Origin of the sequence: Acinetobacter sp. YH01010, assembly GCF_013420775.1 — a bacterium.
Classification (GTDB): Bacteria; Pseudomonadota; Gammaproteobacteria; order Pseudomonadales; family Moraxellaceae; genus Acinetobacter; species Acinetobacter amyesii.
The window spans coordinates 115,343-173,013 of sequence record NZ_VOYF01000007.1; the positions used below are offsets into that span (position 1 = coordinate 115,343).

Here is a 57,671-nt window from a genome sequence, read left to right on the forward strand (position 1 = left end):
ATGCAGAATACCGATAACGTGGTGTTCTTGATCGATGACTGTCGTATTAATGGTCTTGAAGTCTTGCCACCTTCGGTCAATATGTCTTTATATAATTTCCATGCCAGCGATCCAAAAACCATCGTCTATGGTTTAGGTGCGATCAAGGGTGTCGGTGAAGCTGCCATGCAGTCTGTGATTGACTCACGTATCCAAGATGGCCCATATAAAGATCTGTTTGACTTCTGCCATCGTATTGACCTAAAAAAAATCAATAAGCGCACGCTTGAAGCATTGATTCGTGGTGGCGCATTGGATTGTTTAGGATTAGAACGCGCTGACTTGATGGCGCAATTGCCAGAAGCTGTACAAGCGGCTGACCAAGCCCGTACAAACCGCGAAACAGGGATGATGGACCTGTTTGGCGAAGTGGAAGAAGTTCAACGTAAACCTGCCAAACCAGTCAAACCGTGGTCAGATGAAGTTCGTCTCAAAGGTGAAAAAGACACACTCGGCCTTTATTTAACAGGTCACCCGATTGATGTGTATCGCCCAGAGTTAAAAGCCTTTATTTCACAGCGCATTAATGAGCTTACGCCTACACGACGTGGTGTCACTACAGTATTTGCAGGCCTAGTCGTCGATGTTGCCAACTTCCCGAACCGTATGATGGTGACGCTCGATGATGGTACTGCACGTATTGAAGTGTCTGCGAATCACGAACGTTTTAACCGCTTCAAAGATGTGATTCAAAACGAAAAAGTGGTGGTCATTGAAGGTGAAATTTACGAACGTGAAGGTTTTGACCGCCCTATGGGTCGCTTAACTAAAGCCTTCAGTTTGAATGAAATCCGTCAAAAACGTGCCAATGCCATTCAAATTAAATTAACACCTGAACATTTTAGTAAAACGCTATCACGCGACATCCAAGATATTTTACTGCCTTTCTGCAATGTCGATATGTGTACGCATATCCCTGTGCAGTTATATATTGACTATCCATATGCGACGGCCGACATTCATTTGGGCTTAAACTGGAAAGTTGCCCCACTAGATGAATTACTATCTAAGCTGCGTGACTACTTCGGTAAAGAATCTTTGCATGTCGAATATCATGTCAAATCCAAAGCTGCCAAAGCAGTAAGTTATGAACAAGCCTCTATTCCTGCGCAGGTTCCGCCACCGCCAGATGGGATGAGCATGGATGATGCCATGGATTTATACCAAGCAGAAGCCAATCAATTTTCTTAAAGTTTAAACGCTGTTTGAACTGCTTTTTTAAATAAACATATTGGAAATATCATGAATCAAACTGACAATGCTGCGGTTTCAGCACATCTCTCCCATGTGCGTATTGTCATGGTGAATACAACATTACCCGCAAATATTGGTAGTGCATTACGTGCCATGAAAACCATGGGACTTTCAAAGCTGGTCTTAGTTGCACCTAAGACTTACCCGCATCCAGACATTAATGCCTTGGCTGCCGGTGCTGTCGATTTAATTGATCAAATTGAAATCGTTGAATCATTAGAAGATGCCATTAAAGATTGTCATATTGTCTTTGGTACCAGTGCGCGTAGTCGTACCATCCCATGGCCACTGCTTGATGCTCGCCCTGCTGCTGAAATGTCTCTCAAAGCGGTCTGTGAACAACAACAAGAAATTGCCGTGGTGTTTGGCCGTGAAGACCGTGGTTTGACCAATGAAGAATTGGCAATGGCCAACTACCACGTCACTATTCCAGTAAATACTGAATATGGCGTCTTAAACGTTGCCCAAGCGATTCAAGTCATTTGCTATGAAATGCGTATGGCTGCCCTTGCACATACTGAGTTAACGGCAAATCCTGATGCCAATATGCATGTGACAGATGACATTGATATGGAATGGGACGAACCTTTGGTGACCCATGAAATGATGGAACAGTTCTACCCGCATATTGAAAAAATGCTGGCAGAGATTGAATTTATGGATCCAAAAAATCCAAGATTATTACCTTTACGCTTGCGTCGCCTATTTGGACGTATACAATTAGATCGTATGGAATACCACTTATTACGTGGCATCTTTAGCCGAGTACAGGCATTAAATAACGGAACATGGAAAAAATCTACAGACAATGAGGATCAATCTAATGCTTAAGCAGCTCAAAGAAGATATACAGGCTGTATTCGCGCGCGATCCTGCTGCACGAAATACGCTCGAAGTCTTAACGACTTATCCAGGAATTCATGCCTTAATCATGCATCGTATGGCACATGAACTTTGGAAAAAAGAGTGTAAAGGCTCAGCTCGTCTATTGTCTTCTTTTAGCCGCTTTGCCACAGGCATTGAGATTCATCCGGGTGCGAAAATCGGTCGTCGTTTCTTTATTGACCACGGTATGGGTGTGGTGATTGGTGAAACAGCTGAAATTGGTGATGATGTCACCCTCTACCATGGTGTGACCTTAGGTGGCACGACTTGGAACAAAGGCAAACGTCACCCAACTTTGGAAGATGGTGTAGTGGTTGGCGCTGGTGCAAAGATCTTGGGCCCATTTACGGTGGGTAAAAATGCCAAAGTCGGTTCAAATGCCGTCGTGACTAAAGAAGTTCCTGCAAATACTACTGCTGTGGGCAATCCAGCACGCTTTATCACCAAAGATAAACCAAAAGATGAAGCGGAAACACGTCGTCGCGACTATGCAGAAAGTATTGGTTTTCAGCCTTATGCTGCAACCCAAGACCAAACTGACCCGATGTTAGAAGGTATGCGTGTATTGTTAGATCGTATTCAGCACAATGAAAAACGTATGAATAATTTGTGTCAGCGTTTGTCTCTCCTTGACCCAACGTTCAAAAAGCAACAGCTTAATGAACAACCTTTTAGTCAGGAAGAACTTAAAATCATTGAAGATGTGCGCCGCGAATGCGAAGCTCAAAGTAGTCAATCTAAGGCTTAACCAAAAGCAATCAGAATAAATTGCCTTTAACTTGCATGTTGTTCAGAGTTTTTTTAGACTGACCAACATGCTTTTTGTATAAAATAAATTTAATGGATGAATAATATGACGCTTAAGCCCTTGGCAGTTGCTTGTATTGCTTTAACCCTTGCCGCTTGTGGAAGCGCCCCAACTAAAAATAATGCTCCTAAAGATGCCATGATTTTTGTAGAGCCTGAACTGACTCCACCTTTCTACGCACTCAACCCATTTAACTACGATGCACCACCTCCTTTTGAATTAAATTTACAAAAAGCTGCAGCACAGCCTGTGACTAAGATGGTGGTAACTAGCCCAACCGACCCATCTAAGCAATTAACCCTTGAAGAAAACCGCCTGATTATCCCCACTGTTGACAGCAAAGAACGTTCGATGAAATTTGCTGCTTTAGCAGGTGACAATGAAATCGACATTACTGAAATTGATGATTTCTTACAGCTTGTTGAAGGTAAAGCACGTCACTATCCACCACGTTTTGTTCAACGCCAAGAACGCAAAGGGTTTGAGCTTAAACTCAAGGAAGTTACGCAAAAATTAGATACGCTTGCGTCTAAAGACAACGCCTCTTTTGATATTTTAGTTCGTGCATTTAAAGCCAGTGTGATGGCACGTAACCTTGATTTGGGTTCTGTGTACACAACTAAATCATTAACTTACGCACAACGTATTTTAAAAATCAACCAAGATGATGCAGAAGCAAACTTCTGGTTCGGTTTTGGTTTATCTGAAGGTGGTGGTCAACGTGAAGCGATTCCATACTTAGACAAAGCAATGAAAGCCGGTGTTCAAGAAGCGTATCTTTCTGCAGCAAATAACTATATTGCCATGGAACAAAAAAAGAACGCCATTCAGGTTTTAAAGAACTATAAAGTTAAATATCCACAAGAAGCAGAAGTTGCTGATCGTTTAATTCAAGAAATTGAAAAGCAAGGTCGCTGGAATGTTTGGCAAGTTTTAAATCCACCAAAAGCTGCGTCTTAAATCAGACGATTTAGAAAATTCTTTTGAAAAAAGACCGTTTTAACGGTCTTTTTTCATTTAAGGTGAATTGAAAATCCTGACAATTATCGTATGATTTGAAAATACTTAACCTTATGCGCGGCCTCTTTATGCAGCAAAATATTAAAAAAATACTGCTCCTTGGAATCATAAGTACAAGCGTACTGAGTGGATGTCAGGTCGTCAGTGTCAAAAATCAAAAACTCAATGTTTCGATTGCCAATGAACGTGAAAGTATTATTTCTCGAAATAAACTTAGCGAAGCCAGTTTAAATGTCTTGTCGATGACAGGTCGGGAAGCCAAAGCCTGCACAGAAGACCCGAAAGCCTGTGTTGATGAGTTACAACAAATTCCTCAGATTCAAGATGAACAATTACTTTCTACAGCAAGTGAATTATATTTAGCTAAAGCTATAGAATATGAATCTTCTTCAGCCTGCAAGTTAGGTGTGCTCAGTAGTCACAAATCTGAAGAAAAACAAAAAATTGAACAAGACACTTATAATAAGTGCTTAGATCAACAATTGATACTTCTCGATAAAAGTATTCGCTATAGCTATGCGTACATGTTTAAAACCAAACGTGCGCCTGCTGATCGTATTTTTGATAACCGTCAAGTTCAAATCCGTGATTTCTATAATCAAGGGATTGCCAAATTGGTTAGCAGTTATGCACTACGTTATAAACCGCAAGAAGTCACCCAACAGATTAAAGTTGGGCAAACCACCTATCACATAGACTTCAGCCACTACCCAGAACTCAAAAATCGTAAAATTGAACAATTGATGTCAACCTATAACCTTAACTTCTCAGGTTTACGTTCAATTACCCGCCGAGATGGTTTTGGCTCCGAATTTCTTGTAGTTTTACCCGAAGAACATACGATTGAAACAGGCAAAGCAAAATATATTATCAACCCGATTGATTTTAAATATCCGTCTGGTTCAAATCCTAATATCCATCAAGCGCGCTATTTAGCTGCAACCTTAACGGCTGAACCACTAAGCGCTACAACTACAGTTGATCAAATTTTGAATCAACATGAGTTTCAAATTAAAGCTTACGACCCGTATAAGTATGAACAAGTCAATATTGCCAATAAAAACTATGCGCTTGCTGCCAATTTTTCTGCTCCATATGGTCTTTGGTTAGCACAAAATAACTTGGGTAAGGCAGCTTATTTATCACTGATTGACCGAGATGAAAAGCTGACGATGCCGCATCTCTACATGCTTGAACCATATAATCCTGACAAGAAAGTTATCGTCTTGGTACATGGCCTTGCTAGCAGCCCTGAAGCATGGATTCGTCTGACTAACGATATTATGGGCGATTCAGTGCTACGTGAACATTATCAAGTGTGGCAAGTCTTCTATTCAACTAATATGCCGATTATTGAAAGCCGCTTCCAAATTTATTCCATTTTGACTCAGACCTTTAGCAAAGTAGACGCCAATGCCGCAGCTAAAAAAGATGCGGTCTTAGTCGGTCATAGTATGGGTGGCATTATTGCTCGACTACTGGTTAGCCAAGCGGATACCACGCAATCTGCTTTGAAAATGATGAACTCACGTCAATTAAATCAGTACCGAAATATTCCAGTCGTGAAGCAACGTATGGTAATTTACGATATTCCAAATTTCAGCCGTGCGATTTTCTTGGCTGCACCTCATCGTGGGACTGAATATGCAGATCGTTGGTTTACCAAAGCTGCTCGAAAAATCATTAAACTTCCTGGCGCTTTCTTATCGGCTATGGGTGATGTGTTAACCCAAGAAGAAGACCTGAAAGATTTATTCCGTGAAATCGACCACGGCTTAATCCAAAATGGACCAAGTGACTTAAGCCACCAATCCAAATTTATTGCGCTCACTGAAGATATTCAGCCACGTAAAGGTTTGAAGTTTCATTCAATTATGGGAAATAACACCAACAGCCAAGATAAAAATATTATGACGGATGATATTGTACCATACACTAGTGCTCATCTAGAGGGTGCTGTTTCAGAAAAAATCATTAAAGGGGGGCATTCGATTCAAGAAACCCCTGAAGCTGTACTCGAACTACGCCGTATATTACGTTTGCATTTGATTGAACTTGGCCTCTATAAACCATAAGGCAATACAGCATTTAAATCGATCTACATATTTTAAAACCGATCTCAGGATCGGTTTTTTTATTTCTGCATTTACTTGAATATGCCATTATTCACGTAATTACTATATAAGCTTTTTTTAATCATTTGAAAACTCAAAGGCACTCGTTGAACTTTACATAAACCTTATATTGGAGATAAATTATTGTAAAATAAAGACAAAATATTGCGCCCATTTCCTGATTTTTTATGAGCATATCGAATTATGAAATTATAAGGCTTTAAGTCCCTTCATCTAGACGAAATTGGGGTTAAATCATAACTATATTGAATAAAGTATATATTACGTCAAGTTTATAATCCATTTATCAACCGCTCTACCGCGATGAAGCGGCGAAAAAATTTTGTTTTCGCGGAATCATTATTTTTCTCCGGTATGCCCTGTCATGTGCGGGGATTTATCAAGTGATCCCATAACGCAGTTTTGTAGATTCCTCAGTATATTTGGATAGTGTTTATCATTCTGATTGCATGGGATTTATCTTTTGTTCCGCATTAAACCCTTATTTTAATGTTTATACTTGTCTAGGCTCGATGTGCGCTGTTGCGATCATATTTATCATCTTTACTATGATGTGTAATGATCACAATGATGTGCTATTACATGCAGCCATGAAGTATGCCGTGGTCATCATCTATGCCTTTGTTGGTATGCGTTTTTATATTGCCAAGGTTGCGGGTTGGTAGAACATGACCCACTGACTGGGCTAGCAAACCGTCGTCCATTATAAGGAGCTTTAGAACAGCTATGGCATTATGCCCTACGCCATCAACAGCCTTTAACCATCATGGTGATCGATATCGATTTTTTTGAAAATTAAAATGATCATTTAGGTCATCAGGCGAGTGACATCTGCCTCACACAAATTACTGAGGTTTTGTCTCAAATCACCAATCGAAATGGTGAGTTAGCTGCACACAATGGCAGCGAAGAGTTTTTACTCCTCTTTAGGGTGTTAACTGAAGCTGAAAATTGAACCTTTGGCAGCCGATTTATTATGCAGAATTTAATCACTCGAACTTCCACATCCAGCCAGCCATATGTCTAAATTTGTGAAGATTAGCATCGGTACGGAAACGATCATTCCATCTAAATCTGATAAAATTCAAAAATTTATATTGGCTGCCGATCAAGCGCTTTACCTTGCAAAAGGCAGCGGTCGCAACCAATATCGATTAGCTCAGGCTGAAGTGCAGCTTGATGTTTGAGTCAGTTTATCGCTTTGTTAATTTATCCATTGTTGAATTTACACACAGACTTTTTAGCGTTTATAAATAATATTTTGACTGCTTTTTTTACATGCAGACAAACCTTTTCTGGCATTTTCCTACCACTTTTTTTGCTAGAATCAGCAACACGATTTGTTAACATGCACCTGTAATTTTGAATGAAGAGACAATATAAATATAAGGACTTTTTCTAAATTCAATTTCCATCAAAACAGTGTTATTCGTTTAGCAGCGCACAAATTTTTATTTTAAGGTATTTCGTTTCATGCAAGCTGATAATTCCAAAGTTGACCTTTCAACCCTGACCCCGATGATGCAACAGTACATGTCAGTCAAAATGCAAAATCCGCATTCACTGATGTTTTATCGGATGGGTGATTTTTACGAGCTCTTTTTTGAAGATGCGCATAAGGCAGCAAAACTTTTAGGAATTACACTAACACATCGTGGTAAAGCCAATGGTGAACCTATTCCTATGGCTGGTGTCCCATACCATGCTGCTGAAGGCTATTTAGCCCGCCTTGTAAAAAAAGGTGAAACGGTGGTGATCTGCGAGCAAATTGGTGAAGTGACAGGCAAAGGGCCGGTTGAGCGCGGAATTGTCCGTATCATTACCCCGGGGACATTAACGGACGATGCACTGATTGCCTCCCATCAAAGTTCAAATTTAGTCGCGATCTGCTTACAACAAAATCAAATCGGGATTGCTTTACTAGACCTCAGTGCAGGTATTTTCAAAGTTCAGCAAATGGACTATCAACTGGAACAATTGGCAATCGAACTTTCTCGTTTAATGCCGAGCGAAATTTTGATTGATGAAGATCTTATTGATCCGAATATTGTCGAGCAAATTAAACGTCAATTAGACTGCCCTGTCACTAAACGTCCAAACGTCGACTTCAATTTAAATAACGCGCAAAAAACGCTGTGTGACCAATTTGCAGTAGCCACACTTTCAGGTTTTGGTATTGACCATTTGCCTTTGGCGAAAGCTGCCGCAGCGGCTTTGATTCACTATGCAAAAGTCACTCAAAAAACCGTTTTACCACATATCCGCAGCATTCAACTCGAACAAAGTAGTGATTTCGTGGCACTCGATCCCGTCACTCGTCGTAACTTAGAACTGATTGATCCCCTATTTGAACATGGTACTTCCCTGTTCCAACTAATCAATGATTGCCAAACTGCGATGGGCGGCCGCCTATTGAGTCGTACCTTGATGCAGCCTTTACGAGATACCGCTTTATTGGATGCACGTTTAGATGCATCACAAGCGATGCTGCAAGGCTATCATGAGTCTCCGATCCGCTTAGTTCTCAAAGAAATTGGCGATATTGAACGTGTGCTATCTCGTGTAGCTCTCGGCAGTGCTCGTCCACGAGACCTAGTTCAGTTACGTCAAACTTGTGCACAAATTCCCTATCTTCGACATGCACTTGAACCGATCATTCAGTCACACCAATCTAAGCTGATCGCTCAGTTAAATGATGAAATGGGTGATTTTCACGGCTTACATGAGCGTCTCATGTCTGCCATCGTAGAAAACCCGCCAGTGCTTTTACGTGATGGAAATGTGATTGCCGAGGGTTTCGACACTGAACTTGATGAACTACGTAAAATTCGTGACCATGCGGGACAATTCCTCATTGATCTCGAAATCAAAGAGCGTGAACAAACCGGAATTTCAACCTTAAAAATTGGTTATAACCGAGTTAGTGGTTACTATATTGAACTAACTCGCGCACAAGCTGAACAAGCACCTGATCATTATATTCGCCGCCAAACCCTTAAAAATGCTGAACGCTACATTACCCCTGAGTTGAAATCTTTTGAAGATAAGGTGCTTTCGAGTGAGTCACGTGCATTAGCGCGCGAAAAAATGCTCTTTGAGCTATTACTTGATGAGTTACGTGCAGATATTGGCAACTTACAAATGATGAGCGCCGCTATAGCGCAAATTGATTTACTGGCTAATTTTGCCCATCAAGCTCGATTACGAAATTGGTCACGTCCTGAATATAGCCCTGAAGTTGGGATCAAAATCAAAGCCGGACGTCACCCAGTTGTGGAATCTCTGAGCAAATCAGCATTTACTCCAAATGATACTAGTTTGGACTTTAATCACCGCATGGCGATTATCACAGGGCCAAATATGGGCGGTAAATCGACCTTTATGCGCCAAACTGCCTTAATCAGCTTATTAGCCTACTGTGGTAGCTTTGTCCCTGCCCAATCTGCCGTATTAGGGCCGATCGATCGGATATTTACCCGTATAGGATCTGCCGACGACTTGTCTACAGGCAAATCAACCTTCATGGTGGAAATGACTGAAACCTCACAGATTCTACATCATGCGACCAATCAATCATTGGTACTGATGGATGAAGTCGGACGTGGTACGAGTACCTATGATGGCTTATCTTTGGCGTGGGCATGTGTGCTCGATCTCACCCGTCGCATTAAATGTTTATGCCTATTTGCAACGCATTATTTTGAGCTCACCGAGTTAGGCAAAGACGCCAATATAGATAACTATCATGTGACTGCTCGTGAGCTAAATGGCAACCTGATCTTACTGCATAAAGTTCAACAAGGCCCGGCGAGTCAAAGTCATGGTCTACAGGTGGCAAAGCTTGCAGGTATTCCTGCAGCTGTGATCAAAGAAGCGCAAAATCGCCTTCGTATATTAGAAACTCAGCAAAAACAGCAACTCAATACGGCTGTACAAACCGATCTATTCTCGGCACTCGCAGAGCCTGAAGTCATTGAACGCGTAGTTGAAGTTGAAAAAACATCGCCCGTACTTGATGCCTTAGCAGATATTGATATCGATAACTTAAGTCCACGTGAAGCATTACAACAGCTTTACGCTTTAAAGGATTTACTTAAGATCTAAATTGAGCAGAAGCGATAGATGAGATATGCAAAGAACACCAATGAAGGTGTTCTTTGCATTGACACCATTCAAACGCGTAAATTAGTGAATGTTTGCTATCTACTACTGCGGCTATTCAGCAATAAATTGATAAAAAATTAATGTTCTAAAATGTTTCATGCTTAAAATGCACATAAAAATATTGTTCGATAAACAGATGTAATTTAATTAGTTTTTGAGTATGATTCTCATTCATTGTGAAATTTACATAAATTGTTCAGTTTTTAGTGATTTTAACAGCACTGCATATAATAATTATCAATAAAAGGAATTGTTAGTTACCCTATTTTTTGCCTAAAATACACCATTAGTTTATTAGAACCATATTTTTTAGGTAGCTGTCGCCATGACCTTTGTTGTCACTGAAAACTGTATTAAATGTAAATATCAAGACTGCGTAGAAGTTTGCCCTGTTGACTGTTTCTATGAAGGTCCAAACTTCCTTGTTATTAATCCAGATGAATGTATCGACTGTGCGCTATGTGAACCTGAGTGTCCAGCTAACGCGATTTTCTCTGAAGATGAGTTACCTGAAGGTCAAGAAGTATTTATCGAACTTAATACTGAACTTTCTCAAAAATGGCCGAACATCACTCAAATTGGTGATCAACCTGCCGACCGTGAAGAATGGAACGGTAAAGCTGATAAATTACAATATCTTGAAAAGTAATTTTACGCTTTCATGAAAAGATCAGCACATGCTGATCTTTTTTTATACTTAAAGCACACATTTCATTGCAAATTATTCAAATTTTCTCAATCAAATTGGATTAAAATAGAACGAGTTTATAAATAATTGATTTCTATAATGAAGCATTTACTCAAGGGATTATTGTCCGTTGCAATATTCCCTCTTGTTTTCATTGGTTGTACAACTACACCACAAAAACAAGGTCACACTATTACAACTCCCGACGGTAAACGTATTTACATACCTCAAGAAAAAGTGACGACCATCAGACAAGCCCCGCCTAAAGTGGTGCCTTATGCCTACAATTCGTGGGTCGCGTCTGTCGATAATTTACGTCGCGTTCGAGACTATGAAGTCTTTTTAGAGAAAAATGGTGTAGGCAATATCATTCCATCATTTGAGTTGATGCGTACTGCACGTGACTGGCAAAAATGTGGTCGCTCAGAATATATGGTACCTAACCGTGAATTATGGCAAAACCAAATTGCAACCTTACGTGTCTTTAAATATTTAGTAGCTGCCAATATCTTAACGGACTTTGAAGTGACATCGGTTTATCGTGATTTGCCTTTGAACCAGTGTGCCGGTGGTGCAAGTTCATCTCGTCACTTATACAACTCGGCGATTGATTTCCGTATTGGACCTGCGTACCCGCAGCCCGAAGACTACAGTTATATTGAAAATACCAAGTTCCGTTTATGCCAATTTTGGTCACAACACGGGCAGAGTCTCAATATGGGATTAGGTTTATATGCCAGCGGACAAATTCATATTGATACTCAAGGCTACCGTACTTGGGGGCCTGATCACTCAAGTCGCTCATCAATGTGTAATTACTAAAACATTACATCGTCATATCAAGACCTCTTCGGAGGTCTTTTTTGTACATAAAATATTCAAATATAGAACAATAAATTGCGATGTTGGTGGAAAGGTTTAAAATGCTTGCATCAATCACGAGGTGCGACAACATGCAACAAATGTGGACAGACATTGATGCTTACATCGATTCACATTTAATTCCTGAAGATCCAATATTGACCCAAACACTTCAACATACGGATGAACGTGGCTTTCCTGATCATCTTGCTGTAGCGGCTAATCAAGGCATGCTGCTTCAAATGTTAATCCAAATGAACAAGTGTAAACGCGTTTTAGAACTTGGAACTTTTGCAGCCTATAGCACCATGTGGTTAGCACGTGCCTTACCTGAAGATGGTTACATTCTGACCATTGAAGGTCGTGATACACATGCTGCCCTCGGTCAAGAAAATATTGATAATGCAAAGCTTGCACAAACGATAGAACTGAAATGTGGTCGTGCGGCAGATATTTTACGTGCCCTTCCTGAAGATACCGAACCTTTTGACTTTATTTTTGTCGATGCAGACAAACAGAGCTACCCTGAATATTTAGAATTAAGCTTAAATTTATCTCATTCAGGTACAGTGATTGTTTTAGACAATGTGATTCGTGCAGGTGAGATTCTGAATGCTGAAAACCATAAACCAAGCATTGAAGGTATTCGTGATATGTTCAAAGCTATGCAAAATCATCCGAAAATTTTATCCTGCACGGCACTTCAAACTGTAGGTTGTAAAGGTCATGATGGTTTTGCAATTGCAATCGTTAAATAATCTTAATCGAGGTGTTTTTTAGACATCTTGAGTAAAGGTATAAAAAATAATCAATACAGTATTTTATTTTCAAAACAATTACTTATAAACACTGCACACAGAGTTATCCACAATTTATGAGGATAACTCTGATTGTTTTTAAATCAACTCTGTTCGTTTGCTCAACTTATTTTACAACCAACAGTGGCACACTCGAATTTCTGAAAATACTGGTGGTAATACTGCCCAAGAAGAACTGATGGATTTTACTGTGACTAAACGCCCCGAGTACGATTAACTGAATGCCATGCTCTTGTTGATAGTCCAGAATATTTTCCGAAACATCGCCATAGCGGTATTCCGTCACCACATCGAGCCCCGTATTGGTTAAATAATTTTTTGGATCATCCAAGATTTGTGGGTGATCTCCAACATAGACCAAATGACATTGTAAAAGTTTGAGTAGGTCACTTTGTGCCACACGCTTCATTAACTCAACGCATTTAGGCGAATATTCATAGGCAAAAATAAAACGAGTCGGTGGTTTAAACGTTGGCCCTACAGTCATAACTGTACAACTTGCACCACGTATAAAGTTTTCAACATTACTACCAAGCGGCTTATTGCGCTCTGCTGAACGTTCACCCACGCGACCAATTAAAACAATATCGTCATCTTGCAACACATTAAAACTTTGCTCTAAGAAGTCGCCCTTTTCCTGAATATGGGTGGTTTGAATACCATGCTTATCTTGGATCATTTCAGAAATGTGTTTGAGCAAGTTATTACTATAATCTAACGCTAAATCACTTTGTTTTTGTTCTAACTCCGCGAGTTCTTTCAAGAGCATAGCATTACTTTCAAACCCAATCACTCCACTGATTTCACCTAAGTGATAACTTGCCGGATAGTAATCAAGTATTTGCAGTAAAACCAACTCACGGTGAGTTTGTTTAGCAACCCAAGCAGCAGCATCAGCTAGTGCATTAATGCATGGAGAAGAGTCGATACAGGCGATAACTCGTTTCATGATTAGCCCTCGTTTTATTATTGCTTGGCTATAAAATGTTGTTTGTTATTTTTAACTTATCACAACTCTGTTTCACTGTGCATGCATTTGTGTAAGCATAAAAACGATTTATGACCTATTTGGCGATTATTTATTCACGATATCGAATGAGTTTTGCAGGATTTCCCGCAATGATTGCACGCGCTTCGACATTTTTCGTCACCATACTGTTCATGCCGACCACAGCCTGCTCAGCAATGTGAATGCCATCCTTGATTCCAACATGCGCACCTAGCCAAACATCACGCTCTATCTCAATCCCTTGTGAACGTACAGCTTGTTGATAGATCGGTTGATTGACATCCATTCCATGATCAAAAGCGTATAAATGGCAATATGCCGCCATACGAACCTGATCGTGAATTTTGATGCCCACTCGCCCACCATCTATAATACAGTGATGATTGATCGCCACTTCATTACCAATTTCAATTGGGCCATGCAAAGTACAATCTGCTGCAATAAAGCTGTTATCTCCAATGACAATCTTACGTCCTGGTTCGGCAAAAATATGAGCCAATGGCGATATAAAACAGTTTTCACCAATTTCAACGGTTTCCATCGATTTGAGATAGTCTTGATATTCCTGTTGCCAAGCTTCGGCCCAACCACGATTTTTCGGTTTGAGTGACCAATACAACCAAGGCATATAATTCAGACGATGCTTATGTTGCTCTCGATATTTCAATAATGGATCTTGTTCATTCATCTTCATCAGCCTCGACGATATGCAGTTGTTCACGTCCGCGAGTTACATCTTGTATCTTTAACTGCAGTGGTTGGATTTGATGAATTTGCAATGATGCAAGTACATTTACACCTTCCACTGTGTAGTCTTCCTGAAATTCAATTTGCTGCTGATTGAGTTCATATTGGAAAATTGCCCACTCATTAAACTGACAACTAAATTGCACTTTTTTCTTCTCAATGAGTTCAATTTTTTCAGCCTGCAGCAGACATTGACCGGCACAGCCACCATAGGCACGTACCAAGCCCCCTGTGCCGAGCTTAATTCCGCCATACCAACGATTAACCAAGACCAATACGTTGGTTAGATCATTCCCTTCTATGGTTGCTAGAATGGGCCGACCTGCTGTGCCTGAAGGCTCACCATCGTCATTGAAACGTACGGTATGTCCAATTTTCCATGCCCAGCACTGATGTGTTGTTGAGATATCTTTATGGGCTTCGAGAAAGTCTTTAACGGCTTGTTCATTTTCCACAGGAACTGCGATGGCTTGAAAACGACTTTTTTTTATGTCTTCTTCATATTCAAACTGTGCGGCAAGTGTAAATGGCATAACGTCTTTAGATCCTCTATCAACGGATATTATAGCGTTTTTTGAAAGACTTACATCCACAAAAAAGCCCCCAATACTGGAGGCTTGATTGAAGACCATTCATCTTTCGTAATCGCATGATTTTTGCAGATCGTATTTTTAGTTTAATGTATACTGATATTTTTGTTAATTTTTAGATTAATTACTCAGTTTTTGTCATTTCCGACAATAAGATAAACCCGCTGAACCAAACTAGCGCCATTCAACGGGCAATTTCTTATTTTATTCAATTAAACGGTAAAATCATCACCAAGATAAACTTTACGTACAGTTTCATCCGCAAGGACTTCTTCTGGAGTACCTTCTGCAATCACTGAACCTTCGCTCACGATATAGGCATGCTCACAAATCGCAAGGGTTTCTCGCACATTATGGTCGGTAATTAATACACCAATACCGCGATCTTTCAATGTTCGGATAATGTCTTTGATATCACCCACTGAAATAGGATCGACCCCTGCAAAAGGTTCATCTAGCAACATAAATTTAGGGTCTGCCGCTAACGCACGCGCGATTTCCGCACGACGACGCTCACCACCCGACACACTCATACCAAGAGAATCTTTGATGTGTGTGATTTTAAAGTCAGCAAGCAATTCTGTTAGACGTTGCTGACGCTGTTGCTTATTCAGATCTTTACGGGTTTCTAAAATCGACATGATATTTTCAGAAATGGTTAATTTTCTAAAAATAGATGCTTCCTGAGGTAGATAACCAATACCTTTACGTGCGCGCTCATGCATTGCCAAGTCAGACAAATCAAGATCATCTAAATGAATCTCACCTTTATCCATACGCACTAGGCCAACAACCATATAGAAACTTGTAGTTTTACCTGCACCATTTGGACCAAGTAAACCAACAATTTGACCACTTTGCATGCTAAAGGACACATCCTTTACCACCCAACGCTTACTGTAGTTTTTGGCTAAATGTTTAATACATAAAGTTTGAACTTGCGAGGTTTGCTCCATTAATCACGTGCTCCTGGGAAGGACTTAGTGCTTGACGGTGGAATCACGATTTGAACACGACCTGAAGAAGATCCAGATTTATTTGGTGTACCTTCAGCAACGATATCGCCTTTATTCATACTGTATTTCAGGCTATTACCACGAATACTTGCACCATCTTGTTGTAACAAAGCACCACCCGTCATGGTGATAATACCTGTTTCAGCATTGTAGACGATCTTTTGCGCTTGGCCTTTTGCATAGCCTTTGGCAGGGTCAGTTTTTTGTTGGAAATGTGCTGGCCCACCCGTTGCTGTAATCGTACTGATCTCTTTTTTGCTGTTTAAGTTCGCAACAATTGAGTTTGCCTGAAGCTTCATCGAACCCTGTTCAATGATGACATTACCGGTATACGTCGTAATCCCGGTTTTTTCATTAAACGTTGCACGATCGGCAACCAATGAAATCGGTTGATTACGATCTGAAGGCAAAGCAAAAGCTGCAACTGAACATAACGCCAGTGAACCGATTAGCGCTGTACGTTTTAGGAAAGTTTTTGCAGTTTTTCGATTAAAATTATGGTTCATACTTTCCTCGAATATTAAAAAATTCGTATTGACCGTCGTTTAAATTTGCTTTTAAACCTTGGCTGACAAATTCGGCTTGTGGTGAAATCACCGTTACAATCTTGTCCGTTTCTATTTCACGCTTTTTTGGAAAAGCAGTTAGTTCCTCAGTACGAAACTCCATTTGCCCTTCACGCATCAATTTTGTTGCAACCACATTGTCACTCAGTACGATTTTTTGGTTATCATCCATACCATTGGCTTGTTTGGCAAAGAACGTGGCATCGACAGCACCATCTTGATAGGTCGATGCTTTCAGATTGACTAAATGAGACGTTTGCTTTTGCAAATCCTGCTCAAGTCGATCGACTTGCGCACGAATATGCAATTTTCCCTGCTCATCAGTCTGCGTCAGGTTAATGTTTTCAGCTGAGTAAGTCATACTTTTCGAAGAGTCCGCCTGAAGCTTATTACCCTTTCCACCGAAATAGTAAAAACCACCGCTTACTGCAGCAATGACCACAGCTGTCACGTATAAAACTTTAGTATCCATAAGCGGAGATTCAATCCAATGACTGCATCAATTTATTAATAAGGTGCACTTGCATATTTTTCAAGTAGTTCCTGGTATACACCTTTAGAAACTAAAAGCATATCGCAGATTTCACGAACAGCACCACGTCCACCCATCGCCTGAGTAACAAGATCTGCACGGCGACGTACTTCTAAATGTCCATTCGGTACGGTCACTTTCATCCCTGCAATAGCAAAGGCTGAAAGATCGGGCCAATCATCGCCCATATATAGGCAATCTGAAGGATCAATACCAAACTGTGCACAGGCTTCAGTCAAGGCAACGCCTTTATCTTCACGACCTTGAAAAACCAAGTCCACACCTAAGTCAGACATGCGTTTTTCAACAATATTACTTTTACGGCCAGTAATAATAATGACTTTGATACCCGCTTTTTGCACCAACTTCATGCCCAAGCCATCACGAATATCAAAAGATTTGATTTCATCGCCACTATTGGTCAACGTTACAAATCCATCACTTAAAATTCCATCTACATCCAGTACCAGTGCTTCTATGTGACGCGCTTGTTCTAGCAATACATACGATGCCATTTTCTTAATTTACCCCAGCCTGAATCAGATCATGCATGCTGATAATCCCAATCACTTTATTGGCATCATCAACAACTACAAATTGTGTAATTTTCTTTTCGTTCATACGTTCTAAAGCATGTACCGCGCGTTCTTCTTGTGAAATGGTCAAAGGATTTTTAATCATCACTTCTGAGACTTTCATATTCACATCAAAGCCTTGCTGTTTATCAATCAAACGACGTAAGTCACCGTCGGTAAAGATACCCAATAATGTATCGTTTTCATCGACAATCGCAGTGAGTCCCAAACGTTTATTTGAAATTTCATACAGAACTTTATTCATGGGTGTCTCTGGCGACACTTTGGGTAAGTCTTCACCTGTATGCATGAGATGTTTTACATGCAATAACAAACGCTTACCCAACGCTCCAGCAGGATGAGAGCGTGCAAAATCATCTGAGGTAAAGCCACGTGCATCCAATAATGCAACTGCAAGGGCATCACCTAAGGCTAATGTTGCAGTGGTACTTGATGTCGGCGCTAGACCCAAGGGGCAAGCTTCTTGAATATTACCCAAGGTCAATGCGACATCGGCATTTTGTGGCATTGGGCCTTTATTGTCGCCACTCATGGTAATTAGAGGAATGCCCAAATGTTTGATTAATGGCATGAGCATCATAATTTCATCACTCTTACCTGAGTTTGAAATTGCAATGAGCACATCTCCTTTAACCAACATGCCCAAATCACCATGCCCAGCTTCACCCGGATGCATGAAGAAAGATGGCGTACCTGTCGAGGCAAACGTAGCGGCCATTTTACGACCGATATGCCCCGATTTGCCCATACCAGTAATCACTAAACGCCCTTTGCACTGTAAAATGATTTCGCAGGCTTGGCTAAAACGATCATCTATTTGCGTCGCTAATACTTGTAAAGCATGCTCTTCAATACGCAAAGTTTCTAATGCGACTTTCTGAAAATCGACTTGATTCGGCATATTTGGTGGATTCAAAGTTGTTATACCTTAAGCCGTGAGAGGTGCGCTCTCACTTTCAAAATAAAAAATTTTCACAATTTTATCATATCTATGCAAATAGCACGTTTCCAAATGTATAAGAATTCATGAATTATGCAGAAAAGATGCATTTCTTCATTTTTATCTTACGGACAGATAAATCAAATTCAGTATTCGAATTAGATTCAGCCCGAACCCAATGAGCCTTCTACGCTATTTTTAGCAACGCAAAGACATCAATCATTAAAAAATATCTGCTTTTTTGGGTTTTAACTTTATGAAAAAAAATGCTTAGGTTAAGATGAGCCATCTTTTGGTAGAAACAATTTGAAGAGCTATGCAACCTTTTGTTCTATATAACTCAGAGCAACGTAAAAAAGTAGAATTCGTACCTCGTAAAGAAGGACATATCGACATGTATGTCTGTGGAATGACCGTGTATGACTACTGTCATATTGGTCATGCTCGAGTTATGGTTGCATTCGACTACATTATCCGTTTCCTGCGCAGTCAGGGCTGGAACGTTAAATACGTTCGCAATATTACCGATATTGACGATAAGATCATTGCCCGTGCCTATGAAAATGGCGAAAGCATTACTGCTTTAACCGATCGCTTTATCAAGGCCATGAACGAAGATGCTGCCAATTTAGGTTGTGCAGCACCTGATGAAGCACCACGTGCAACAGACTATATCGATCAAATGCAGAATATGATTGGTAGCTTGGTTAACAAAGGTACAGCCTACCCATCTGCAAATGGCGATGTTTATTTTGAAGTTGAAAAGTTTGCCAAATATGGTCGTCTTTCGGGTCGTAAACTTGACGATATGCAGGCTGGTGCTTCTGAACGCGTTGATGTAGAAGTAGAAAAGAAACATCCTTTTGACTTCGTGCTTTGGAAACATGCCAAAGAAAATGAACCTTCTTGGGCTTCACCTTGGGGTAATGGCCGTCCGGGCTGGCATATTGAATGTTCAGCGATGTCGACCTGCTGCTTAGGCAACCATTTTGATATTCATGGTGGCGGTTCAGACTTAACTTTCCCGCATCATGAAAATGAAATTGCGCAATCTGAGGCATCTACTGGCGAACAGTATGTTAATTACTGGATGCATGTCGGCTTTATTAATGTCGATGGCGAAAAAATGTCGAAGTCTTTAGGTAACTTCTTCACTATTCGTGATGTGATGGATAAATTCCACCCTGAAGTGATTCGCTTCTTTATTGTGTCATCACATTACCGTAGCCCAGTAAACTTCTCTGACACTGCTTTAAAAGAAGCGAAAAATACCCTTTCCCGTTTCTATCATTCATTTAAAGCTTATCAGCAAGTCTATGGTGAAAAAACCGTAGAAACTTTGGATGATGCTTTAGTTGAGCGCTTTAATGCCGCTATGCGTGATGATTTCAACACCGCAGAAGCAATTGCGGTATTGTTTGAAGTCAACAAAGAATTGAACCGTGCCGTAAAAGATGAAAATGCTGAACAAGCGGCTGTGTATTATTCGACATTGCGTCACTTGACCAATATTTTAGGTTTGGTTCAGCACAATGTTGATGAATTTTTAAAATCAGATATTGGTCAAGAAGCACTAGGTCTCTCTGAAGAGCAAATTGAAGATTTAATTCAACAACGTAAAGATGCGAAAAAGGCCAAAGAATTTGCCAAAGCAGATGAAATTCGTCAATCTTTGTTAGATCAAGGGGTTGTTCTTGAAGATACTCGTCAAGGCACTATTTGGCGCCGTGCTGATTAATTAAGCAAAAAGAAGCATAGAGAGTTGACAGTTGTGTGAAATTCTCTATAATTCACCTCATTGCGGGAATAGCTCAGTTGGTAGAGCATAACCTTGCCAAGGTTGGGGTCGGGAGTTCGAGTCTCCTTTCCCGCTCCAGAATACGAAAAACCCTCATCGAAAGATGAGGGTTTTTTTATGTTTAAATTTTTCTTCAAAGGCTTATTTTTAGATTTATTTACTCATGTTATTCACATAAAAGTCATTTCGCATTTTTAAAATAATATTTACGTCTATTCGACGAAGTCTTACATTGAGGGATTGAATACAGGGATTAGCCTTCGGCTGGGGGTACTTTACGAAACGTTGTTTCTCATTCGGCAAAATGAGAAGCGTGCTTCGCAAGGAGACCATTTTGCGGTGCAATGCACCTCACCAACAAAACTCGTTCACTACCGTCAAATTATTCAACGTATCGCAAAAACATTTTGATTAGAAGTCGTCCTGTCTCAAACAATTGCGGATGACATTACCGCGTATCTTTATTATTTGAAGCAAAGTACGCTTCTGATGTTACTGCGTCACATCAGTGATTTATTATATTGTAGCGGCGTTAATAGGCCTGGATTATCTTCCAACGATTAAGGCTTTCTTTATTGCCGCACAACCTTTCACCTGCCTGTTAAAAACTAATCTAACGAAATGCTCATCTCGGCTATTTTCCTCAATTTTTCTCCATAATTTTCCGTTATTCTTTGCCAAAATTACATTTGGACAACCAAATAATGTACGGCGCGCACACCACACTCAAACTGACCAGCTTAAGTTACGCATTACTTACAATCTCAACATCAATTTGGGCCGCAGATACTGTTCAAAATCCAAAAGAATACTCAGCAGTACAGCAAATGGAAGCTTTAACATTTGAAGTTCCAACAGCAAGCACCAAACCCAAAGACCTAGATATCAGTGCTGTCGCAAAAACTATTATAAGCCGTGATGAAATGTTGAAATTTGGCGATCAGTCCATCAATGATGCGCTGCGCCGTGCTGCAGGGTTTCAATTGCCCGGTGCTGGCGGTGGTCCACGTGGTGGTGCAGGTGCTGGCGGCATGCGCTTTCGTGGTGGTGGCGCACCCGTGTTCTTAATCAATGGTGAACCTGTACAAGGTGGTCCTCGTGGTGGCATGTCAGTTGTTGATAGCATTACGCCCGAAATGATCGAACGCCTTGAAATCACCAAACAACCGAGCGTCGCTCAAGGCTCGGTTGCTTCATCTGCTGTCATTAATATTATTTTAAAAGAACCATTGAATGGCACGCGTTTGAGTGGATCTGTACGTGCTGGTTATGGCCTAACCAAGTCAAATACACGTGAAGAAGAACGCACCAATTTAAACTTTCAAATGGATGGTCGTTCAGACCCTTGGATCTATAGTTTATCTGGGAGCCAAATGTGGAATGATTCAGATACGCTCACCCGTACACAAGATGCAACAGGAACGAAAACCCAGAAACGCATCACCAATCGTACGTCGCAAATGTTAACCCCACGTGTTGAATATCAACTTGATGATCAACAAAAACTGGTCGCTGAAATGTTTTATCGCAACAATGAAAGCGAAGGCACAAGTGGCTCCCAAGTCCAAAAAGATAAAAATGACAGCATTCGACTCAACACACGATATGAGCGTAAAGACCAAGGTAATTCCGACAAAATTCGCTTATCAATCGAGCAGCAAAATGAAACAGAATTAACAGAGTATAGAGATTCCCAATCATATATTGATGAAAAAATTAATGAATATGGCTTAGGCTACGACGGTGTCCGCAAGTTTGACTCAAAACGCCAAATAAAATTTGGTACAGATTTACGTAGCAATGAACTTGAAAGCAATATTGCAGAGACCTTAGATGAACAATTGTATGCTGCCTATGTGGAAGGAAGTTGGAAATATACGCCGCGCCAAACCTTAACTCTAGGTGTACGCCAAGAGTGGATTGATCGTTCAGGTTTAGTGGATTATCAAGATCAGCATTTGAGTCCAGTATTAGCGCACCGTTTTGACTTTAATGAGCAATGGTCACTCCAAACCAATTTGAGTCAGGCTTTTAAAAACCCACGTAGTAATCAATTGATGCCGACTGTTTCAATTTCTACAGATAGCGATGCAGGGACACTAAACAACCCTGACCGTGGTGGTAATCCTGACTTACGACCTGAAACTATTAATGCTTACGAAACAACCTTAGGCTATAACACCCCTGCTGGCGGCGTAAATATCACTGCTTATTATCGAGAAATTAATGACTATATCGAAAAATCGATCCTGTCAGAAAATGCTACAGGCGGTCGTTGCGAAACAGGAAATACCGATTGCCGTTTTGTCGAACGTCCATATAACCAAGACAGTGCAACTACTTATGGTGTGGAAATTGCTGGACGTTATGCACTGAAGCAAACGGAGAATGGTCATTCATTTATGTTGAATGCTCAGCTTTCAACTGTACGTGCAAAAATTGAAGAAACTGACGGCTCTGATCGTTTGGCAAGCGATGTTACACCTTATACCGCAAGTGCTGGTTTATCTTATAACTATCAACCGTGGCGTATTGCAACAAGTGTAAACCTCAATTACACCCCTGAATATACACGTGCACTGAGCAACGAACCGTACAATCGCACCAGCAATGAACGTGTTAACATGGATGTGAGTTTTACTAAACGCTTCGACCAAAATTGGTCTGCATCGGTCAATGCACGTAATATTCTCAGCTCAGATTATAAAGAAGTGTTAAAAGAACAAAGTTCTGGCGCGCTATACCAATCTCGTATCAATGAAGCCATTCCAAGCTTTATGTTTACCTTAGAAAAGAAATTCTAAACCGTTTCTAAGGGACTGCTAAGAAATTCAAAATAAAAAACCGATACGTTGTCAGTATCGGTTTTTTTATGCATACACGACACACGACCGCAGACTAGCGCTCAATTGCCTTCAACATTTTCGCAATTTTTAGGGTATGTTCCTTCTGCCCTTTTTTCTCTAAGACTTTTTGCTCAACCCACCATAAATATTCAAAAATTTCTGATTCACTTGAATCCTCTTGAATTAATTTAAAAATATTGGGCAAATAATCATCATATTCATCACGTAAAGCAGGAATACGGCGAATCCCTAACGGGTCCCATTCCTTCAATAAAATTTTATGTATCGCATGCAAGAGACTCGCATCTCGATTATGTTTTGACTGCATACAAGTTCCCTGGCTTATATTTTTTTACTTTTAAAATCAGTTATCTAATTATGTGATGATATTAAAAGAAAAATGAACTGTTGTTTGTCGAAGATTTCATCATACGCATCTCCAAACGGTTTTCCATTGGTTTTTCATCTTTTTTTTATACTAAACCAAAGCTTTATCAAAATTTCATGCACTTTTTCTCATAAATTTTACCAATAAAGCCTTTCGGGAATCCCCTAATTCACAATACAAAGGTTTTAAATGCTAAGTTCAACGATCGAACCTAATCATTCAAAGAAAAAAACAATATGCTTCAGCCAACTTCTATATTTATCTCTTTTCGCAATTGTGAAAAATTTACAGTTTTCCTTTTTAATCTCCGACAATTCAAGCTACATTCTATTTTGAAATTTTAATCCTGAAAAATCCCTATGAGTACTGCATTAAACGAAACCATTTACGTCATTCAACACCTTGCATTTGAAGATTTGGGTTCATTGGAAGATGTATTTTACCAATTGGGTTATCGGGTGAGATACTTCGAAGCTGGTGTCGATGACCTGAGTAAAGCTATGCAACATACAGGGCTTACCATCATTTTGGGCGGCCCGATCGGAGTTTATGAAACTAATGACTACCCTTTCCTACAAAAAGAACTAGACTTACTTAAAGTACGTTTAGAGAGTAATTTACCGACTTTAGGCATTTGCTTAGGTGCTCAGCTCATTGCGCATGCATTGGGAGCGAAAGTCTATGCAGGTCATAGCAAAGAAATCGGTTGGAGTGCCTTGGAGCTTGATGCCATTACTAACAATATTTTAGCGCCATTAGATCAAGTGCCTGTACTGCATTGGCATGGTGATACCTTTGATTTACCTACAAATGCACAGTTACTCGCCAGCTCAGCAATTTACCCAAATCAAGCGTTTAGCTATGGGCCCAATATTTTAGCCCTACAGTTTCATATTGAAGCAGAAACACAGGCCATGGAAAAATGGCTAATTGGGCATACATGTGAACTGCATAAAGCACAAATTAACATCCCAAATTTACGCATGGAAAGCCAACAACATGCACCTCATTTAGAACGTGTTGCTCCCCTTATTTTGCAACAATTCTTACAACAGCTTGAGCTTTAAAACAGCTATTAATTTAAAGCTAAATGGCTTATAACGGTTGCACTTCAAAACGTATAAGCCATTAGAATGACTCCCTTACTCAGCATTGCGCTCATCCACTTTTTTGCTCTCATCAGCCCAGGCCCAGACTTCTTTTTTGTCACTCAAAGTGCTATTCGACAATCCAGATCACATGCATTATTTGCCGCATTAGGTATTTCACTTAGTATTTTAGTTTGGTCAATTTGTGCAATAATTGGCTTACATTTTCTATTTCAAAAAATGGCTTGGTTACAACAATGCCTCATGATTTTGGGAGGCCTATATCTTTTATATTTAGGCTCTCAGTTATTAAAGTCTGCATGGAGTAAAGACCTCGGCACAATAACAAAACCAACCGAGCAAGCCGTACAGAAAAAATCGCCTTTGACGCTGTTATTTCAAGGTTTCTTGACCAATATGGCCAATCCTAAAGCATTGGTTTATTTCAGTAGTGTATTTTCCATTGGGATCAGTGCAAACGTTAGTATTTTCGAACAGAGCTCTTTATTGGCTTTAGTCTTTATTGAAAGTCTGATTTGGTTTGCATTGGTTGCGGTCTTATTCTCAGCACCTAAAATTACGCATTACTATCAAAAATTTAGTAAAAAAATTGACGCAATTACCGGTGGAATCTTCATCAGTTTTGGCTGCCTATTGCTGCTCAATCGCGATTGATCACACCAGTTAAATATCTTCAAGACATAAAAAAGCACCCAAATGGGTGCTTTCCTAACTTAACTGAGGGAGCTAAATCTTATTTCGCTGCTGCCTTTGCTGTAGACACAGCCGCTTCAGTCGTAATATTTACCGTAATTTTGTCGCCTACATTCGGTACATATGCACCGACACCAAATGCTGAACGATCAAAAGAAGTCGTTGCATTAAAACCAATCGTTTCCGCCTTAGTCATTGGGTGAACGGCTTGCTTGTTCAATACAGCATCCAATACCACTGGTTTAGTCACATTTTTAACTGTTAAATCACCCGTGATTTTGTATTTAGTTTTGCTGATCGCTTGAACTTTTGTACTTTTAAACGTGATATTTGGATATTTTTCAGCATCAAAGAAATCAGCTGTTTTTAAATGATCATCTAATGCTTTGACATTGGTATTTAAGCTCGATAATGGAATCGTCACATTCACAGACGAATTTGCAGGTTTTGCATTATCGACATTGATTGTCCCTTGAATGTCACTAAAGTTTGCAGAAGGCGTTGAGAAACCAAAATGATTCCAAGTAAATACTGTTGCGGTATGAGTAGGATCAATTTGATAGGCAACAGGTTTTGCCATAGAAATTGTTGTAACTGATGCTACCGCCAAACCGATTGTTAATGCTTTAAAGTTCATGTTTTTATCTCACTATCGAATACTATTAAGTCTATAGGTTTTTAACCGTATTACAGCTTTAAAGATAAAACGTTTTGTTGCATGTTTAGAACGATAGTTTTGTAAAATCTGTAGCAGCATCTACAACCACTCTCAATTATTAAATTTCCCATATATTTCAAATAATTAATAATTTAATTGATCCATGAGTTATTTATCCTAAATTTAGGAAACATCAACCTATCTGAGTCGTAGGTTTTCTAAACAAATCCACTTAAGATTTTTAGACATCATAAAAATCTGAGTACCCAAAAATGACAGAACAATCGCTGGCTATTGAAAAAGCCTTAAATACTAAAACGCCCAAAGATGTCGTTTTGGCATTTCTTATGAATACTTCAAAAGAACTCGTCGAAAATGCAACTCAGCTGTTGGTTGCAGAAGATGCGGCGTATGTTTCCCTAAACTTCAGCAACCCAGAACTGAAACAAATTGAGCCGTGGGCTGGGTCTGGCACAGGCAGAGCCATCTATATTTATACCTTTGCCAACGTCGGGACCTACTGGAATATCGACGACTTTCAAATCACCGATATGATCGCTGAAGATGAAACTGTAGCTGTATTTGGTCAATTCACCTACACCTCAGTCTATGCAAAAAATACTTTCACCTCGCCTTTTTCAATTAAAGCCAAAGTTCAAAACGGTTTAATCAGCTTTTTCCAATTTATGGAAGATACCTATGCCTCTGCATCATCATTCCGCGTAGGTGGAGAATGGATCATTCAGCAAGATGCTGACTCAGCTAAAAACTTTAAAGTTTCAGCTTAATACTGAGATGCGCAAAAGCTGCTGTTGATTTGGAATAGCTTTTTACATTGAGTTAATGACAGCGGTATTGGATAAATCCGGTTTTTCTCGCGATTTGATCATACAGCTTTTGCGCAGTTTCATTGTCCTGATGCGTAAGCCAATACACACGGTCACACTGCCGCTGATCACAATATTCTTTCACTTTCGCGATCAGCGCCTTGCCAATACCCTGCCCGCGATATTCTTCAAGCGTATATAAATCTTGCAAATAGGCATAAGGCTGCAATGTCCAGCAGCTCTCATGTTCTATGACATGCACGATCCCAACCACTTGATGTTCAATTACGGCTGCAAAGCCATACATATGTTCGCACTCAGCAGCATGTAACCTTTGCCATGTTCGCTCGGTCACTGCATCCGCCACCTGACTTTTATAAAATTCTAAATACAGCTCCCAGAGCGGCTGCCATTGGCTTTTTGAAATTTCAGTTAAATTTTTAATTTGTATTTGCACGTTCAATGGCTTTTTTAAATGATCACTGGATTTTTATAACTGAAATAAAGCTTTTTGTGTTGAAAACACTGTATTTTATGCGCTCTTTTTAAACATGATGAGTCTTGAAAGAACGTTTTCTTATCTGTTTTATAAATACGATAGGCAAATAAAAAGCCCGAAGATTCGGACTTTTTAACCATTCAGCTTATAGCTTTTCAACCAAGATCCGATCTACCTGCTTTAAACCTGTATGCTTTTCATGGTTCTTACGGCGAATCTTAATCACTTTGTCTTCTTGCAAATCTTGCAACATCAACTCTACTGCAACCATGGCTTCAAGCTCTAAGTCTGTGCCAATCCATTTCTGTTCACCAGCATCCATCAGTACAATTTCATCATTTATCTGATCATAAAGGCTCATCGTTTCCTCACTTGGGGCAACATTGCACCCGTGGCTGAATACTGCATGAATGAATTAATTTTAAACCAATGCTTTAATTCATTCGTTACAAATCGTTATTTCACAATTTAAAATAAATTTAATCTCTGCAATAAAAAACGCCCCTTCTCTGGGGCGTCTTTATTACGGTTAATCTTTACAGATTAAGCGGTAATTTCTTTCACAGCAGCAACAACAGCATCAGCAGTAATACCAAAGTGTTGATACAAGTCTTTTGCTGGAGCAGATTCACCGTAAGTCGTCATACCGATTACACGACCATCAAGACCAACAAATTTCCACCAGTAGTCCACATGCGCAGCTTCAACAGCAACACGCGCACGGATCGCAGCAGGAAGAACCGCTTCACGGTAAGCAGCGTCTTGTTTTACGAATTCTTCAGCACATGGCATAGAAACAACACGTACGCCTTCAAGCTGTGCGTAAGCATCCATTGCCAATGAAACTTCTGAACCAGTCGCAATGATGATTGCTTTCAATTCGCCTTTTTCTTTTGCAAGTACATAACCGCCTTTCGTAACGTCAGCAATTTGATCTGCTGTACGAGTTTGGAATGGCAAGTTTTGACGAGAGAAGATTAACGCTGTAGGGCCTTCGCTACGTAACAATGCAGATTTCCAAGAAATAGACGCTTCTACAGTGTCACATGGACGCCAAGTGTTTAGGTTTGGTGTTCCGCGTAAAGATGCAATTTGCTCTACAGGTTGGTGTGTAGGACCATCTTCACCTAGACCAATTGAGTCATGGGTATACACATGAATTACACGCTGTTTCATCAATGCAGACATACGTACTGCATTACGCGCATATTCCATGAACATCAGGAATGTTGCTACATAAGGAACGAAACCGCCATGCAGCGCTACACCGTTCGCAATTGCAGTCATACCGAATTCACGTACACCGTAATGAACGTAGTTACCCGCTGGGTTAGATTCAACGCCTTCTGCGCCTTTCCATAAAGTCAGGTTAGAACCTGCAAGGTCAGCAGAACCACCTAGAATTTCTGGAAGCTGTGGTGCAAATGCTTGAATGGCATTTTGGCTCGCTTTACGAGTAGCGATTGTTTCAGCTTTTGCATTTACTTCTGCAATATAAGCATCCGCTTTTACAGCGAAGTCAGCAGGTAATTCACCAGAAAGACGACGTTTGAGTTCAGCCGCTTCTGTTGGATATTTAGCAGCATAAGCCGCAAATGTGTCGTTCCAAGCAGATTCAGAAGTAGTACCTTTCGCTTTTGCATCCCAAGCTGCATATACATCAGCAGGAATTTCGAATGGACCTTCTGTCCAGCCCAAAGCTTCACGAGTTAAAGCGATTTCATCATTACCAAGCGGCGCACCGTGGCAATCTTCTTTACCTTGTTTGTTTGGCGAACCTAAACCAATAATGGTTTTACAGATAATTAAAGTTGGTTTGGTAGTTTCAGCTTTTGCTTCAACAGTTGCTGCGCGGATTGCGTCTGCATCATGACCATCAACTTTAAGCACTTGCCAACCGTATGCCAAGAAACGCTGTTCTGTGTCGTCAGAGAACCAACCTTCCACTTCACCGTCAATTGAGATGCCGTTGTCATCGTAGTAAACAACCAATTTACCTAGACCCAAAGTACCAGCCAATGAACATGCTTCGTGAGAAACACCTTCCATTAAACAGCCATCACCTAAGAAACAGTAAGTGTTGTGATCTACAACTGTGATGTCTTCTTTGTTGAATTGAGCCGCTAAAGTTTTTTCAGCAAGTGCAAAACCTACAGCGTTTGCAATACCTTGACCCAATGGACCCGTAGTTGTTTCGATACCCGGTGCATAGCCCAATTCTGGGTGACCTGGAGTTTTAGAATGCAATTGACGGAAAGATTTTAAATCTTCAATAGACAGGTCATAACCTGTTAAGTGCAATAGCGCATATTGCAACATAGAGCCATGGCCGTTTGACAATACGAAACGGTCACGGTTTGCCCATTGTGGGTTTGCAGGGTTGTGGTTGAGGAATTCACGCCATACCACATCAGCAATATCTGCCATCCCCATTGGAGCACCTGGATGTCCTGAATTTGCTTTTTGCACAGCATCCATTGCCAATACACGAATTGCGTTTGCAATACGACGTTCGTTAAGCGGGGTTGTCATAGGTCAGAGTCCAAACAAATGGTTTAAAAGAGTAAGATGAATAAGAATTCAAAGATGAGCATATTGTCTTAAAAAAAGCGGAATGGGTAAAGCCTCAGGGGCAAATTTTCGCTAATTATTCCTGCACCACCTGTATTTTGGGCGCTTATTGCTCAATTTCAAGCCTATGCATGTCGTTTATTTTGTATACAGTGACGCTTTTATATGGCGAATCAATGACAGCGCAATGCATATTTAGAGTTTTGTAAAGAAAGCAAATGCTTTATAACTGATAAAAGTCCAATACATCGAATGGAAAATGTGAATATAAATAGCAGCCAAAGCTTGTCCAGATAAATGACCATTTGAAATTTGATTTCATATAAAATACACCCACTACGGTTTGGGTAACTCAAACGTCGTACTCATCCTTATGAAATCAGTACTTATCCAGTATGTTCAAGACCGTACATACGGCACTTTAGATACCACGACATGTAGCAGGTAAATTTCGCTGCGAAATATCATCCGATTGACAATTCCAAGCACCATTTAAACCATCTGGAATACTAAAATAGATCTGCTTTGAGCGAAGAGCAAAATTGACATCTGTTGATTTAAACGTAAAAACCACTGAACACGTTCCTGCCACATCAGTAATTTCACTACTCGCAATATACTTGGTACTGATACTTTCATTTAGCGCTGTATTCAAATCTACACAGCTTTGTTCCGCTGAATAATTTTCAATCAGTTTTAATTTATAGGGTGAAATCATTGTTAATACTTCAGCCACTTGCGCCCGAGCAACATAGCCATTGTAAGATACAGTAGCAATTGCAGCCAAAATACCGATGATTGCCACAACGATCATAATTTCAATGAGTGTAAAACCAGACTGTTTCATTACGTTTCCCCCATTCAACGTAATGACAAATAGGCAATTTGCATACCAAGTCTCAAAAGCCCGTACTTATTGTGTTTGATTTTTTAAATTAAACGAATAATTGTCGTTTACAGTCATATTCTGACAATTCATGACGTTCATCAATGATAAATCTCAGGATATGGATTTGATTTATTCTTATAATTGATTCACTTAAAAAAACAATTTAGGCAATTGAACGCCTAATCACATTGTTGCTTGTGCCAAAGCCCAATATCTCTGTTTTATCTCATCATAAAAAATTAAATTGAGAAATCCATAGCTCATATCAATTTTTTAGATGCATATATCAATTAAAAAGTCATTGAAATGAATTAATTTCATCCAATTTGGTCATGTTGAGCTAGTCCTAAACGCATTCTCGATGTAACATATTGCGTCTTTAAATTTAACTGTGATAGGACTTATGCGCGAGTACGCTGTATTTACCTCGGAATCTGTAAGCGAAGGCCATCCGGATAAAATGGCTGACCAAATCAGTGATGCTATTTTGGATGCAATCTTAAAAGAAGACCCATATGCACGGGTTGCTTGTGAAACGCTTGTAAAAACGGGTGCGGTTGTACTTGCCGGTGAAATCACAACAACTGCAAATGTTGACTTTGAAGCGATTGTTCGTAATACCGTAAATGGTATCGGATACCACCATTCAGATCTTGGCTTTGATGGTTCAACTTGTGCCGTGATCAACATGATCGGTAAGCAATCACCTGAAATTGCTCAGGGTGTTGACCGTCAAAAACCAGAAGATCAAGGTGCGGGCGACCAAGGTTTAATGTTTGGTTATGCAAGCCGTGAAACTGATGTGCTTATGCCAGCACCTATTTCATATGCGCATCGCTTAATGGAAAAACAAGCTGAACTACGTAAACAAGGCAAACTTGCTTGGTTACGTCCTGATGCAAAAAGCCAAGTAACATTTGCTTATGAAAATGGCATGCCAGTTCGCTTAGACGCAGTTGTACTTTCAACTCAGCACGATCCAAAAATTACTCAAGCTCAATTGAAAGAAGCGGTAATTGAAGAAATTGTGAAAAAAGTGATTCCTGCTGAAATGTTCCATGCAGACACTAAATTCCATATCAACCCAACAGGTATGTTCGTGATTGGCGGCCCTGTAGGTGACTGTGGTTTAACAGGCCGTAAAATCATTGTAGATACTTACGGTGGTATGGCTCGTCACGGTGGTGGTGCGTTCTCTGGTAAAGATCCATCAAAAGTTGACCGTTCTGCTGCTTATGCAGGTCGTTATGTTGCTAAAAACATTGTGGCTGCTGGTCTAGCTGACAAATGTGAAATTCAAGTGTCTTATGCGATTGGTGTTGCAGAACCAACATCTATCTCGATCAACACATTCAATACTGCAAAAGTATCTGAAGATTTGATTATTGCACTTGTACGTGAACACTTTGACTTACGTCCATACGGTATTACTCGTATGTTGAACTTGATCCAACCGATGTACCAACAAACTGCTGCGTATGGTCACTTCGGTCGTGAAGGTTCTGATACCGCATTCACATGGGAAAAAACTGACAAAGTGGAAGCGCTTAAAGCATCTGCTGGTCTTTAATCTTAATAGATTAATTTCCCAAAAAAGCCTGCATTGATTGCAGGCTTTTTTATGGCCCGTATGTCCATAACTAAAACATCTAGGATAAAAATAACTAGTGTAAAAAATATTGACTAAAATTTACGCCTAGCTTATTCATAAAACACCAAAATAATTTAAGAACAACATCATGCCCTTTCCATTAGACTTAAAATTTATTACTGCAACTGAAGAACAATTAGGATTTAAGTTTCCAGAAAAATATAAAGCCAGAATGCAAATTGAAAATGGTGGCGAATTCGGCATTAGCTTTTCTAGTGCGGATGAATTTAAAGATGGTGATGACATCGAAGCTTGGTGGCTTTTTCCCTTCCAAGACACCAGCGATGTGAAAAGAATAAAACGTACGATGAATCATCTAGCCGTAGAACATCAATCCATCAGTGAAATAGAAGACTTCCCTGAAAAAAGCATTGCTATTGCACATAACGGCGATGGTGATTATTTATTGATGCGTACGGTAGACGATACACAATTGGGGGAAGAAATATATTTATGGCGCCATGAAGACAGTGAATTTATCTATCTACTTGTGACTTCAATTGAAGAATTATTTAGTCAAAATCCTTAACGTTATAAGCAGATATAAAGCCTTTTAAACTACAAAATAAGCTGGATAAAATTACACTAAATCAACAATTTTTGATCAAATATCGAATATTTTTTCAGCTAATATAAATTCAGCCCATGCTACGGGCATAACAACAAAAGGAAAGATCAAAATGAATAAATTACTTGTTGCTTTAGGTTTGGCTGCAACTGTTGCACTTGTTGGCTGTAATAAAGACAAAGCGCCAGAAACAGGTGCAACAACTGGTGAACACCTAGAAAACGCTGCTGACCAAGCAGGCCATGACATTGCTGATGCAACTTCAGAAGCGGCAACTGCGACAGCTACTGCTGTAGATAATGCTGCAACTGCAACTGCGACAGCAGCTGACAATGCTGCAGAAAATGCTGAAGCTGCTGCACACAATGCAAAAGAAGCAGCTAAAGACGCGACTGCTGCAACTGCAGGTGCTGTTGAACAAGGTGCAGCTGACGTGAAAGAAAAAGCGCAGCAATAAGCATTTTATAAAAAAAAGCACCTTCGGGTGCTTTTTTTTACATCTGTATTTTATTCAACTTACTGTTTCAATCTATTTTTAACTTGAAATTTAACTGATGTCAGGTCAATCTTATGAGGTCATATAAATAACAAACTTAGAGAAAATAATGTCTTACTCACATCATGCCGAAAAACATTTTATGGAACGTACGGGTTGGCTACGTGCATCTGTACTCGGTGCAAATGATGGCATTATTTCCGTCACCAGTTTAATTATGGGCATGGCTGCAAGTGGTGCTTCTAGCCATACCTTACTCATTACCTGTATTGCAGGACTCATCTCTGGTGCAACATCTATGGCTGCGGGTGAATATATCTCTGTGAAATCTCAAGAAGACGTCGAAAAAGCAGATCTTCACATGGAACATAAAGAATTACAACGTAACCCAGATATGGAGCTTAAAGAGCTGACTCAAATTTATGTAAATCGTGGGTTAGAGCCGAACCTAGCACATGAAGTTGCAGTCCAATTGACGGCCCATGATGCACTAGAGGCCCATGCACGAGATGAAATTGGAATCCATGACAATACCGCAGCAAAACCCGTTCAAGCAGCACTATCATCGGCTTTAGCATTTTCAATTGGTGCACTATTTCCGATGGTTGCGATCTTGATCAGTGCTGACATGCATATTGAAAAAACTGTTATGGCCGTTGGCGTGATTTCCCTAGCACTCCTCGGTGCCTTAGCCAGTTATGCAGCAGGCACTTCTATGTTGAAAGGCAGTCTACGTGTTGCTCTGTGGGGCATTGCAGCCATGCTATTTTCTAGCTGGATTGGTTCTTTATTTAATGTAAATCCAGTTTAACGCTCGCTTTATCAGTTTTTCATATATGTTAAATCAATTATATACAGTAATGATTGTGTGATTTTTCAACAATATTCATTTTTACAATATATAAAAACCGTAAAATAGAGATACATTTTTTAAGCTTTTTTCTCCATGTCTGTTATTGCTGCGCCAGCCAATCGATCCAATATATCGATTTGGGTGGCTTTTGTTTTATTAATTTTAGGCACCATTGGTGCTTATCTGGTTGTAGGCGTTAACCAAGCATTGCTATTTTTAATTGGCGGTGCTTTGGGTATGACGCTTTATCACGCATCTTTTGGTTTTACCTCAAGTTGGCGTGTCTTTATTAAAGAGCGTCGTGGTCGTGGCTTACGTGCACAAATGATCATGTTGGCTTTGGCTGTACTGCTCTTCTTCCCTGCTTTAGGTGCGGGTGAATTATTTGGCAACCCAGTCAAAGGTAACGTTAATCCTGTTTCAATGTCCGTGATGATCGGTGCCTTTATTTTTGGTATTGGTATGCAACTTGGCGGCGGTTGTGCATCAGGCACCCTGTACACTGTGGGCGCAGGTAGTGCACGCATGATTGTAACGCTGATCTTCTTCTGTACAGGTTCACTGATTGCAACTTCACATATTCAATGGTGGTTTGACCTTCCCCACTTTGAGCCGATTTCTTTAGTCAAAAGCTTTGGTGTAGTCCCTGCACTGGCATTAAACTTTGTGCTCTTTATATTGATTGCCGCAGCAACAGTTTACTTTGAAAAGAAACGCCATGGTCAGCTTGAGGTCGAGCCGCAAGCCATGCAACACGGTTGGAAACGTTTTCTACGTGGTCCATGGCCTTTAGTTTGGGGCGGAATTATCCTAACTTTACTGAACTTTGCCACACTCGCACTTGCAGGCCGTCCTTGGGGCGTAACCTCTGCCTTAGCCGTTTGGGCCGCAAAATCAGCAAGTGTCATGGGGATCGATGTTGCATCTTGGGCATATTGGCAACAACCTGCAAATGCCAAAGCACTGACCGAATCATTATGGTTTGATATTACGTCGATGATGAATTTCGGCATCATGCTCGGTGCCTTACTCGCAGCGAGCCTAGCAGGCAAATTTGCACCGAACTTTAATATCCCAAAACGCTCACTGCTAGCAGCTGTGATCGGTGGTTTGATGTTGGGTTATGGCGCACGTTTAGCATACGGCTGTAACATTGGTGCATATTTCAGCGGTATCGCTTCAGGTAGTTTACACGGCTGGTTATGGTTAGTATTTGCCTTCATTGGGAACGGTATCGGCGTCAAATTACGTCCAATCTTCTTCCCTGGCGAACGTCCACAACCTGAAAAATTAACAGGCTGCTAATATCTGTGAAATAAAAAGCCCCTCAAGTGAGGGGCTTTTTTTTAATCTGTCAGTGCACCTTTTAGATTACAACCATATTGCATGGTTTCTTGTGCCTGTTTGTATGTGGTATAGCGGTTGATAATAAAATCATAAAATTGGTCAGCATTTGCAAATACCTGACTCAAATCTTCGCTTGCGGCATTTGGCAGTTTAACATCTTTCACCAAGGCCAAGTTCACATGTCCAAGATGATACATTTCGGTAAAATAATGATTCATTACTTCGCAATAGGCAATTTTGGAGCTTTTTAAAGCGGTATTGGCAACAAAATGCTGATTTAAAGTTTTTAAGTTTTGAACATCTAAAGCGGATTGATCTGAAAAAGCCATACTTTCTACTTTTTTTAGTTGGCTAAAATCTTTTGCTAGAGTTTGATTTAATTGTTCAAAGCGTAGTTGTAATCCAGCAGTATCGGCAACTTGATAACTTTGCGGATTGAATGTTTTCTTTTCTTGTTCATTTGCAGAACACGCCGTGAGCGTCATTGCCGTCAGAACGGTCGTAACAAGAAATAATTTCATCAAGGTCTCACTTAAACAATCAAAAGCGCAATCATTATGCCCGAAAACAACTAGATGATTCACACTTAAATCGCTTTCTCATTCATATAACGCCAATAACGACGTGGCACATACTGCACATGTAATTTCATATTACGTCGAGCTTCAATATTGACACTTCTAAAATAATCTTTCCAAAGCTGATCATATAAAATTTCATCATCATCCAGTTCGATATTGAAGGATTGACTATGACCTGACAGTATTTGCCCGTCTATGGTTGTGGCATCCATATCCACTTGATGCACCTGCTGTAGATCATAGTAAATGCCATAGTTACGTTTTTCATCGTAAATTAGCCAACGTTGATCTTGATAGCGTGCCTTAAAATGCCGCTCGATCAAAGGCAATACATTAAAATCAGGTGAGACTAAACTAATAAACAAACCATCCTGACATTTTTTAAAACGCACAAAAGCTTCCATACGATGTTTTTCACGTCCCACTTGCTTCGCCCATTGACTCAGACCCAATACGTCTGCATGACCATAATTCTTTGATACATCTCGCTGCTGCTGAAACACATACACTGCAAAATTAAAGCAATGCTGAAAAGCCTGCTGCTGCTCGGATAAAAATGCATAATAAAACTGTTTCAACGCACGATCAGATGCTTTGAGTTTTAAACCCTGCCATACCCGCTGTGCATGTTCATCATGACTTGCTACATCAATGACATCGGCGAAAAGACCCGCCTGTACTTGCCCATCCGTGCAAATCTGTACGTCAAATTCCTTAAATTGAAAGGCCCGAAAAATGCAGCTTAGTAATCCTGTCATCGTGCCATCAAAGACATAAATACTCACGACTGTATCCTAAAAACCTAAGTTCAATTGATGTGAAATCTGCTGAGTATATTTCGACTGACCACTTTGCAAGATCTGCTGACGTATTTGATGTGGCTGTTGATCTCGAATAAATTTGGGAGAATCTTCACAGCGTATAAAATGTTGTGCTCTGTTGTAGGAAATACCCATACGTTTTAATTGGTCGATATGGATTTTCCCAAAACGTCGTGCTTGAACAATTTTTTTAGCAGAACGTACACCAATACCCGGCACTCGCAAGATCATCTGATATTCTGCACGGCTGATATCCACGGGAAATTGCTCTGGATGACGCAGTGCCCACGCTAATTTTGGATCAATATCCAATTCTAAATTTGGATGCTCTTCATCGACCAACTCTGTCGCTTCAAACCCATAAAAACGCATCAACCAGTCACTTTGATACAACCGATTTTCTCGTAATAACGGTGGCGCAGAACCCACAGCTGGCAGCGCACGCTCCTCTTCATTAATTGGAATATAACCTGAGTAATACACACGCTTAAGCTTAAACTCTTTGTAATGACGGTCTGCCATCAGTATGACATCACGGTCAGACTCTTGATGTGCGCCCACCACCATTTGCGTCGTTTGTCCTGCGGGTACAAACTTAGGCACTGTACGTATTATTTTTCGTTCATCTTTAAATTGAATCAAACGGTCTCGGACGATACCTAAGTCTTTTTGAACTTCGACATGGCTTTTTTCAGGTGCAAATTTTTTTAACCCATCTTCTGTCGGCATTTCCAAATTAATACTCATACGGTCGACATATAAACCTGCTTCGGTAATGATTTCCTGAGATGCCCCCGGAATGGTCTTCAGATGAATATAACCATTGAAATTTTCTTCTAAACGCAGCTTTTTCACCACTTGCAACATGCGCTCCATGGTGTAATCTGCTGATTTAAAAATTCCCGAACTTAAAAATAGCCCCTCAATATAGTTCCGACGATAAAAATTCATGGTCAAATCGACCACTTCCTGTACCGTAAATGCTGCGCGCTTTACGTCGTTACTTCGACGGGACACACAATATGCGCAGTCAAAAATACAGACATTGGAAAATAGAATTTTTAATAACGAAACACAGCGACCATCTTCGGTATAGCTATGGCAAATGCCGTTTCCAGTATTACCCAGACCTTTGTCTTTATTTTGGCGCTTACTACCACTCGAAGAACATGAGACATCATATTTGGCAGCATCGGCTAAAATTTGCAGTTTTTCACGGATACGTTCAGACATGGGAGAATTATAAATTTAAAGTGAACACAGCATTATTTTAAAAGGATCCACCTCAAAAGTCGGGTCATACATCATTACTACGACACGAGGTGTCGCTTAATTTCAAGTACAACTTTCGTGTAAGCATAAGACCATTTTGATATGAAATAACGAATATTATTTGCTTAATTTCACTCGCTTGGGCAAAGTAATTAGAGTGATTGGAGTATGCACATGACTTTATTAGAAAAACTTGGCATCAAACACCCTATATTTCTTGCCCCAATGGCAGGTGTTTCTACACCTGAGCTTGCTGCAGAAGTGTCAAATCAAGGTGGACTTGGTTCACTGGGTTTAGGTGCAAGCAGTGTTGAGAATGCACGTCAGCAAATTTTACAAACTCAAGAACTTACTGACCAACCTTTTCAGGTGAATTTCTTTTGTCATGATACAGTAGAACTCGATGAACAAGTTGCTGCCAAATGGATCATGCAATTTAAATCACGCTTTGCTCAATATAATGCAGAAGCTCCAGAAGCACTGAACTGTATTTATCCAAGCTTTAAAGACAATGACCATTTTCTAAACCTCTTACTGGAAACGCGCCCTAAAGCGGTAAGCTTCCATTTTGGTATTCCACATCCACATCAAATCCAGGCCTTGAAACAAGCGGGTATTTTGACTCTAGTTTCTGCAACCAACTTAGCAGAAGCTAAACTGATCGAAGCTGCAGGCATTGATATCGTGATTGCTCAAGGTATTGAAGCTGGTGGTCACCGCGGCATTTTCAATGAAAACTTTGATAGCAGCGTCAAGACTCGTGATTTGGTTCAGCTCTTGAAACGCCATATTCAATGCCCCATTGTTGCTGCTGGCGGCATTATGAATGGACATCAGGCCTATCAAATTATGGAGTTGGGTGCAGATGCTGTTCAATTGGGCACTGCTTTTGTGCAATGCAAAACATCAAATGCAAATGAAGCTTATCGCAAAGCATTATTTGATGCACCCATCACGCAGATTACATCAAGTATTTCAGGCCGCCCTGCTCGTGGCATTATCAATAACTGGCACACAGATATTGATACGCCGACTCGCCCAACCGTTCCGGCTTACCCATATAGCTATGATTTAGGCAAACAATTACATGCAGCAGCCAGCAAGCATGGCGTACATGAATATGGTGCATTTTGGGCAGGAACTAATGTCTCTCAAATACGTGAATTGGAAGCACCCGACTTGATCAATCAATTGGTTTTAGAAATGCGCTTTAACTAAGACCTCGCTCAACGGGTCATTCAAACATGAATGCCTAATAAAAAGCCCTCAACATTGAGGGCTTTTTATTAGGTACTTATTTCAAATCAATCTAACTAACTTACAGCGGCCTACTTTGTATCACATTGCACAGATCTATTTCGTTTGACTTTAAGTTACTTGGTTTCAAGCAAATTGACCTGATCAACTTGAACATCACTCATGATCTGACCATGATCGAGTAAGTGATTAAAATAGTTCTCGACGACTTTATATTGATCTGCTGTAGATTCAACTTTATACATATTTTGGCGGAACTCATTACTAGAGCGTAAACCTTTGGTATACCAAGCAATATGTTTACGTGAAATTCGACAACCTGAATATTCACCATAAAAACCATATAACTCAGATAAATGTCCAAGCAATACGTCACGAACTTCCATAATACTTGGCGCAGCCATATGCTCACCTGTCGTCAGGTAATGTCCTATTTCACGGAATATCCATGGGCGACCTTGAGCTGCACGACCAATCATGACTGCATCGGCACCGGTATAATCCAATACATATTTAGCTTTTTCAGGTGTATCAATATCACCATTGGCAATCACAGGAATATTGATCAACGATTTCACATCTTTAATTAAGCTATAACGCGCCGTATTCAGATACATATCTTCACGTGTACGACCATGAAGTGCCAATGCAGCAATGCCAGCTTCTTCGGCACGTTTCGCAACGCGCAAAATGTTTTCATGGCCATTGAGATAGCCCAAACGGGTTTTTAAAGTCACGGGTACATCAACTGCATCAACCACAGCATCTAAAATGCGGGCCACCAAGTCTTCATCTTTGAGTAGCGCTGAACCTGCCAATTTATTACAGACTTTCTTCGCTGGACACCCCATATTAATGTCGACAATTTGCGCACCATTTGCCACTTGATAGCGTGCAGCTTCAGCCAGTTCAGCTGGATCTGACCCTGCAATTTGAGCAGAAATAGGCGCTATTTCACCATCAAAATTGGCACGATAAAGACTCTTTTTACTCATGCGTAAGGTCTTATCTGCCGTCATCATTTCACTGACAGCATGACCTGCGCCAAAGTATTTGCAAAGGGTACGAAATGGGCGATCTGTAACCCCTGCCATAGGTGCCACCCACAGTTTTCTCTCGATGGGACGATCGAATAATTCTTGAATGACAGGATGTTGACTCAATGTTTTAACCTCTAGCTATATTTAGCAAATGATGCCCGAACCACATTCGAAATCTTCGAAGCAACTTTTAACAATGCTAAATTCAAATGTATGTTCGCAAAATCTGTTGAACGAAAAAACGTTTTATGGCAATGATTATGCAATTGAATGATGACAATGAACATCAACATTGCTCAACGATTGAATTGAGGAATTTGAAGCTTCGGAATTGGACGGCAAATTTGCAATGCGATAGTTTAGTAATTCCAAACAAAAATTTCTACGCTTTTGCTTAAGAGTCGTTGAAAGTTATGCATATACCTTCTAGCTAACACACTATCGATTCAACATCAGACTTTCAGCAGATCTGCCTGTACAGGTGTTACTATAGAGGGATACTGCTAAAATCATTGAAAACTTAAATCTATAAATTCACATCAGTGAGTTGAACTTTATGAAAAAATTGAAAATTCTCTCTTTTATATTTTCCGCTACCATATTGACTGCCTGCCAACAACCGAATGACGAGGTAGCTGCAGCTGAAAGTCAAAACGCTGATTTAACAACGGAACAAGCGACTCAACAATTTGAGCAGTCAGATGCGCAAATCAGTCAATACCTTGATGTTTTAGATGCCCCAAGCACATCGATCAAGGAAAAAACACAAGTCTTATGTCATGACTACCCTCATGAATATAAAACTAACTACATGCCTGCCATGCTCAAACTCGCAGCCCAAGACTATACTCAAGATAAAATGTTGAATGATTTAAAGATTGCACAGGACTATTACAAAGAAAAACTCAAAATTGAATGCCCTGCTGAATAATCTCCCTTTCATCATGGCGTCACAATTGTGCGATAAATTGTTATTAAGCGAAAAGTGTGTAAGTTTCGCTGTAATAACAATGTAAAATACACTTCCCGATTTATTCGGGTTTTTCTTTTTAAAGCCTTTCAAATATTAAACGACATTTGAATGACACATATTATTTTGTAATGGATTTCAAACTATTGATTTATTTTGATAAGTTTTTCGCAAATGTTCACAATCTAGACACATAACAACTCATTTTAATTACACTTTTATCATGATTAATACATTAAGTTGTTTTTTCCAAAAAAATAGACTGAAGATTGAATCATGAAAACTTTAAACAAAGTACTTTTCGCTACACTTATCTCTGCTGCTGCTGCAACTACATTTGCTGCTGAAGAACAAAAAGTTGAAGCTGCTGCATCTGAAGCTCAAACAACTGAAGTTGCTCAAGATGCAACTGAAGCGGCTCCTGCTTCTGAAGCTGTTGCAAAATAATTGAGCAAAAATTTAAAAGCCCACAGATTGTGGGTTTTTAAATTCACAGACATTTTAGATCTGTCGCAGCTTTCAATGAATTTGATTTCAATTATTTAAAATATAAACGTTGAATTTGACGTGCCCGCCGGTTTAAACCCAATACTTTTTTTCTTTGTAAAATGTCTTCTTCACTAAATCCCAAGTGCTGGATTAATTCAGACATAGCTAAATCTGCATGTTCGATCAACACGGCATCTTGTTCAGTTGACCAAATCACGTTTGATACCTTTAATTTGTGCTGGCGTTTTAAATTTCTCATTTGCACAGTATAAAATACTTTAGACATATCAACAAAAAGCCCACCCGATGTGAGCTTTTTGCACAGACTGAGTATTCATCATCTATTGGATTGAAATATAGATTTACTGAACGATGATGTTAAAGATTTTCATCCTTCGTGATCATCACTGAGGTTAAAATTGGAACGGCAAAACAAGGTAGTAAGAGTAAGATCCAATATTCCACCATCGGTTTAGCCACAACAAAGTTAATAATGATTGCCCCCAATACCATAACTAACGCAATCAAACCCAAGAAACGACTGAAAAATTTAGCTGGCATAATAATCCCCTTAAAAAATTTATGGATTTCAGCTAGTATATACCTGCATTTTTTATAATCTGTTGAAAATGATATTGGAATATTCATCTATTTAGCTCAAAAAGCATTCTTTTTCCAATCATCCTGACAGAACTGCTTGTTTTTACACGCGTAGATCTCCATAAATAGATTGACAGTCCCCTATGAGACATATACATATTTATTCATTACTTATGTATTTTGCATAGTATACTGCACCTGCTTTGTCGCCCCCATATGGCTGAGTTTATTGGAAAATATGAACAAAACTTTTTCGACCACATTATGCTTTAAATCCCTTTCTGTACTGGCTTTATCCATTGGCTTGGCTGCCTGTGGTAATGGTTCATGGTGGAGCAAAGATGAACCCACTATGGAAGCGGAACAGATCAAAAAAGCCATTCCACCTCGCGTGAATGAACGTCTGTCATGGGCCAATGATATCTACGACATTAGTGATCAGCTCGGTATTCCAACCACGAAAGAAAATGTTTGTACGATTGTTGCTGTAGTCGATCAAGAGTCCAATTTTGTTGCCGACCCGCATGTGCCGGGACTCGGTGAAAAAGCCGTCAAAGAAGTTCAAGATCGTCTTGAAGAAAAGTTTAAAGATAAATTGGGTGATGGCATCGGTGGTACAGTCGCTGGCTATTTCCAAGATGTGTTAAAAAATCAACCGAGTCCAGAAGATAACTATCTGAGCCAAATGCGCCGTGTACAAACTGAACGTGAACTAGACGAGTTATATCGTGAAATTTTTGACTATATGTCTAAACATTATCACGTGAGTGCTTTGACGGGCGCAGCGAAACTGGTTGGACAAGATATTGGTGAAAAGCTCAACCCAATTACTACTTTGGGTTCGATGCAAGTCCATATAGGCTATGCCAAAGACCACAAACGCCAAGGTGGAAATATTGCCGCACTACGCACAGACATGTATAGCCAATATGGCGGTTTGTATTATGGCATCCACCGTTTAATGATGTATCCGGCTGAATATGACAAACCGATTTATCGTTTTGCAGATTATAACTCGGGTCGTTATTCGAGTCGTAATGCGGCATTCCAAAGCATGTTGAATGACTTGACCCCTGCTGAGCTCGGCTTAGATGGTGACCTCTTACTTTATAATAAAGATGGTTCTCCACGTTCTGCAAAAAGCCAGTCTGAAACCGCGTTGATTGCCGTTTTTGCAGAAAACAATGTGATCGCGACGCCACGTCAAATTCGTTCAGATCTTAAAAAAGAAAAAGATCAGGACTTTGAAGATACTTTGACGTATAAAGCGGTCAAAAAATTGTACCAAGAAAAGACTGGTAAAGAACCGTTTTACGCCATGATGCCTGAAGTCGTAATTTCGGGGCCAAAATTAAGCCGTGATTACAATACCAATTGGTTTGCCACACGAGTCGATGGACGTTATCAAACATGCATGCGCCGCATCAAAAACCTTAGCCTTATTTGATTTTGACGGAACCCTGTGTAATAAAGACAGTTTTACAGGGTTCATCTTCTATTCCCTGCCTAAAAGGCATATCGTGCGCCAAGGGATTAAAATTCTTCCTTGGATTCAAGGCTATTATCTCAAGCTATATCCTGCACATGCAATGCGTCCTCGCCTATATGCCGCAATGTTTAGCCAAGCCAATCATGAGCACATTTTAAATCAAGCAGCGCAATATGCTGAACATTTGATGGCAGAACTCAATCCTTCACTGTATGAACAATTACAGCAACACCAAAAACGCGGTCATGAAGTCGTTTTAGTTTCGGCCTCCGTCGATTTATATCTTAAACCTGTGGCTGAAAAGCTCGGGGTCAAACTGATTTGTACCGAAACAGCAGCCAATGACCAAATACTGACTGGTTTGTATCAAACCTTAGACTGTAGTGGTGAGCAAAAGAAAATTCGCGTTTTGGAGCAATTTAACCTTCAAGACTATGAGCATGTTTATGCCTATGGAAATAGCGATGAAGACCTCGCCATGTTTGAATTGGCCACCCACCATTTCATGAATGGACAGGATAAGTGCCTACCAGAACTCGACTAAAGTCGAGTAATTTAGTTTGTTTTATTAATCAAAGTTAACAATCACAAACTTAAATTTAAGTCGCTCTAATATATGGGTAAATTTTGAAAATTCTGCTTTTATTTTGACTTTATAGTGTGCTATTTTTCTCATTAATTAGAAATAATGCGGTCAAATATTAAAAGCGGGAAAAGAATATGAATCAATTCAATCCACCGAAATATGTCAAAGGCCTCCATATTAAATTTGGCGAAAATCCATTTGTACTCCTTGCTCAATTTGCCTTCTCAGCCACTCGCCAGATGTGGACGAAAGAAGAAATTGAATTGGTCATTCGTATGGCTAAAAAAGGAAATTATATGAATTTGATTAAGATCCTCAAATTACATATCAAAAAGTAAAATAGATATTTCCCCAAAGTTAATATAAAAAAGCCATGCAATTGCATGGCTTTTTTTCCCGTAAATTTAGTGTAGCGTTTATTACTTTTTAAATGGAAACGCATATTTCACAATACGTTTTAGTACACTGCCGTACTGTTTCACTAAGCTTGCGTTGTTATAGTTCAAACCATATTTTTCACATACGGCCTGTACTTTTGGCGCCATTTTACGATAACGACGCGCAGGAACATCAGGGTATAAATGGTGTTCGATCTGATGGCTTAAATGCCCTGTCAAAATGTGAAATGCTTCTGAACCAGTAAGGTTTGAAGAACCACGGATTTGACGCATGTACCAATGTCCACGGCTTTCATTTTCAAGTACTTTTTTCGGGAAAACTTCAACATCTTTGGTGAAGTGACCACAGAAAATAATACTAAACGTCCAAATGTTACGAAGACCATTCGCAACGAGGTTCCCTGTGAGCACAGGTAATGCTGCCGGCCCTGCAATAAGCGGGAAAAACACATAGTCTTTAAATAATTGCTTGCCGATTTTGGCTTGCATTGGCTTCCATTCTTCTTTGGTCTGCTGTTTTGTTTTGCGACCTTTAAAGTATTTACCCAATTCAAGGTTTTGAATGGCAACACCCCATTGAAACAATAAGCAAAATGGAATGCTATAAATCGGTTGTAATAGATAGCCCGGCTTCCAACGCTGTTCTGGGAACAAACGAACGAGACCATAACCAATATCATCATCCATACCTTTAATGTTGGTATAGGTATGATGTTTAAAATTGTGAGTTTGGCGCCAGTTATCTGCAGTACCCACGATATCCCATTCATAAGTCTGACCATTGAATTTAGGATCATTCATCCAGTCATATTGACCATGCATGACATTATGACCTAATTCCATGTTTTCCATGATTTTGGCAAAACCTAAAAGACCTGTGCCTAAAATCCACGCTGGCGGAAACCAACCTGCAAACAATAATGCACGACCAGCCATAGATGAATATCGAATAGTCGAATACACACGACGAATGTATTTCGCATCCTTTTCACCTAAGTCATCTAAAACTTCTTGCTTAATCGCGTCAAGCTCACGCGCAAGTTCATCTAATTGCGATTGGGTTAACTCACGGTTTTTAGGATTTTTAAAATATTCAATTTTTACAGGCATGTTCATATTTTTTCTACCTTATAAATCAATAACGAGATCTGACTGTGCTGAGTTCACACAAATTTTGAGTAAATTACCCGGTTCTGTATTTTGGCTACCATTGACCATATTTTTAGTCGAACCTTCAACTTTGTTGCAGGCACATTTATTACAAATGCCCATACGGCAACCGTGATTTGGTTTGATATTTTGCTGTTCAAGACTCGCTAGAATTGATTGGCCTTTTGGAATACTGACGGTTTTATTGGATTGTGTAAGCGTGACATTCACAAAGCCAATATCATCCGTTGCGATTGGACTCATGCTAAATGCTTCACTCATAAAGCACTGTGCATGATCAAATAACGCTTCGGCCTGAGTGACGAAACCCGATGGACCACATGCAAACACTGTAGTGTACTCAATGTTGTTAATTTGAGCAGCGTGAGAGCCATTTAATCGTGGATCAGCAACATCTTCTTGGGTAAAGAAAATTTGAAATTTAAAGTTTGGATATTGACTTGCCAAAGCTTCGAAGCGTAATTTAAATGCGGCATCATCGTGATACTTAACCCAGTACATTAACTGAATTGGTTGCTCCGCAATTTGCTTAGTTTTGCTCATCCCTTTCAACAAACTCAACATTGGCGTAATACCACTACCCGCAGCCAATAGTAGCAACGGCGCAGAATTTGACACCAAAGTCATATCACCAAAAGGCTGACCAAATTCTAAGATATCACCCACTTGCGCTTGTTCTACGAGCCAAGTACTCACAATACCCGTATTCACTTTTTTTACGCTAAGTAATACGTGTTGATCATCCAACTGAGTCAAACTATAAGTACGTTCGTAACGGATACCATTTACGCAAGCAAAAACAGGATGATGCTGACCAGCTTCGCCAATTTTAAACAAACGGTTCACCTGTATGGTTAGGCTAACCATCTCATTTGCTGCATTTTCTTTTTGTACAATTTTGCCGAGAGCCTGATTACCAGACCATAACGGATTAAATTTCTGCAACCAGAAATTTACCGCATTGACGTCTACAACACTGTCTTTGAGTGCGTTTAAAGGCTTTTTCGCTTTTTCGAGTACATGCATAATCAAATACAACTCATGGGAGGTTTTTAATTATTATACACATGTATATATATTTGTATATACAATTGTACATTTAATCGACATTTTCACAAAAGCTATTAGCAGACGCTATAATATGTTAATGTTTTTAATCTATTAAAAAATATGACTCAGTCTGCACAGACGAATATGGTTAACATGTACCAGGAAGAATTACATTCTGAAGCTGAAACTCCACTTGCAGTTCGCACTGTAGGCCGTAAAGCAACGATTACCAAGGAAGAACTGTTTCAGGCAGCGCTTAATTTAATTGGTCCACAAAAAAGTATTTCATCACTGAGTTTGCGTGAAGTTGCACGTGAAGCTGGCATTGCTCCAAATAGTTTTTATCGTCACTTCAAGGATATTGATGAATTAGCCATAGAGTTGATTGATCGAGCTGGTGGTGTGTTACGTCAAATTTTGCATGAAGCACGCCTTCAGGCATCACGCCAAAGCAGTATTATTCGTAGTTCAGTTGAAGTATTTATTCAGCAGCTAGATGCCGATGAAGGCAACTTAAGCCTTTTACTTCGTGAAGGCTATACTGGTTCGCATTCCTATAAAAATGCAGTTGAGCGTCAACTTAACTATTTCCAACAAGAATTAAGAGAAGATTTAATCGTCCTAGAACGTTTAAATCAGAGCAAGTTGGCTCACCCTGACATCGTGGCACGTGGTATTACCCAATTGGTGTTTAACATGGGTGCGAAAGTCATTGATCTACCGACAGAACAACGCAAAGAAGTTGCCGAACAAACCATGATTATGATTCGCATGATTTTGGAAGGTGCTCGCCATTTAGACGAAGCACAGATTCGCTAAAAATTAACGGTCAGAAAAAAAGGAGACGTTCAGGTCTCCTTTTTTATGAGCAAAATATATTTTTCTAATGCTGTAAGTACTGCATGACGTGTAGCGCTGTCTGTTTCGGCTGCTCAAGTGGAAACATGTGCCCACCTTCAACTACACTATAATCTATACCATAGGTTTTCTTCATTCCGTCAGGTAAACCTTGTTTATAAAAATGGCTGTTATCTGCGGTGATAAGGTGTACAGGCATTTGAGGGGCTTTTCGTGGAGTACGCCACCACCATGCAGGCACTGTACGGAAAATTTGCGCTTCCACGGCTTTTGGAATGCTGAGGGTCACGCCACCGCGTTTTTCATCAGCTTGAATGCCTTGTGCAAAGTAATCTTCAAAACACTGCGCATCAAAACTTTTAAATAAACGATTATTCCGTAGTGCCGTATATGCTTCATCCAAATTTGACCAATGGTCATTGCGCTTCAGCGTAATTGCTGCAGGGGTAATTTTATCGACAGCTTTGAGCTTTAATTTTTGCATACCTTCAAAAATGGCAGACTTAGGACCGATTACGAAAGGTGGATCCATAATAATCAGTTGTGAAAACAAATCTGGACGTTTATAAGCCGCCATAAGGGTGACTAAAGAGCCAAAAGAATGCCCAAGCCCAATCACTTTTTGTTTTGGAAATTGGTGCTCGATATCTGCTATGACTTGATCGACCAAATATCGCCAATCTTTAGTGATCGGATAGCGCTCATCCATACCAATAAGCGGAATCACCTTCACATCAAATTGCGGTGCAAAGTAGGATAAAAACTTTCGATAACTTGCAGCAGGAATACCATTGGCATGGGTAAAATGGATCGCGCTTTTCATCTAAAACTCATCCAATCAACTGATGATGCCACATCATAAAGAGATCAATACGATTTAAACAGGACTCAATAAGTTTATCTAGATGACCTCAAAGTCAGTTTGCAGATTATTTTTGTGAACCGACCATTGATTGATTCGGTAAAAATGTTGCGCCACAACTGGTTTTATCTCCAGCAACCACAACACCTCGCCCCTTTACCGTTGTACTTTGATCTGCCGCGATCGCAGCCACAGTCGAATTACATTTCGGGCAATAATGTTTCATGCCGTTTAAATGCACCGCAATACCATTAATCACAAATGAAGGTTCACATTCTGAAACCACACCACCGTGTGACGTTTTACTACCTAAGGTAATTAAGGATTTCATATTTTTATTTTCTTCTAACGAACTGCTGAAATTTGAAGCATTTTAACGGAACTACCCACAACTCGCTAGCATCGACGTATAAATTTAACCAAGCCAAAACTTTACTTAACTAAAGCATCAAAACACGACATTAAGACAGTTCGTGATCAATCATTTGAATATGATGCTATCTCTGTATGTCAGAATACATTTAATCATTTCACCTTCATAATTCAATTGACATCAATCACGACAGCTTATGTCGCGATGCCGATTCTTTTACTAATCAAAGCATGTATATTGGGTATCGCAATGAGCATGAAGCGTAGCACCCTATTTTACAATTTCAGTATTTAACTGAGCTTCGAATCAGAAAATGGCGCTTTTCTACGCCATGATTAACTTTAGAACGTTCATAGACTGAACACATTATCCAAAACCATTTTTAGAAAATTTTAGATTCGAAACGTAGCACCATTTCATTTTATAGCGCAGATAAATAAAGCATAACCATTCTATTTTCAGGAGGTTTTATGATTTTAATAAATGACTTTGATTTAACCCAACCGCAAAAAGTCATCGTGTTAGACCATACACTAGATGACTCAACCCTGTTAACTGAAGTACTCGCTTTGTGTAAGACCGCAGACCCAGAGCTCATCGTGGCGGAAAGCAAAGAGGCTGATTTAGTCTTACGTTTATTACCTGAAATACATGCTTATTGTGGTGCCATTGCCTTAAAACAGCCGCTATGCATTGACATCAACTTTGATTTACTTACTGCTCATTATGCAACACGCAGCCAAGCAGACCGATGTACGATCCAAATTCAGTTAGCAAAAAATCATCCGGACTTTACCAAGCTCGAAGCCATATTTTATATGTTGGATGAACTAGAAGATTTTGATCAAGCTGTAGAATTACTGAAAAATAGTTACTTTTTTTATGCTGATGTCGACAATTTAGATTAAAAATAAACAATACAAAACTTAGATTTAGCGTAAATCTGTCGTGATTAATTTTGCAGTTATATTTTTAGCCATAAAAAAAAGCACCCGAAGGTGCTTTTTGAAGATTCTTAACTTATGGCTTAACCACTACCATAATTTGAATTGCTTCTGGTGTAACCGCCAGACCATCAAGCAGTGTTAAACCTTCTTTTTGCAGTTTTTGTAAACGTGCAATTTCGTCTTCACGAATACTTGGGTTGAACTGCTTCAAATAAGTCAAACGGTCAATTTCATACTGCCATTTGCTACCATAGATTTCTTTGGCTTGTTGTTTAAAGCCCGGTAATGCACCACGAGCAATTTCAAGCGCTTGCGTATAACGCTGTTCAATGACATCACGACGCGCCTTAACCACTTGGCGGCAACTGTTGCCATCAAGATGATGTAAATAAGGACGTAAAATTTCAGGTGCAATTTTTTGCGATAAATCCTGACCTTTTTCGCTCAGTAATACACGAACCAACTGTTGTGGCAAACTTGACGGCAAGTTCAATGCTTTCGGTGCAACGACATCGACTTTAAACCACACTTCCATTAACACAGAACCTTGCGGTAAAGCGGCCGATTTCAATACAGCAACGTTGGTACTACCAAAGCCTTGCGTATTAATCATTTCCATCACACTTTCAGTGAATGGATGCTCAAGTGTTAAATATTGAGCATCTTCACGGATCTGTGCTTGGTCACGATAGAACGTCGCCGTCATACCTTCTTCGTCCAAAGTCAGACCTTGAACTTGCATTTGATCCGTTGGCTTGATGATCACGGTACCATTACTTTGCTCATCAAAATCAATGTTTGTAGACGCCATAAAGCGTTTCATAAACATTGGCAAAGTCGTGTTGTCATCATAATCTTCAAGTGCAGTCACAATTTCTTGTGCCACGATTGGACGGCAAGAGTTGTATTCAAGTAAACGGTCACGACCTTCTTGAAGTTCAGCTTCAAGCGCTTCACGTTGCACACTTACGGCTTCGAGCAGATCTTCAAACTCTTGGCCTTTATCTGCCAACAAACAATCTTTCAGATTGACGATGAAGTTTTCTTGTAAGGTTTGCGCAGTCGGCGAGATATTACAGAAAATATTTAATGCTTCGTTATACCAACGGAACATACGCTCTTGCGCAGTGCCAACCAGATAAGGCACATGAATTTGAATACGATTTTCTTGACCAATACGGTCTAAACGACCAATACGTTGTTCAAGTACGTCTGGGTTTGCAGGCAAGTCAAACAAAACTAAGTCCGATGCAAACTGGAAGTTACGACCTTCAGAACCAATTTCTGAACATAGTAAAATTTGCGCACCGTATGACTCTTCCGCAAAATAAGCTGCTGCTTGGTCACGCTCTAATAGGCTCATGCCTTCATGGAACATCGCTGTGCGAATACCCGCATGCAAACGAAGTACATTTTCTAAAGACTCAACCACTGGACCACTACGTGCAATCAATAACACTTTTTTGTGTTTTAGGTCTGTACGCAGACGTTCCATCAACCACATCACACGTGGGTCGGTTTCCATCCACGAGCCATCAAGCTGCGCTTCTTCAGGCCACATTTGTTCACGTAGCTTGCCATCTTTAGACCAGTTTTCAGGTGCAGGTAATGGCGCAGGCTGACAGTCACGACCTGGGAAGCCTTGAATCGCTTCACGTGTATTACGGAATAAAATACGACCAGTACCATGACGGTCTAACAACTCGTGAATGGCACGAAAGCGTTGTTCTGGCTCGTCAGTAATTCGATGACCTAATAGGCTTTCAATCGCTGCCAAATGCCCTTCTTCGAGTGGCAGATCAGACATCAGCACTTCAGCAATTTTAGCTGTTTGGTGATACTGCTCCTCTTCATCCAAGAAACGATCAAGTGAACTAAAACGTTGTGGATCAAGTAAACGTAAACGTGCAAAGTGACTTTCCACACCTAATTGTTCAGGCGTTGCGGTTAGTAACAAGACACCCGGCGTTTTTTCAGCAAGTTCTTCAACAAGGTCATAACGGTCATTGCCGCCTTCTTCTTCTGACCACATTAAATGATGGGCTTCATCGACCACGAGCAAATCAAAACCAGCTTCAAGCGCTTGTTCACGCAAGTCATCATGGTCGATCATCAAATCAACACTAGCAATAATGCATTGTTCAGTTAAGAATGGGTTGAGGTCTGGATCGTGTTCTTTAATCGAAGCTGTACGCGTCAAGTCAAATAATGAGAACTCAAGATTGAAACGACGACGCATTTCAATCATCCATTGATATTGCAATGAATCAGGTACTAAGACCAAGATACGTTCTGAACGACCCGTTTTGAGTTGCTGATGAATGATCAGACCGGCTTCGATGGTTTTACCTAAACCGACTTCGTCAGCAAGTAATACACGTGGGGCAAAACGCTTACCCACTTCATGCGCAATATACAGTTGGTGTGGAATGAGACCCACACGTGAACCCACTAGGCCACGTAAAGGGCTAGACTTCATATTGGCTTGAAGAAGCAATGCTTCGATACGCAGGTCATACCATTCTTTATAGTCTACTTGGCTTGCAAGTAAACGGTCTAATGGTTTTGCTAACTGAATACTTGCACCAATACGTGTTTCATTCAGTGCTTTACGTTCTTCTGTACCGTCGGCCAGTTTACGTACCGCGTTATAACGAACCACACCACCACGGTCTTCAAGCGATTCGACAATCCAAATTTGACCTTCTTGGTCTTGGACTTCGTCATTTACATTGAAAACAATACGAGATAAAGGTGCATTGTGACGGGCATAGACACGAGTTTCATCACTTTTCGGGAATAAAATGCTGACCGATCGCTCATCAACATCAATAAGAACACCTAAACCCAGTTCCGTTTCTGTATCTGATAACCAACGTTGACCAATAGCAAACTGCTGCAATTTTTCCACCTTTTTCTCAAGTTCGGTCTGAAAATATTATGCTCAAACTGTGAACGTTATTTGAGCAAAAATCTAGACCATAAAGCAATATATTTTGACATAAAGCCCACTAAATAGTGAGCAGAATTCTTAGGGATTTAAATGATTTTCCTAAAATGGTACAGGACAGTGAAATTCCACTGTTTGCTCAGTTTCAGGATGGTTAAAACTCAAGCGCTCAGCATGTAAACATAAGCGCGGCATCAGCTGCTGTTGCTCAGTTGTTGCATACAAAGTATCACCTACAATAGGATGACCTAAATATTGCATATGAACGCGAAGCTGATGTGATCGACCGGTAATAGGAGTTAAAACTACACGTGTTACGGCTTGCCCCTGAATCTCAAAATGTTCAGTGGCTTTCCAATGCGTAAGCGCAGGCTTATTGTGTGCAGGATCGGCAATATGCAGTGGCGGATGTTCTGGGTCATATATGACCGGTACATCGACAGTACCTTCACCTTCGAGCGTACCCGCAACCAATGCCTGATATGTTTTTGAAGTTTGACGTTCTTGGAACTGGCGTGAAATTCGATTTTGCCCTTGACGGGTTAATGCAAAAACCAAAATACCTGAGGTATCACGATCCAAACGATGGATGAGCAAGGTATTCGGTTCAATTTTTAATAATCGATTGATAACACAGTCTTGTAAATCTGCTGTTTTTCCCGGAACTGTGAGTAAACCTGCTGGTTTATGGATCACCATAAAGTCAGTATCACGATGTATCAGGTGTTCGGTTAGAAAATTACTCAAAGTTCAATCCAGTTCTGATCTCGAAAAACAAGGCGGCAATAATAAAAAGCTTAGCCAACAATTACAATGCACAAAGCTATATTTCCCGACGTATTTTCCGATTTAGAACAAAAATAATTCCAATTGGCTTTGTTTAATCTGTATTGAGCAATTTTTCTAGCAATGCTTTTAAACTTGCACCATCTAAAAAGTCTTCATAACGGATGTTTGCACCATTGGCACGCCACAACCCAATTAAGCTGACCATGGCAATGGAATCGAGCCCATAACTGCGTAAATCGATTAAGGGATCTATTTCCAATGCGTCCATATCTAACTGTTCTGCGATAGCCAATAATATGCCTTTGGCCGACAAGACGAATTCCGTTGGCGCTGACAGATTCCAAAGCCGCATCAAATTATAACTACTCATATGATGGATACCTTGGCCTGATATGGAGTCCACCCACAGAATATGCTGTTCCTGATTATTCAGCACAATTGCGTCATCAACAATACAGATTTGCTCTGTCACGCTTTATAGATGCGGCAAGATCTGTTTCAGCATAGGCGTGATTTGCCCTGCAAAGATGAGCTGCGGGTGTGTTGTTGCATATTCACCGAGCTGCTGCATGCCTTGAAGTAAATCATCACCATATAAATCGACAATTGGAATCTCTAAGGCTTTGGCTTTATTGGTCAGTTGGATCAAATTTTCCATCAGCTGCGTATCTTGTATGCCCTGCTGCATGCGTAAATTTTGTAAACCAACCAGCACCAATACCGACTGTGTTGATGACAGCTGCCATTTCGCTTGAGAAGGTGCAAATTGGATTTTTTTAGGCATTGGGTAAAGCATACGGGCTCGGTACAAAACTTATGTTAGAACAACTGTTATGTTACCGCAGAACCGAGTCTCAAAGTGGCTTTCATCTTATGATGATGTACTTGGAGGTGATTTCACTTGTTGGACAACTAAAACTGAAATTTGAAGTGAGCTGCAAATTAACTTTTGTGGTTGAAGCGCCCCATTTTCTTCAACACACCTTCTGAAAAATCACTTTTTCATGCCTGCTCGCCGATTTTTGCATGTAGTTTTTTTTAGATCAATTTGCAGTTCTATAAGAGCTTTTAATTGATCGAAAGCTTGCAATGAGGCTGCGATCAATTGATTTTCCCAGTCGATAATTTGGTTTTGATAAAATCAAATTCAGCACTTAATTCAACAAGTGTTTTTCCGCTTTAATCGCAGCAAATGCTCACTTAGCTTTAAAATCATTTGAATGATTTCTTCTTGGTCCATGTGCCATAAAATACTGATATATTGATGTTTACAACATCATTTAGGGAGACAAATATACTTATGTCAATTGTCCAAATTTCCTGATCCTTCTCTCAACAAATTTAATACTTTTTTGAGGCCAATTGTTTGAGCTACTGTTTGTGGAAACACACCTCTTTTATTTTTTAATAGCTCTACACCCGCTTTAAGCACTTCAAATATGTATGATTGTAGGATCTTTCTTAAAGGGTTGTGTTACACAAAACCGCTTTATAGACCTATTTTTGTCTAGTCTAAAAATTATTAGATCAGCCATAAACAAGAATTTTTATTAAAAACTTAAATTATCAATTATAATTCAACACCTTAGAAACGCCAATTATAAAACAAGTCAATTGCACGTTCTAAAGACTGACTCGCTTCCAAATACAAACGTTGATTCATTTGATAACGTAAGGTCAGTTTATTCACTGGTGTAAATACCCCTACACCATAACGAATGAATAAATCAGGTGTAATATAACCCGTCAGTGAAACCTGAGTATCATCTCCTGTTCCTTGAGCATCGAGTGCCAAACCACTCAGACCAAATGTACGACCAATTTGATTGGTCAATGCACGTGTACCACCCAAGCCCATACTAATACCGGCTGCTGCAATCGTATTGTTCACATCAGAACGGAAACCTTCCGCCTGACTTAAACCTGAACTTCCTTCATTAATACGACCTGTAATTAAGGCATTTAAGGCTTCTTGTTCAGACAGACCTGCATCGTTATACACCTGAATTGCAGGACTTGATGCCGTACCCGTCACACGAACCCCAACTGTACTACCTTGCACGGCTTTATTTGCATCGATATCTAACGTTGGATTTGCCAATGGTCCATTAAAACGGGCAATCGCACGGTTCAAGTCCAGACTTTGACCATAGGCTTCAATTTTCACACGTTGTGAAACACCGATTGCACCATTGGCACGCATTGCTGTTTCTAAACCACGTTGTGTCAAATTCAAACGACCAATCAACGGAATTCGACTATCAAAACCTTGGAAAATCACTTGATTACCAATGTTCACCTGTACATCTGCGCGAATATCCCAAGGACGTGCCGATTTTAAGATTTCAAGTTGGTTATCACCTTCATGTACCACACGTACATCTGAAGATACCCCAACCACTGTTGCAGACGATTCTGGCATCGAAATCAATGCACGCGGCACATCAATTTTACCTTTTAATGTTAATTTCTTACTGAAAGGCAGCACATCTAAAGATAAATCAGGCGTTACAACAGCGGTGATCAATGGCGCTTGACGGACCAACATTTCATTACCCGTTAAATTCAACTGGATACGCAGATCATTTTTCCAGTCGATATTTCCAGTTAATTTGCCCACACCACGACCACTATTAAATGCGCCATCAATCGTCGCATGGTTTTGACGTACAGCAGAATACAACTGAATATTGGTCAAGTTCACAGGCAGTGAAATCATGCTAATCGAGCCATTTTTCACTCGAATCTCAGCATCCATTAAAGGCTGAGACAATGTTCCGCTAATTTTTGCCGCATAAGACAACGTACCGCCCATTGACCGCACATCTTGTATAAATGGTTTTAAGATTTTCAATTGAACTTGGTTAAAGGCCACTTCACCACGGATCGGTTTATTGGCTTTATACGGATCAATAATAATATTGGCATAACCTGTACCAATATCTGGGGCTTTGGTATCGAGTCGAATTTGTAGCCCTTCAGCGACACTTTTCGCCATCAAGCCAACTTCATCATATTTTAAAGTGGATGCTAAATACTGTGGATCTTCAGCTGCTAAACCAAGTAAACCGTCACGAGTCACTAAACGTGCATCAATTTTAGGTTTTGCACCTTTCGCCCAAGACGCTTTTGCATAACCATTCACTTTACCCGTAATCGCCAGGCCTTCAGGCATAAATGCTGCAAAATCATTTAAGTCTAGGTTCTTTGTCACAAAGGATACATTGCCGCGGTTTTTATTCACACGAATCGGCTGATCAAAACATAATTCACTTTGCTGGCTCATCCAACAATGTGCGCCAACAAAT

General features: G+C 40.0%; 54 protein-coding genes, 1 tRNA gene and 5 pseudogenes (2 of these 60 running past the window's edge). 30 read left to right on the plus strand and 30 right to left on the minus strand.

The genetic code is table 11. From position 1 onward, the window contains the following. The 11 genes and pseudogenes from dnaE to FTT77_RS08365 form a co-directional block, all read left to right on the plus strand. Positions 1 to 1,230: the final stretch of a DNA polymerase III subunit alpha gene (dnaE, locus tag FTT77_RS08320; protein ID WP_180109138.1), read on the plus strand. Its footprint begins 2,343 nt before the window's first position; the window shows 1,230 of its 3,573 coding nt (coding positions 2,344–3,573); its start codon lies beyond the left edge, outside the window; it ends in the stop codon at positions 1,228 to 1,230. A gap of 51 nt (positions 1,231 to 1,281) precedes the next feature. Next, on the plus strand, positions 1,282 to 2,124 hold the full coding sequence (locus FTT77_RS08325; protein ID WP_078193553.1) for an RNA methyltransferase: 843 nt from the start codon (positions 1,282 to 1,284) through the stop codon (positions 2,122 to 2,124). Then, the gene (gene cysE / locus FTT77_RS08330; protein ID WP_111883774.1) at positions 2,117 to 2,926 is read left to right on the plus strand and encodes a serine O-acetyltransferase; all 810 of its coding nucleotides are present in this window, start codon (positions 2,117 to 2,119) and stop codon (positions 2,924 to 2,926) included. The genes FTT77_RS08325 and cysE overlap by 8 nt, the downstream gene beginning before the upstream one ends. Positions 2,927 to 3,031: 105 nt before the next feature. Beyond that, a complete protein-coding gene (locus tag FTT77_RS08335) occupies positions 3,032 to 3,946 on the plus strand; it encodes an ABUW_2363 family tetratricopeptide repeat lipoprotein (protein ID WP_078193555.1) in 915 nt (304 codons plus the stop codon). A gap of 128 nt (positions 3,947 to 4,074) precedes the next feature. Then, positions 4,075 to 6,081 (plus strand): triacylglycerol lipase, encoded by a 2,007-nt coding sequence (locus FTT77_RS08340; RefSeq protein ID WP_180109139.1) that lies wholly within the window; start codon positions 4,075 to 4,077, stop codon positions 6,079 to 6,081. A gap of 871 nt (positions 6,082 to 6,952) precedes the next feature. After that, positions 6,953 to 7,096 (plus strand): annotated as a pseudogene (locus FTT77_RS17420) (diguanylate cyclase domain-containing protein); the annotation flags it as partial. 49 nt (positions 7,097 to 7,145) lie between these two features. Then, positions 7,146 to 7,328 (plus strand): annotated as a pseudogene (locus FTT77_RS17425) (diguanylate cyclase domain-containing protein); the annotation flags it as partial. A 286-nt stretch (positions 7,329 to 7,614) separates the two neighbouring features. After that, a complete protein-coding gene (gene mutS / locus FTT77_RS08350; RefSeq protein ID WP_180109140.1) occupies positions 7,615 to 10,245 on the plus strand; it encodes a DNA mismatch repair protein MutS in 2,631 nt (876 codons plus the stop codon). Positions 10,246 to 10,630: 385 nt separating this feature from the next. Next, the gene (gene fdxA, locus FTT77_RS08355; RefSeq protein ID WP_004651686.1) at positions 10,631 to 10,954 is read left to right on the plus strand and encodes a ferredoxin FdxA; all 324 of its coding nucleotides are present in this window, start codon (positions 10,631 to 10,633) and stop codon (positions 10,952 to 10,954) included. 138 nt (positions 10,955 to 11,092) lie between these two features. Next, positions 11,093 to 11,815 carry a D-Ala-D-Ala carboxypeptidase family metallohydrolase gene (locus FTT77_RS08360; RefSeq protein ID WP_078188751.1) on the plus strand — a complete coding sequence of 241 codons (723 nt, stop codon included), beginning with the start codon at positions 11,093 to 11,095 and terminating at the stop codon, positions 11,813 to 11,815. 131 nt (positions 11,816 to 11,946) lie between these two features. Then, positions 11,947 to 12,612 (plus strand): O-methyltransferase, encoded by a 666-nt coding sequence (locus FTT77_RS08365; protein ID WP_078193558.1) that lies wholly within the window; start codon positions 11,947 to 11,949, stop codon positions 12,610 to 12,612. Between the two features lie 166 nt (positions 12,613 to 12,778). Here the strand turns inward: FTT77_RS08365 and FTT77_RS08370 are convergent, their stop codons facing one another. The 8 genes from FTT77_RS08370 to FTT77_RS08405 all read right to left on the minus strand — a co-directional run bounded on the left by FTT77_RS08370 (position 12,779) and on the right by FTT77_RS08405 (position 18,629). Next, positions 12,779 to 13,621: a universal stress protein gene (locus tag FTT77_RS08370; protein WP_180109141.1), complete on the minus strand. Its 843-nt coding sequence runs from the start codon at positions 13,619 to 13,621 to the stop codon at positions 12,779 to 12,781. Between the two features lie 130 nt (positions 13,622 to 13,751). Further along, positions 13,752 to 14,369: a DapH/DapD/GlmU-related protein gene (locus tag FTT77_RS08375; RefSeq protein ID WP_180010143.1), complete on the minus strand. Its 618-nt coding sequence runs from the start codon at positions 14,367 to 14,369 to the stop codon at positions 13,752 to 13,754. After that, entirely contained in the window at positions 14,362 to 14,961 is a 600-nt protein-coding gene (locus tag FTT77_RS08380; RefSeq protein ID WP_180109142.1) for a YigZ family protein, read from the minus strand. Before FTT77_RS08380 ends, FTT77_RS08375 begins: the two co-directional genes overlap by 8 nt. Positions 14,962 to 15,230: 269 nt before the next feature. After that, on the minus strand, positions 15,231 to 15,974 hold the full coding sequence (gene lptB, locus FTT77_RS08385) for an LPS export ABC transporter ATP-binding protein (RefSeq protein ID WP_078188759.1): 744 nt from the start codon (positions 15,972 to 15,974) through the stop codon (positions 15,231 to 15,233). Continuing rightward, the gene (gene lptA / locus FTT77_RS08390; protein ID WP_180048897.1) at positions 15,974 to 16,540 is read right to left on the minus strand and encodes a lipopolysaccharide transport periplasmic protein LptA; all 567 of its coding nucleotides are present in this window, start codon (positions 16,538 to 16,540) and stop codon (positions 15,974 to 15,976) included. The genes lptB and lptA overlap by 1 nt, the downstream gene beginning before the upstream one ends. Next, complete coding sequence (gene lptC / locus FTT77_RS08395; RefSeq protein WP_180109143.1) at positions 16,530 to 17,072, minus strand: LPS export ABC transporter periplasmic protein LptC; 543 nt, start codon at positions 17,070 to 17,072, stop codon at positions 16,530 to 16,532. Before lptC ends, lptA begins: the two co-directional genes overlap by 11 nt. Positions 17,073 to 17,107: 35 nt before the next feature. Beyond that, a complete protein-coding gene (locus tag FTT77_RS08400) occupies positions 17,108 to 17,647 on the minus strand; it encodes an HAD family hydrolase (protein WP_078188762.1) in 540 nt (179 codons plus the stop codon). 4 nt (positions 17,648 to 17,651) lie between these two features. Beyond that, entirely contained in the window at positions 17,652 to 18,629 is a 978-nt protein-coding gene (locus FTT77_RS08405) for an SIS domain-containing protein (protein ID WP_180109160.1), read from the minus strand. A 355-nt stretch (positions 18,630 to 18,984) separates the two neighbouring features. Between FTT77_RS08405 and cysS the strand changes: the two genes are divergently transcribed. From cysS to FTT77_RS08420, 3 genes are all read left to right on the plus strand, one after another. After that, positions 18,985 to 20,406, plus strand: a complete 1,422-nt coding sequence (gene cysS, locus FTT77_RS08410) for a cysteine--tRNA ligase (RefSeq protein ID WP_180007748.1) — start codon at positions 18,985 to 18,987, stop codon at positions 20,404 to 20,406. Positions 20,407 to 20,468: 62 nt separating this feature from the next. Beyond that, positions 20,469 to 20,544: transfer RNA gene (locus FTT77_RS08415), tRNA-Gly, on the plus strand. 626 nt (positions 20,545 to 21,170) lie between these two features. Further along, complete coding sequence (locus FTT77_RS08420; protein WP_180109144.1) at positions 21,171 to 23,270, plus strand: TonB-dependent siderophore receptor; 2,100 nt, start codon at positions 21,171 to 21,173, stop codon at positions 23,268 to 23,270. A gap of 94 nt (positions 23,271 to 23,364) precedes the next feature. On the opposite strand, the gene FTT77_RS08425 is transcribed toward FTT77_RS08420, so the two are convergent. Next, on the minus strand, positions 23,365 to 23,640 hold the full coding sequence (locus FTT77_RS08425; RefSeq protein WP_078193570.1) for a hypothetical protein: 276 nt from the start codon (positions 23,638 to 23,640) through the stop codon (positions 23,365 to 23,367). Positions 23,641 to 24,059: 419 nt separating this feature from the next. Here FTT77_RS08425 and FTT77_RS08430 point away from each other — a divergent pair, with 419 nt between their 5' ends. Both FTT77_RS08430 and FTT77_RS08435 read left to right on the plus strand, forming a co-directional pair. Continuing rightward, positions 24,060 to 24,767, plus strand: coding sequence for a glutamine amidotransferase (locus FTT77_RS08430; protein ID WP_180106186.1), 708 nt, complete (start codon positions 24,060 to 24,062; stop codon positions 24,765 to 24,767). A 66-nt stretch (positions 24,768 to 24,833) separates the two neighbouring features. Further along, positions 24,834 to 25,463: a LysE family transporter gene (locus tag FTT77_RS08435; protein WP_180109145.1), complete on the plus strand. Its 630-nt coding sequence runs from the start codon at positions 24,834 to 24,836 to the stop codon at positions 25,461 to 25,463. Between the two features lie 79 nt (positions 25,464 to 25,542). Here FTT77_RS08435 and FTT77_RS08440 read toward each other — a convergent pair whose 3' ends face one another. Further along, positions 25,543 to 26,139, minus strand: a complete 597-nt coding sequence (locus FTT77_RS08440; protein WP_078188771.1) for a YceI family protein — start codon at positions 26,137 to 26,139, stop codon at positions 25,543 to 25,545. Between the two features lie 293 nt (positions 26,140 to 26,432). Between FTT77_RS08440 and FTT77_RS17430 the strand changes: the two genes are divergently transcribed. Then, positions 26,433 to 26,948: a hypothetical protein gene (locus FTT77_RS17430; RefSeq protein ID WP_257224710.1), complete on the plus strand. Its 516-nt coding sequence runs from the start codon at positions 26,433 to 26,435 to the stop codon at positions 26,946 to 26,948. 52 nt (positions 26,949 to 27,000) lie between these two features. Here FTT77_RS17430 and FTT77_RS08450 read toward each other — a convergent pair whose 3' ends face one another. From FTT77_RS08450 to FTT77_RS17600, 5 genes and pseudogenes are all read right to left on the minus strand, one after another. Next, positions 27,001 to 27,444: an N-acetyltransferase gene (locus tag FTT77_RS08450; protein WP_227591806.1), complete on the minus strand. Its 444-nt coding sequence runs from the start codon at positions 27,442 to 27,444 to the stop codon at positions 27,001 to 27,003. Positions 27,445 to 27,631: 187 nt separating this feature from the next. Further along, positions 27,632 to 27,847 (minus strand): hypothetical protein, encoded by a 216-nt coding sequence (locus FTT77_RS08455; RefSeq protein ID WP_078188774.1) that lies wholly within the window; start codon positions 27,845 to 27,847, stop codon positions 27,632 to 27,634. A 182-nt stretch (positions 27,848 to 28,029) separates the two neighbouring features. Further along, a complete protein-coding gene (gene tkt, locus FTT77_RS08460; protein ID WP_180109146.1) occupies positions 28,030 to 30,018 on the minus strand; it encodes a transketolase in 1,989 nt (662 codons plus the stop codon). Positions 30,019 to 30,478: 460 nt separating this feature from the next. Next, on the minus strand, positions 30,479 to 30,793 hold the full coding sequence (locus tag FTT77_RS08465) for a pilin (RefSeq protein ID WP_257235079.1): 315 nt from the start codon (positions 30,791 to 30,793) through the stop codon (positions 30,479 to 30,481). Positions 30,794 to 30,807: 14 nt separating this feature from the next. After that, a pseudogene (locus FTT77_RS17600) lies at positions 30,808 to 30,904 on the minus strand (prepilin-type N-terminal cleavage/methylation domain-containing protein); the annotation flags it as partial. Positions 30,905 to 31,349: 445 nt separating this feature from the next. Here FTT77_RS17600 and metK point away from each other — a divergent pair. The 5 genes from metK to FTT77_RS08490 all read left to right on the plus strand — a co-directional run bounded on the left by metK (position 31,350) and on the right by FTT77_RS08490 (position 35,819). Further along, positions 31,350 to 32,516, plus strand: coding sequence for a methionine adenosyltransferase (gene metK / locus FTT77_RS08470; protein WP_078188779.1), 1,167 nt, complete (start codon positions 31,350 to 31,352; stop codon positions 32,514 to 32,516). A gap of 169 nt (positions 32,517 to 32,685) precedes the next feature. Then, positions 32,686 to 33,126 carry an SMI1/KNR4 family protein gene (locus tag FTT77_RS08475; protein ID WP_180109147.1) on the plus strand — a complete coding sequence of 147 codons (441 nt, stop codon included), beginning with the start codon at positions 32,686 to 32,688 and terminating at the stop codon, positions 33,124 to 33,126. Positions 33,127 to 33,277: 151 nt separating this feature from the next. Further along, positions 33,278 to 33,622 (plus strand): hypothetical protein, encoded by a 345-nt coding sequence (locus FTT77_RS08480; RefSeq protein WP_180109148.1) that lies wholly within the window; start codon positions 33,278 to 33,280, stop codon positions 33,620 to 33,622. A 148-nt stretch (positions 33,623 to 33,770) separates the two neighbouring features. Next, the gene (locus tag FTT77_RS08485) at positions 33,771 to 34,472 is read left to right on the plus strand and encodes a VIT family protein (RefSeq protein ID WP_180064238.1); all 702 of its coding nucleotides are present in this window, start codon (positions 33,771 to 33,773) and stop codon (positions 34,470 to 34,472) included. A 135-nt stretch (positions 34,473 to 34,607) separates the two neighbouring features. Continuing rightward, on the plus strand, positions 34,608 to 35,819 hold the full coding sequence (locus tag FTT77_RS08490; protein ID WP_180027049.1) for a YeeE/YedE family protein: 1,212 nt from the start codon (positions 34,608 to 34,610) through the stop codon (positions 35,817 to 35,819). Between the two features lie 41 nt (positions 35,820 to 35,860). Here the strand turns inward: FTT77_RS08490 and FTT77_RS08495 are convergent, their stop codons facing one another. The 3 genes from FTT77_RS08495 to FTT77_RS08505 form a co-directional block, all read right to left on the minus strand. Next, complete coding sequence (locus FTT77_RS08495; protein ID WP_180007740.1) at positions 35,861 to 36,382, minus strand: hypothetical protein; 522 nt, start codon at positions 36,380 to 36,382, stop codon at positions 35,861 to 35,863. Between the two features lie 65 nt (positions 36,383 to 36,447). Beyond that, entirely contained in the window at positions 36,448 to 37,227 is a 780-nt protein-coding gene (locus tag FTT77_RS08500; protein WP_180007739.1) for a TIGR03915 family putative DNA repair protein, read from the minus strand. A 9-nt stretch (positions 37,228 to 37,236) separates the two neighbouring features. Next, entirely contained in the window at positions 37,237 to 38,496 is a 1,260-nt protein-coding gene (locus FTT77_RS08505) for a putative DNA modification/repair radical SAM protein (protein ID WP_180007738.1), read from the minus strand. A gap of 213 nt (positions 38,497 to 38,709) precedes the next feature. On the opposite strand from FTT77_RS08505, the gene FTT77_RS08510 reads away from it, so the two are divergent. Further along, positions 38,710 to 39,753, plus strand: a complete 1,044-nt coding sequence (locus tag FTT77_RS08510; RefSeq protein WP_180109149.1) for a nitronate monooxygenase family protein — start codon at positions 38,710 to 38,712, stop codon at positions 39,751 to 39,753. Between the two features lie 155 nt (positions 39,754 to 39,908). Here the strand turns inward: FTT77_RS08510 and dusB are convergent, their stop codons facing one another. After that, positions 39,909 to 40,913, minus strand: a complete 1,005-nt coding sequence (gene dusB, locus FTT77_RS08515; RefSeq protein WP_373686254.1) for a tRNA dihydrouridine synthase DusB — start codon at positions 40,911 to 40,913, stop codon at positions 39,909 to 39,911. Positions 40,914 to 41,388: 475 nt separating this feature from the next. Between dusB and FTT77_RS08520 the strand changes: the two genes are divergently transcribed. Together FTT77_RS08520 and FTT77_RS08525 are read left to right on the plus strand one after the other, a co-directional pair. Then, entirely contained in the window at positions 41,389 to 41,763 is a 375-nt protein-coding gene (locus FTT77_RS08520; protein WP_180109151.1) for a hypothetical protein, read from the plus strand. A 315-nt stretch (positions 41,764 to 42,078) separates the two neighbouring features. Then, positions 42,079 to 42,249: a hypothetical protein gene (locus FTT77_RS08525; protein ID WP_171262568.1), complete on the plus strand. Its 171-nt coding sequence runs from the start codon at positions 42,079 to 42,081 to the stop codon at positions 42,247 to 42,249. A 91-nt stretch (positions 42,250 to 42,340) separates the two neighbouring features. On the opposite strand, the gene FTT77_RS08530 is transcribed toward FTT77_RS08525, so the two are convergent. Further along, a complete protein-coding gene (locus FTT77_RS08530) occupies positions 42,341 to 42,577 on the minus strand; it encodes an acyl-CoA thioesterase (protein WP_373686704.1) in 237 nt (78 codons plus the stop codon). A gap of 92 nt (positions 42,578 to 42,669) precedes the next feature. Further along, positions 42,670 to 42,852: a hypothetical protein gene (locus FTT77_RS08535; protein ID WP_168377709.1), complete on the minus strand. Its 183-nt coding sequence runs from the start codon at positions 42,850 to 42,852 to the stop codon at positions 42,670 to 42,672. A 277-nt stretch (positions 42,853 to 43,129) separates the two neighbouring features. Here FTT77_RS08535 and FTT77_RS08540 point away from each other — a divergent pair, with 277 nt between their 5' ends. From FTT77_RS08540 to FTT77_RS08550, 3 genes are all read left to right on the plus strand, one after another. After that, positions 43,130 to 44,338, plus strand: coding sequence for a DUF1615 domain-containing protein (locus tag FTT77_RS08540; protein WP_180109152.1), 1,209 nt, complete (start codon positions 43,130 to 43,132; stop codon positions 44,336 to 44,338). Next, positions 44,286 to 44,924: an HAD-IB family hydrolase gene (locus FTT77_RS08545; protein WP_180109153.1), complete on the plus strand. Its 639-nt coding sequence runs from the start codon at positions 44,286 to 44,288 to the stop codon at positions 44,922 to 44,924. Before FTT77_RS08540 ends, FTT77_RS08545 begins: the two co-directional genes overlap by 53 nt. A 176-nt stretch (positions 44,925 to 45,100) precedes the next feature. Continuing rightward, positions 45,101 to 45,304 carry a hypothetical protein gene (locus FTT77_RS08550; RefSeq protein WP_078188800.1) on the plus strand — a complete coding sequence of 68 codons (204 nt, stop codon included), beginning with the start codon at positions 45,101 to 45,103 and terminating at the stop codon, positions 45,302 to 45,304. A gap of 81 nt (positions 45,305 to 45,385) precedes the next feature. Here the strand turns inward: FTT77_RS08550 and FTT77_RS08555 are convergent, their stop codons facing one another. Together FTT77_RS08555 and FTT77_RS08560 are read right to left on the minus strand one after the other, a co-directional pair. Next, the gene (locus tag FTT77_RS08555) at positions 45,386 to 46,480 is read right to left on the minus strand and encodes an acyl-CoA desaturase (protein WP_078193588.1); all 1,095 of its coding nucleotides are present in this window, start codon (positions 46,478 to 46,480) and stop codon (positions 45,386 to 45,388) included. Between the two features lie 12 nt (positions 46,481 to 46,492). Next, the gene (locus FTT77_RS08560; RefSeq protein ID WP_180109154.1) at positions 46,493 to 47,560 is read right to left on the minus strand and encodes a flavin reductase family protein; all 1,068 of its coding nucleotides are present in this window, start codon (positions 47,558 to 47,560) and stop codon (positions 46,493 to 46,495) included. A 168-nt stretch (positions 47,561 to 47,728) separates the two neighbouring features. Here FTT77_RS08560 and fabR point away from each other — a divergent pair, with 168 nt between their 5' ends. Further along, the gene (fabR, locus tag FTT77_RS08565; protein ID WP_372491111.1) at positions 47,729 to 48,403 is read left to right on the plus strand and encodes an HTH-type transcriptional repressor FabR; all 675 of its coding nucleotides are present in this window, start codon (positions 47,729 to 47,731) and stop codon (positions 48,401 to 48,403) included. A 64-nt stretch (positions 48,404 to 48,467) separates the two neighbouring features. On the opposite strand, the gene FTT77_RS08570 is transcribed toward fabR, so the two are convergent. Further along, entirely contained in the window at positions 48,468 to 49,265 is a 798-nt protein-coding gene (locus FTT77_RS08570) for an alpha/beta fold hydrolase (protein ID WP_168377713.1), read from the minus strand. 106 nt (positions 49,266 to 49,371) lie between these two features. Then, on the minus strand, positions 49,372 to 49,635 hold the full coding sequence (locus FTT77_RS08575) for a PAAR domain-containing protein (RefSeq protein ID WP_168377714.1): 264 nt from the start codon (positions 49,633 to 49,635) through the stop codon (positions 49,372 to 49,374). A 512-nt stretch (positions 49,636 to 50,147) separates the two neighbouring features. Between FTT77_RS08575 and FTT77_RS08580 the strand changes: the two genes are divergently transcribed. Beyond that, positions 50,148 to 50,585, plus strand: coding sequence for a hypothetical protein (locus FTT77_RS08580; RefSeq protein ID WP_180007928.1), 438 nt, complete (start codon positions 50,148 to 50,150; stop codon positions 50,583 to 50,585). 112 nt (positions 50,586 to 50,697) lie between these two features. On the opposite strand, the gene rapA is transcribed toward FTT77_RS08580, so the two are convergent. The 5 genes and pseudogenes from rapA to FTT77_RS08600 all read right to left on the minus strand — a co-directional run. Continuing rightward, a complete protein-coding gene (gene rapA / locus FTT77_RS08585; protein ID WP_180023849.1) occupies positions 50,698 to 53,535 on the minus strand; it encodes an RNA polymerase-associated protein RapA in 2,838 nt (945 codons plus the stop codon). Positions 53,536 to 53,676: 141 nt separating this feature from the next. After that, complete coding sequence (locus tag FTT77_RS08590; RefSeq protein WP_180109155.1) at positions 53,677 to 54,321, minus strand: RluA family pseudouridine synthase; 645 nt, start codon at positions 54,319 to 54,321, stop codon at positions 53,677 to 53,679. 133 nt (positions 54,322 to 54,454) lie between these two features. After that, a pseudogene (locus FTT77_RS08595) lies at positions 54,455 to 55,159 on the minus strand (phosphopantetheine-binding protein). Positions 55,160 to 55,279: 120 nt separating this feature from the next. Further along, positions 55,280 to 55,610: pseudogene (locus FTT77_RS17440) on the minus strand (IS3 family transposase); the annotation flags it as partial. 338 nt (positions 55,611 to 55,948) lie between these two features. Next, positions 55,949 to 57,671, minus strand: the 3' end of a protein-coding gene (locus tag FTT77_RS08600; RefSeq protein WP_180109156.1) for a translocation/assembly module TamB domain-containing protein. The gene runs 2,798 nt beyond the window's last position; 1,723 of the gene's 4,521 nt are visible here — the last part of the coding sequence; its start codon lies beyond the right edge, outside the window; it ends in the stop codon at positions 55,949 to 55,951.

What these genes read in the sequence shown, in the direction of transcription:
- FTT77_RS08325 (WP_078193553.1), top strand. Translation starts at nt 1,282, where the DNA reads ATGAATCAAACTGACAATGCTGCGGTTTCAGCACATCTCTCCCATGTG.
- cysE (WP_111883774.1), top strand. Translation starts at nt 2,117, where the DNA reads ATGCTTAAGCAGCTCAAAGAAGATATACAGGCTGTATTCGCGCGCGAT.
- FTT77_RS08335 (WP_078193555.1), top strand. Translation starts at nt 3,032, where the DNA reads ATGACGCTTAAGCCCTTGGCAGTTGCTTGTATTGCTTTAACCCTTGCC.
- FTT77_RS08340 (WP_180109139.1), top strand. Translation starts at nt 4,075, where the DNA reads ATGCAGCAAAATATTAAAAAAATACTGCTCCTTGGAATCATAAGTACA.
- mutS (WP_180109140.1), top strand. Translation starts at nt 7,615, where the DNA reads ATGCAAGCTGATAATTCCAAAGTTGACCTTTCAACCCTGACCCCGATG.
- fdxA (WP_004651686.1), top strand. Translation starts at nt 10,631, where the DNA reads ATGACCTTTGTTGTCACTGAAAACTGTATTAAATGTAAATATCAAGAC.
- FTT77_RS08360 (WP_078188751.1), top strand. Translation starts at nt 11,093, where the DNA reads ATGAAGCATTTACTCAAGGGATTATTGTCCGTTGCAATATTCCCTCTT.
- FTT77_RS08365 (WP_078193558.1), top strand. Translation starts at nt 11,947, where the DNA reads ATGCAACAAATGTGGACAGACATTGATGCTTACATCGATTCACATTTA.
- FTT77_RS08370 (WP_180109141.1), bottom strand. Translation starts at nt 13,621, where the DNA reads ATGAAACGAGTTATCGCCTGTATCGACTCTTCTCCATGCATTAATGCA.
- FTT77_RS08375 (WP_180010143.1), bottom strand. Translation starts at nt 14,369, where the DNA reads ATGAATGAACAAGATCCATTATTGAAATATCGAGAGCAACATAAGCAT.
- FTT77_RS08380 (WP_180109142.1), bottom strand. Translation starts at nt 14,961, where the DNA reads ATGCCATTTACACTTGCCGCACAGTTTGAATATGAAGAAGACATAAAA.
- lptB (WP_078188759.1), bottom strand. Translation starts at nt 15,974, where the DNA reads ATGGAGCAAACCTCGCAAGTTCAAACTTTATGTATTAAACATTTAGCC.
- lptA (WP_180048897.1), bottom strand. Translation starts at nt 16,540, where the DNA reads ATGAACCATAATTTTAATCGAAAAACTGCAAAAACTTTCCTAAAACGT.
- lptC (WP_180109143.1), bottom strand. Translation starts at nt 17,072, where the DNA reads ATGGATACTAAAGTTTTATACGTGACAGCTGTGGTCATTGCTGCAGTA.
- FTT77_RS08400 (WP_078188762.1), bottom strand. Translation starts at nt 17,647, where the DNA reads ATGGCATCGTATGTATTGCTAGAACAAGCGCGTCACATAGAAGCACTG.
- FTT77_RS08405 (WP_180109160.1), bottom strand. Translation starts at nt 18,629, where the DNA reads ATGCCGAATCAAGTCGATTTTCAGAAAGTCGCATTAGAAACTTTGCGT.
- cysS (WP_180007748.1), top strand. Translation starts at nt 18,985, where the DNA reads ATGCAACCTTTTGTTCTATATAACTCAGAGCAACGTAAAAAAGTAGAA.
- FTT77_RS08420 (WP_180109144.1), top strand. Translation starts at nt 21,171, where the DNA reads ATGTACGGCGCGCACACCACACTCAAACTGACCAGCTTAAGTTACGCA.
- FTT77_RS08425 (WP_078193570.1), bottom strand. Translation starts at nt 23,640, where the DNA reads ATGCAGTCAAAACATAATCGAGATGCGAGTCTCTTGCATGCGATACAT.
- FTT77_RS08430 (WP_180106186.1), top strand. Translation starts at nt 24,060, where the DNA reads ATGAGTACTGCATTAAACGAAACCATTTACGTCATTCAACACCTTGCA.
- FTT77_RS08435 (WP_180109145.1), top strand. Translation starts at nt 24,834, where the DNA reads ATGACTCCCTTACTCAGCATTGCGCTCATCCACTTTTTTGCTCTCATC.
- FTT77_RS08440 (WP_078188771.1), bottom strand. Translation starts at nt 26,139, where the DNA reads ATGAACTTTAAAGCATTAACAATCGGTTTGGCGGTAGCATCAGTTACA.
- FTT77_RS17430 (WP_257224710.1), top strand. Translation starts at nt 26,433, where the DNA reads ATGACAGAACAATCGCTGGCTATTGAAAAAGCCTTAAATACTAAAACG.
- FTT77_RS08455 (WP_078188774.1), bottom strand. Translation starts at nt 27,847, where the DNA reads ATGAGCCTTTATGATCAGATAAATGATGAAATTGTACTGATGGATGCT.
- tkt (WP_180109146.1), bottom strand. Translation starts at nt 30,018, where the DNA reads ATGACAACCCCGCTTAACGAACGTCGTATTGCAAACGCAATTCGTGTA.
- metK (WP_078188779.1), top strand. Translation starts at nt 31,350, where the DNA reads ATGCGCGAGTACGCTGTATTTACCTCGGAATCTGTAAGCGAAGGCCAT.
- FTT77_RS08475 (WP_180109147.1), top strand. Translation starts at nt 32,686, where the DNA reads ATGCCCTTTCCATTAGACTTAAAATTTATTACTGCAACTGAAGAACAA.
- FTT77_RS08480 (WP_180109148.1), top strand. Translation starts at nt 33,278, where the DNA reads ATGAATAAATTACTTGTTGCTTTAGGTTTGGCTGCAACTGTTGCACTT.
- FTT77_RS08485 (WP_180064238.1), top strand. Translation starts at nt 33,771, where the DNA reads ATGTCTTACTCACATCATGCCGAAAAACATTTTATGGAACGTACGGGT.
- FTT77_RS08490 (WP_180027049.1), top strand. Translation starts at nt 34,608, where the DNA reads ATGTCTGTTATTGCTGCGCCAGCCAATCGATCCAATATATCGATTTGG.
- FTT77_RS08495 (WP_180007740.1), bottom strand. Translation starts at nt 36,382, where the DNA reads ATGAAATTATTTCTTGTTACGACCGTTCTGACGGCAATGACGCTCACG.
- FTT77_RS08505 (WP_180007738.1), bottom strand. Translation starts at nt 38,496, where the DNA reads ATGTCTGAACGTATCCGTGAAAAACTGCAAATTTTAGCCGATGCTGCC.
- FTT77_RS08510 (WP_180109149.1), top strand. Translation starts at nt 38,710, where the DNA reads ATGACTTTATTAGAAAAACTTGGCATCAAACACCCTATATTTCTTGCC.
- FTT77_RS08520 (WP_180109151.1), top strand. Translation starts at nt 41,389, where the DNA reads ATGAAAAAATTGAAAATTCTCTCTTTTATATTTTCCGCTACCATATTG.
- FTT77_RS08525 (WP_171262568.1), top strand. Translation starts at nt 42,079, where the DNA reads ATGAAAACTTTAAACAAAGTACTTTTCGCTACACTTATCTCTGCTGCT.
- FTT77_RS08530 (WP_373686704.1), bottom strand. Translation starts at nt 42,577, where the DNA reads ATGTCTAAAGTATTTTATACTGTGCAAATGAGAAATTTAAAACGCCAG.
- FTT77_RS08535 (WP_168377709.1), bottom strand. Translation starts at nt 42,852, where the DNA reads ATGCCAGCTAAATTTTTCAGTCGTTTCTTGGGTTTGATTGCGTTAGTT.
- FTT77_RS08540 (WP_180109152.1), top strand. Translation starts at nt 43,130, where the DNA reads ATGAACAAAACTTTTTCGACCACATTATGCTTTAAATCCCTTTCTGTA.
- FTT77_RS08545 (WP_180109153.1), top strand. Translation starts at nt 44,286, where the DNA reads ATGGACGTTATCAAACATGCATGCGCCGCATCAAAAACCTTAGCCTTA.
- FTT77_RS08550 (WP_078188800.1), top strand. Translation starts at nt 45,101, where the DNA reads ATGAATCAATTCAATCCACCGAAATATGTCAAAGGCCTCCATATTAAA.
- FTT77_RS08555 (WP_078193588.1), bottom strand. Translation starts at nt 46,480, where the DNA reads ATGAACATGCCTGTAAAAATTGAATATTTTAAAAATCCTAAAAACCGT.
- FTT77_RS08560 (WP_180109154.1), bottom strand. Translation starts at nt 47,560, where the DNA reads ATGCATGTACTCGAAAAAGCGAAAAAGCCTTTAAACGCACTCAAAGAC.
- fabR (WP_372491111.1), top strand. Translation starts at nt 47,729, where the DNA reads ATGGTTAACATGTACCAGGAAGAATTACATTCTGAAGCTGAAACTCCA.
- FTT77_RS08570 (WP_168377713.1), bottom strand. Translation starts at nt 49,265, where the DNA reads ATGAAAAGCGCGATCCATTTTACCCATGCCAATGGTATTCCTGCTGCA.
- FTT77_RS08575 (WP_168377714.1), bottom strand. Translation starts at nt 49,635, where the DNA reads ATGAAATCCTTAATTACCTTAGGTAGTAAAACGTCACACGGTGGTGTG.
- FTT77_RS08580 (WP_180007928.1), top strand. Translation starts at nt 50,148, where the DNA reads ATGATTTTAATAAATGACTTTGATTTAACCCAACCGCAAAAAGTCATC.